General features: G+C 60.7%; 51 protein-coding genes, 8 tRNA genes and 2 pseudogenes (2 of these 61 cut by a window edge). 17 read left to right on the plus strand and 44 right to left on the minus strand.

Translation table 11 applies throughout. The features are described from left to right. From V3W27_RS16045 to leuC, 20 genes are all read right to left on the minus strand, one after another. On the minus strand, window positions 1-1,014 hold the 5' end (the start) of the coding sequence (locus tag V3W27_RS16045) for a xanthine dehydrogenase family protein molybdopterin-binding subunit (protein WP_330207042.1). 1,818 nt of this gene lie to the left of the window's left edge; only the first 1,014 of its 2,832 coding nucleotides appear in the window; it begins with the start codon at window positions 1,012-1,014; its stop codon lies off the left edge, out of view. Window positions 1,015-1,514: 500 nt separating this feature from the next. After that, window positions 1,515-1,591 (minus strand) — tRNA-Asp (locus V3W27_RS16050). Between the two features lie 94 nt (window positions 1,592-1,685). After that, window positions 1,686-1,762, minus strand: a tRNA-Asp gene (locus V3W27_RS16055). A 55-nt stretch (window positions 1,763-1,817) separates the two neighbouring features. Further along, a tRNA-Val gene (locus tag V3W27_RS16060) sits at window positions 1,818-1,893 on the minus strand. Window positions 1,894-2,061: 168 nt separating this feature from the next. Beyond that, window positions 2,062-2,838: an SDR family oxidoreductase gene (locus V3W27_RS16065; RefSeq protein ID WP_115989372.1), complete on the minus strand. Its 777-nt coding sequence runs from the start codon at window positions 2,836-2,838 to the stop codon at window positions 2,062-2,064. Further along, entirely contained in the window at window positions 2,835-4,046 is a 1,212-nt protein-coding gene (locus tag V3W27_RS16070) for an O-succinylhomoserine sulfhydrylase (protein ID WP_330207043.1), read from the minus strand. The genes V3W27_RS16065 and V3W27_RS16070 overlap by 4 nt, the downstream gene beginning before the upstream one ends. 80 nt (window positions 4,047-4,126) lie before the next feature. After that, entirely contained in the window at window positions 4,127-5,632 is a 1,506-nt protein-coding gene (gene purF / locus V3W27_RS16075; protein WP_003226416.1) for an amidophosphoribosyltransferase, read from the minus strand. A 41-nt stretch (window positions 5,633-5,673) separates the two neighbouring features. Then, window positions 5,674-6,234, minus strand: a complete 561-nt coding sequence (locus tag V3W27_RS16080; protein ID WP_007961197.1) for a CvpA family protein — start codon at window positions 6,232-6,234, stop codon at window positions 5,674-5,676. 98 nt (window positions 6,235-6,332) lie between these two features. After that, window positions 6,333-6,998, minus strand: a complete 666-nt coding sequence (locus V3W27_RS16085; RefSeq protein WP_330207044.1) for an SPOR domain-containing protein — start codon at window positions 6,996-6,998, stop codon at window positions 6,333-6,335. Continuing rightward, window positions 6,982-8,289, minus strand: coding sequence for a bifunctional tetrahydrofolate synthase/dihydrofolate synthase (folC, locus tag V3W27_RS16090; RefSeq protein WP_330207045.1), 1,308 nt, complete (start codon window positions 8,287-8,289; stop codon window positions 6,982-6,984). The genes V3W27_RS16085 and folC overlap by 17 nt, the downstream gene beginning before the upstream one ends. After that, a complete protein-coding gene (gene accD, locus V3W27_RS16095) occupies window positions 8,286-9,206 on the minus strand; it encodes an acetyl-CoA carboxylase, carboxyltransferase subunit beta (protein ID WP_027611535.1) in 921 nt (306 codons plus the stop codon). Before accD ends, folC begins: the two co-directional genes overlap by 4 nt. Before the next feature lie 200 nt (window positions 9,207-9,406). Further along, on the minus strand, window positions 9,407-10,051 hold the full coding sequence (locus tag V3W27_RS16100) for a phosphoribosylanthranilate isomerase (protein ID WP_330207046.1): 645 nt from the start codon (window positions 10,049-10,051) through the stop codon (window positions 9,407-9,409). Window positions 10,052-10,115: 64 nt separating this feature from the next. After that, the gene (gene truA / locus V3W27_RS16105; RefSeq protein WP_047600206.1) at window positions 10,116-10,940 is read right to left on the minus strand and encodes a tRNA pseudouridine(38-40) synthase TruA; all 825 of its coding nucleotides are present in this window, start codon (window positions 10,938-10,940) and stop codon (window positions 10,116-10,118) included. A 268-nt stretch (window positions 10,941-11,208) separates the two neighbouring features. After that, window positions 11,209-13,839 carry a FimV/HubP family polar landmark protein gene (locus V3W27_RS16110; RefSeq protein WP_330207047.1) on the minus strand — a complete coding sequence of 877 codons (2,631 nt, stop codon included), beginning with the start codon at window positions 13,837-13,839 and terminating at the stop codon, window positions 11,209-11,211. Between the two features lie 209 nt (window positions 13,840-14,048). Next, window positions 14,049-15,059 carry an aspartate-semialdehyde dehydrogenase gene (locus tag V3W27_RS16115; RefSeq protein WP_330207048.1) on the minus strand — a complete coding sequence of 337 codons (1,011 nt, stop codon included), beginning with the start codon at window positions 15,057-15,059 and terminating at the stop codon, window positions 14,049-14,051. A gap of 248 nt (window positions 15,060-15,307) precedes the next feature. Beyond that, window positions 15,308-16,420, minus strand: a complete 1,113-nt coding sequence (gene asd / locus V3W27_RS16120) for an aspartate-semialdehyde dehydrogenase (RefSeq protein WP_003226428.1) — start codon at window positions 16,418-16,420, stop codon at window positions 15,308-15,310. Between the two features lie 66 nt (window positions 16,421-16,486). Then, window positions 16,487-17,569, minus strand: a complete 1,083-nt coding sequence (leuB, locus tag V3W27_RS16125) for a 3-isopropylmalate dehydrogenase (RefSeq protein WP_027611530.1) — start codon at window positions 17,567-17,569, stop codon at window positions 16,487-16,489. Between the two features lie 55 nt (window positions 17,570-17,624). Then, the gene (locus tag V3W27_RS16130; protein ID WP_330207049.1) at window positions 17,625-18,392 is read right to left on the minus strand and encodes a class I SAM-dependent methyltransferase; all 768 of its coding nucleotides are present in this window, start codon (window positions 18,390-18,392) and stop codon (window positions 17,625-17,627) included. A gap of 134 nt (window positions 18,393-18,526) precedes the next feature. After that, window positions 18,527-19,171, minus strand: coding sequence for a 3-isopropylmalate dehydratase small subunit (gene leuD / locus V3W27_RS16135; RefSeq protein ID WP_007969234.1), 645 nt, complete (start codon window positions 19,169-19,171; stop codon window positions 18,527-18,529). Between the two features lie 13 nt (window positions 19,172-19,184). Beyond that, window positions 19,185-20,603, minus strand: coding sequence for a 3-isopropylmalate dehydratase large subunit (gene leuC / locus V3W27_RS16140; RefSeq protein ID WP_027611528.1), 1,419 nt, complete (start codon window positions 20,601-20,603; stop codon window positions 19,185-19,187). A 141-nt stretch (window positions 20,604-20,744) separates the two neighbouring features. Here leuC and V3W27_RS16145 point away from each other — a divergent pair, with 141 nt between their 5' ends. After that, entirely contained in the window at window positions 20,745-21,635 is an 891-nt protein-coding gene (locus tag V3W27_RS16145; RefSeq protein ID WP_007969232.1) for a LysR family transcriptional regulator, read from the plus strand. Between the two features lie 68 nt (window positions 21,636-21,703). Further along, on the plus strand, window positions 21,704-24,982 hold the full coding sequence (locus V3W27_RS16150) for a sensor domain-containing protein (RefSeq protein ID WP_330207050.1): 3,279 nt from the start codon (window positions 21,704-21,706) through the stop codon (window positions 24,980-24,982). Between the two features lie 48 nt (window positions 24,983-25,030). Here V3W27_RS16150 and V3W27_RS16155 read toward each other — a convergent pair whose 3' ends face one another. The 10 genes from V3W27_RS16155 to gltX form a co-directional block, all read right to left on the minus strand. After that, window positions 25,031-25,474 (minus strand): Hsp20 family protein, encoded by a 444-nt coding sequence (locus tag V3W27_RS16155; protein ID WP_007969230.1) that lies wholly within the window; start codon window positions 25,472-25,474, stop codon window positions 25,031-25,033. 121 nt (window positions 25,475-25,595) lie between these two features. Beyond that, complete coding sequence (locus V3W27_RS16160; RefSeq protein ID WP_027611526.1) at window positions 25,596-26,555, minus strand: tRNA dihydrouridine synthase; 960 nt, start codon at window positions 26,553-26,555, stop codon at window positions 25,596-25,598. 231 nt (window positions 26,556-26,786) lie between these two features. Next, on the minus strand, window positions 26,787-27,236 hold the full coding sequence (locus tag V3W27_RS16165; RefSeq protein WP_027611525.1) for an acyl-CoA thioesterase: 450 nt from the start codon (window positions 27,234-27,236) through the stop codon (window positions 26,787-26,789). Between the two features lie 46 nt (window positions 27,237-27,282). Beyond that, window positions 27,283-28,116 carry an alpha/beta fold hydrolase gene (locus tag V3W27_RS16170; protein WP_330207051.1) on the minus strand — a complete coding sequence of 278 codons (834 nt, stop codon included), beginning with the start codon at window positions 28,114-28,116 and terminating at the stop codon, window positions 27,283-27,285. A gap of 30 nt (window positions 28,117-28,146) precedes the next feature. Then, complete coding sequence (locus V3W27_RS16175) at window positions 28,147-28,686, minus strand: TetR/AcrR family transcriptional regulator (protein WP_007969225.1); 540 nt, start codon at window positions 28,684-28,686, stop codon at window positions 28,147-28,149. 181 nt (window positions 28,687-28,867) lie between these two features. Next, window positions 28,868-28,943 (minus strand) — tRNA-Glu (locus V3W27_RS16180). Window positions 28,944-29,024: 81 nt separating this feature from the next. Beyond that, window positions 29,025-29,100, minus strand: a tRNA-Ala gene (locus V3W27_RS16185). 53 nt (window positions 29,101-29,153) lie between these two features. After that, window positions 29,154-29,229: transfer RNA gene (locus V3W27_RS16190), tRNA-Glu, on the minus strand. Window positions 29,230-29,308: 79 nt separating this feature from the next. Next, window positions 29,309-29,384, minus strand: a tRNA-Ala gene (locus tag V3W27_RS16195). 203 nt (window positions 29,385-29,587) lie between these two features. Further along, window positions 29,588-31,069, minus strand: coding sequence for a glutamate--tRNA ligase (gene gltX, locus V3W27_RS16200; protein ID WP_003226448.1), 1,482 nt, complete (start codon window positions 31,067-31,069; stop codon window positions 29,588-29,590). A 229-nt stretch (window positions 31,070-31,298) separates the two neighbouring features. On the opposite strand from gltX, the gene V3W27_RS16205 reads away from it, so the two are divergent. Further along, the gene (locus V3W27_RS16205; protein ID WP_330207052.1) at window positions 31,299-32,348 is read left to right on the plus strand and encodes an HlyD family secretion protein; all 1,050 of its coding nucleotides are present in this window, start codon (window positions 31,299-31,301) and stop codon (window positions 32,346-32,348) included. Continuing rightward, entirely contained in the window at window positions 32,338-33,888 is a 1,551-nt protein-coding gene (locus V3W27_RS16210) for an MDR family MFS transporter (protein ID WP_330207053.1), read from the plus strand. Before V3W27_RS16205 ends, V3W27_RS16210 begins: the two co-directional genes overlap by 11 nt. Before the next feature lie 313 nt (window positions 33,889-34,201). On the opposite strand, the gene uvrB is transcribed toward V3W27_RS16210, so the two are convergent. Then, window positions 34,202-36,217: an excinuclease ABC subunit UvrB gene (uvrB, locus tag V3W27_RS16215; RefSeq protein ID WP_007969222.1), complete on the minus strand. Its 2,016-nt coding sequence runs from the start codon at window positions 36,215-36,217 to the stop codon at window positions 34,202-34,204. Between the two features lie 337 nt (window positions 36,218-36,554). Here uvrB and V3W27_RS16220 point away from each other — a divergent pair, with 337 nt between their 5' ends. Together V3W27_RS16220 and V3W27_RS16225 are read left to right on the plus strand one after the other, a co-directional pair. Continuing rightward, window positions 36,555-37,751, plus strand: coding sequence for an amino acid aminotransferase (locus V3W27_RS16220; RefSeq protein ID WP_027611521.1), 1,197 nt, complete (start codon window positions 36,555-36,557; stop codon window positions 37,749-37,751). A gap of 225 nt (window positions 37,752-37,976) precedes the next feature. Further along, the gene (locus V3W27_RS16225) at window positions 37,977-38,177 is read left to right on the plus strand and encodes a hypothetical protein (protein ID WP_247269305.1); all 201 of its coding nucleotides are present in this window, start codon (window positions 37,977-37,979) and stop codon (window positions 38,175-38,177) included. Here the strand turns inward: V3W27_RS16225 and V3W27_RS16230 are convergent. Then, window positions 38,174-38,404 carry a hypothetical protein gene (locus V3W27_RS16230; protein WP_247269304.1) on the minus strand — a complete coding sequence of 77 codons (231 nt, stop codon included), beginning with the start codon at window positions 38,402-38,404 and terminating at the stop codon, window positions 38,174-38,176. The two genes, V3W27_RS16225 and V3W27_RS16230, sit on opposite strands and share 4 nt — an antisense overlap. A gap of 228 nt (window positions 38,405-38,632) precedes the next feature. Here V3W27_RS16230 and V3W27_RS16235 point away from each other — a divergent pair. Beyond that, window positions 38,633-38,708: transfer RNA gene (locus tag V3W27_RS16235), tRNA-Asn, on the plus strand. Window positions 38,709-38,894: 186 nt separating this feature from the next. Here the strand turns inward: V3W27_RS16235 and V3W27_RS16240 are convergent. Further along, entirely contained in the window at window positions 38,895-40,418 is a 1,524-nt protein-coding gene (locus V3W27_RS16240; RefSeq protein ID WP_330207054.1) for a nucleobase:cation symporter-2 family protein, read from the minus strand. 253 nt (window positions 40,419-40,671) lie between these two features. Between V3W27_RS16240 and V3W27_RS16245 the strand changes: the two genes are divergently transcribed. Further along, on the plus strand, window positions 40,672-40,956 hold the full coding sequence (locus V3W27_RS16245; protein ID WP_103484283.1) for a BrnT family toxin: 285 nt from the start codon (window positions 40,672-40,674) through the stop codon (window positions 40,954-40,956). A 3-nt stretch (window positions 40,957-40,959) separates the two neighbouring features. Continuing rightward, window positions 40,960-41,292, plus strand: a complete 333-nt coding sequence (locus tag V3W27_RS16250; protein ID WP_330207055.1) for a BrnA antitoxin family protein — start codon at window positions 40,960-40,962, stop codon at window positions 41,290-41,292. Between the two features lie 2 nt (window positions 41,293-41,294). Here V3W27_RS16250 and V3W27_RS16255 read toward each other — a convergent pair whose 3' ends face one another. Together V3W27_RS16255 and xth are read right to left on the minus strand one after the other, a co-directional pair. Then, complete coding sequence (locus V3W27_RS16255) at window positions 41,295-42,122, minus strand: arylamine N-acetyltransferase family protein (RefSeq protein ID WP_330207056.1); 828 nt, start codon at window positions 42,120-42,122, stop codon at window positions 41,295-41,297. A gap of 100 nt (window positions 42,123-42,222) precedes the next feature. Beyond that, window positions 42,223-43,017 carry an exodeoxyribonuclease III gene (gene xth / locus V3W27_RS16260; RefSeq protein ID WP_096796937.1) on the minus strand — a complete coding sequence of 265 codons (795 nt, stop codon included), beginning with the start codon at window positions 43,015-43,017 and terminating at the stop codon, window positions 42,223-42,225. A gap of 127 nt (window positions 43,018-43,144) precedes the next feature. Between xth and V3W27_RS16265 the strand changes: the two genes are divergently transcribed. Together V3W27_RS16265 and V3W27_RS16270 are read left to right on the plus strand one after the other, a co-directional pair. Further along, entirely contained in the window at window positions 43,145-43,729 is a 585-nt protein-coding gene (locus V3W27_RS16265) for a GNAT family N-acetyltransferase (protein ID WP_330207057.1), read from the plus strand. Window positions 43,730-43,819: 90 nt separating this feature from the next. After that, window positions 43,820-44,119 (plus strand): hypothetical protein, encoded by a 300-nt coding sequence (locus V3W27_RS16270; protein WP_330207058.1) that lies wholly within the window; start codon window positions 43,820-43,822, stop codon window positions 44,117-44,119. 92 nt (window positions 44,120-44,211) lie between these two features. Here V3W27_RS16270 and V3W27_RS16275 read toward each other — a convergent pair whose 3' ends face one another. The 4 genes and pseudogenes from V3W27_RS16275 to V3W27_RS16290 all read right to left on the minus strand — a co-directional run bounded on the left by V3W27_RS16275 (window position 44,212) and on the right by V3W27_RS16290 (window position 47,587). Beyond that, window positions 44,212-45,780 (minus strand): sensor domain-containing diguanylate cyclase, encoded by a 1,569-nt coding sequence (locus V3W27_RS16275; protein WP_247842861.1) that lies wholly within the window; start codon window positions 45,778-45,780, stop codon window positions 44,212-44,214. Window positions 45,781-46,003: 223 nt separating this feature from the next. Next, window positions 46,004-46,528 (minus strand): hypothetical protein, encoded by a 525-nt coding sequence (locus V3W27_RS16280; RefSeq protein ID WP_330207059.1) that lies wholly within the window; start codon window positions 46,526-46,528, stop codon window positions 46,004-46,006. A 148-nt stretch (window positions 46,529-46,676) separates the two neighbouring features. Continuing rightward, window positions 46,677-46,787 (minus strand): annotated as a pseudogene (locus V3W27_RS16285) (PAAR domain-containing protein); the annotation flags it as partial. 134 nt (window positions 46,788-46,921) lie between these two features. Next, window positions 46,922-47,587, minus strand: coding sequence for a ribonuclease T2 (locus tag V3W27_RS16290; protein ID WP_285373638.1), 666 nt, complete (start codon window positions 47,585-47,587; stop codon window positions 46,922-46,924). Between the two features lie 165 nt (window positions 47,588-47,752). Here V3W27_RS16290 and V3W27_RS16295 point away from each other — a divergent pair, with 165 nt between their 5' ends. The 6 genes from V3W27_RS16295 to V3W27_RS16320 all read left to right on the plus strand — a co-directional run bounded on the left by V3W27_RS16295 (window position 47,753) and on the right by V3W27_RS16320 (window position 53,034). Next, on the plus strand, window positions 47,753-48,223 hold the full coding sequence (locus V3W27_RS16295; protein ID WP_027611509.1) for a hypothetical protein: 471 nt from the start codon (window positions 47,753-47,755) through the stop codon (window positions 48,221-48,223). A 102-nt stretch (window positions 48,224-48,325) separates the two neighbouring features. Beyond that, window positions 48,326-50,032 carry a copper resistance system multicopper oxidase gene (locus V3W27_RS16300; protein ID WP_330207060.1) on the plus strand — a complete coding sequence of 569 codons (1,707 nt, stop codon included), beginning with the start codon at window positions 48,326-48,328 and terminating at the stop codon, window positions 50,030-50,032. A gap of 11 nt (window positions 50,033-50,043) precedes the next feature. Then, window positions 50,044-50,910: a copper resistance protein B gene (locus V3W27_RS16305; RefSeq protein ID WP_330207061.1), complete on the plus strand. Its 867-nt coding sequence runs from the start codon at window positions 50,044-50,046 to the stop codon at window positions 50,908-50,910. Between the two features lie 32 nt (window positions 50,911-50,942). Beyond that, the gene (gene copC / locus V3W27_RS16310) at window positions 50,943-51,317 is read left to right on the plus strand and encodes a copper homeostasis periplasmic binding protein CopC (RefSeq protein WP_027611506.1); all 375 of its coding nucleotides are present in this window, start codon (window positions 50,943-50,945) and stop codon (window positions 51,315-51,317) included. A gap of 3 nt (window positions 51,318-51,320) precedes the next feature. Beyond that, entirely contained in the window at window positions 51,321-52,190 is an 870-nt protein-coding gene (gene copD / locus V3W27_RS16315) for a copper homeostasis membrane protein CopD (RefSeq protein WP_330207062.1), read from the plus strand. 58 nt (window positions 52,191-52,248) lie between these two features. Then, window positions 52,249-53,034: a transporter substrate-binding domain-containing protein gene (locus tag V3W27_RS16320; RefSeq protein WP_330207063.1), complete on the plus strand. Its 786-nt coding sequence runs from the start codon at window positions 52,249-52,251 to the stop codon at window positions 53,032-53,034. Between the two features lie 132 nt (window positions 53,035-53,166). Here the strand turns inward: V3W27_RS16320 and V3W27_RS16325 are convergent, their stop codons facing one another. The 5 genes and pseudogenes from V3W27_RS16325 to V3W27_RS16340 all read right to left on the minus strand — a co-directional run. After that, complete coding sequence (locus tag V3W27_RS16325) at window positions 53,167-53,382, minus strand: hypothetical protein (RefSeq protein ID WP_150369173.1); 216 nt, start codon at window positions 53,380-53,382, stop codon at window positions 53,167-53,169. Between the two features lie 102 nt (window positions 53,383-53,484). After that, window positions 53,485-54,264 carry a S6 modification regulatory phosphodiesterase RimA gene (gene rimA / locus V3W27_RS16330; RefSeq protein ID WP_442962658.1) on the minus strand — a complete coding sequence of 260 codons (780 nt, stop codon included), beginning with the start codon at window positions 54,262-54,264 and terminating at the stop codon, window positions 53,485-53,487. 136 nt (window positions 54,265-54,400) lie between these two features. Next, complete coding sequence (locus V3W27_RS28240) at window positions 54,401-55,273, minus strand: methyl-accepting chemotaxis protein (RefSeq protein WP_401277246.1); 873 nt, start codon at window positions 55,271-55,273, stop codon at window positions 54,401-54,403. Then, window positions 55,259-56,335, minus strand: a pseudogene (locus V3W27_RS28245) (methyl-accepting chemotaxis protein); the annotation flags it as partial. The pseudogene V3W27_RS28245 and the gene V3W27_RS28240, both read right to left, overlap by 15 nt. 447 nt (window positions 56,336-56,782) lie before the next feature. Then, window positions 56,783-57,051 carry the 3' portion of a DUF6124 family protein gene (locus V3W27_RS16340; protein WP_047293169.1) on the minus strand. 94 nt of this gene lie beyond the right edge of the window, so 269 of the gene's 363 nt are visible here — the last part of the coding sequence; the start codon falls outside the window, past its right edge; it ends in the stop codon at window positions 56,783-56,785.

Genomic DNA, 57,051 nt, shown 5'->3' on the forward strand with positions numbered 1-57,051 from the left:
GGAACCGTAGCCCACGGTGTAACCCGGGTGCATGTTCAGGTTGGCCAGGCCGAAGCGCGATGGCGCGATCATTTTCGCGGTCTCGGTCGCCGCTTCCAGCGGGCACTGAGTGGCGACCACGAAGTGCAGGGTCTTGGTTTTCGGGTCGTACCAGCCGTTGCCGTTGTCCGGCTCCATGGCGGCCGGTTCGATCGACGGGGTTTTGTAGCGTTCGTCGAAGACCAGCCAGTTGTCCGGCGGCGTGTCGATCTGCTGCTTCATACGGTCGGCGTAGAACAGGCCGCGCTCGGTCAGGTTGCCGTGCAGGTTCGGCTGGGAATTCCACACCGGACGCCGGTTTTTCAGCATCGGGAACAGAATCGAGTCTTTCAGGCTGGCGAATTCGTCTTCGTCGGCCGAGGTCGGACCGCCCACGCGCACGTAGCGGAAGCTGCCATAAGGGTCGCCCTCGTAGTACGGCACTTGTGCACCGTAACGAATTGCCTTGTCATTGAATTTGAGTTTGTTCTTGGCCTGACGAAAACGCTCGAAATCGTTCCAGATCAGGATCGCCACCGGGTGGCCGATGAACATCGGCACCTTGCCTTCCGGCAGCAATGGGTCCGGCGCGTGTTCTTCAGGGAACACGATGCCGTCCTTGTCCAGATCGGCAGCAGTGACGATGCGGTCAGGTTGCAAGTCGGCACCGAGCCACGACAGGTCGTAGCCTTCGTAGATTCGGTCGGCCTTGATGGTTTTCAGCAACATGGCGTGGCCTTGCTGCTCAGGCCAGCCCGGCATGTCCTTGGAACGAATGTCGCGGGCAAATACTTTGCTGCCGCAGACCTTGGACAGGGCGTCGTTACGTTGGCGTGCCTTGCCGTTGTTGCCGAGCCACTTCTCGGACGGCACGGTGACACTGTTTTCCATCAAGGCAGCCAGCGCCTGACTGCTGAGCGGCGTGAGCGTGACGCTCACACCCGCCACCAGCCCGCCCTGGAGGAACGAGCGCCGGGATATATCACGGTTGGACATGGATCATCCTCTGGGCGGTTATGTGTCCGCCCTTCTGGTTATCTACTGGGAATCTCGAGTCTTGCAGAAGCCCTTCTTGGCGAAACAGAGGGCGTGTTGACAGTGCAAAGCTGACCGAAAGGTTAACTTTAAAGGTTTCTGAGCGTCCGGCAAACAACCAGTTACAAAAATTTGACTAAAGAATCAAAAAATCAATGCGACGTGGCACCGCAGCAGATCGCAGGGCACACAGACAACCCCCTGTGGGAGCGGGCTTGCTCGCGAAGGCGTGGTGTCAGGCAGCCCTTTTTCAACTGACATACCGCTTTCGCGAGCAAGCCCGCTCCCACAGGGGGATTTGTGTTGGATTCCAGGGTGGAGGCACGAGTCAAAGGAGGGAAAAGCCAAGTTTCAGACACAAAAAACCCCGGTCTTTCGACCAGGGTCTTTGCTATCGATTCCGAAACAACCAACGGCTGCTTTCGGTGTTTCAAGGCGTTCAGTGGTCCTTGAAACAGATATGGCGCAGCGGACGGGACTCGAACCCGCGACCCCCGGCGTGACAGGCCGGTATTCTAACCGACTGAACTACCGCTGCGTATCGCTTTGAGCTTGCGCTCAAGTAACTCGTTTTGACTGAAAGCTTCGGTGCTTTGCAATCGCGAACCAGACAATGTCTGACTCGTAAAATATGGCGCAGCGGACGGGACTCGAACCCGCGACCCCCGGCGTGACAGGCCGGTATTCTAACCGACTGAACTACCGCTGCGCGTCGGTGGAGGCACTTTCAGCCTACCTCTTGCTTTCGCAAGTTTCTCGGGGAGTGGTGGGTGATGACGGGATCGAACCGCCGACATTCTGCTTGTAAGGCAGACGCTCTCCCAGCTGAGCTAATCACCCGTTTGCATCTCCGAGGCCGCGAAATTTACGCAGGTAGCGAACCTAAGTCAATAGCAGGATTGAAGTTTTTCTGAAAAAGACGAAATTGCTTCATTCCCTGAAGAAAGCAACAACCCTGAAACCGCTATCGCGAGCAGGCTCACTCCCACAGGTTTGCGGCTTCGCTTCTTAGTCCGTGTAAATCATCTTCTTGGTCATGCCGCCATCCACGACGAATTCCTGCCCAGTGACAAACCCGGCATTGCGTGACAGCAACCACGCCACCATCGCCGCGACGTCTTCGACCGTCCCTACCCTGCCCGCCGGATGCTGAGCATGATCGGCATCGGCCAAAGGCTCGGCTCGACGCGCAGAAGGATCCCGCGCATCGATCCAGCCCGGGCTGACCGCATTCACGCGAATCTCCGGCCCAAGGCTGATCGCCAGCGCATGGGTCAACGCCAACAATCCGCCCTTGCTCGCTGCATAAGCCTCGGTATCCGGCTCTGACTGCGCCGCACGGGTCGAGGCCAGATTGACGATCGAGCCGTTGTGCGCGCGCAGATACGGCGCACAGTGCTTGGCCAGCAGCATCGGCCCACTGAGGTTTACCGCCAGCACTCGATTCCAGTACGCCAGATCAAGACTTTCCAGGGTGATGTTGTGCGGGTCAGCGACTGCCGCGTTGCACACCAGCGCATCGAGACGACCAAATTGGCCGAGCACCTCGGCAACGCCGAGCGCGACCTGACTTTCATCCGCCACGTCCATGGCGATGAACCAGGCATTCTCGCCCAGCACCTTCGCCACTTTCGATCCGCGCACACGATCGAGATCGGTCAGCACCACCTGCCAGCCTTCGCTGATCAACCAGGCCGCGATACCCAAACCGATGCCGCGCGCAGCACCGGTAACCAGCGCCACGCGACCATGGGTGCCCGCCTTCGGAGTAGACAACTCGATCACAACGCCGCCAGACCGCGCGACAGATCAGCCTGCAGGTCCGCCACGTCTTCCAGACCGACCGCGATGCGGATCAGGCTGTCACGAATCCCTGCTGCTTCACGCTCCTGTGGCGCCAGACGGCCATGGGAGGTGGTGCTCGGATGAGTGATGGTGGTTTTGCTGTCACCAAGGTTGGCGGTGATCGAGATCAACCGGGTGGCATCGATAAAGCGCCACGCGCCCTCTTTGCCGCCCTTGACCTCGAAACTCACCACCGCACCGAAGCCCTTCTGTTGACGCTGGGCCAGTTCGTGCTGCGGATGACTCTTGAGACCGGCGTAATGGACTTTCTCGATACCGTCCTGCTGCTCCAGCCATTCGGCCAGTTGCTGGGCGTTGGCGCAGTGCGCCTTCATCCGCAGATTCAGGGTTTCCAGGCCCTTGAGGAAGATCCACGCGTTGAACGGGCTCAGTGTCGGCCCGGCGGTGCGCAGGAAACCGACAACTTCTTTCATCTGCTCGCTGCGACCGGCCACCACACCGCCCATGCAGCGGCCCTGGCCGTCGATGAACTTGGTCGCCGAGTGCACGACGATGTCCGCACCGAGTTTCAGCGGTTGCTGCAAGGCAGGCGTGCAGAAGCAGTTGTCGACCACCAGCATCGCGCCTTTGGCGTGAGCGATTTCCGCCAGCGCGGTGATATCCACCAGCTCGGCCAACGGATTGGACGGCGACTCGACGAACAGCAGCTTGGTGTTCGGCTTGATCGCCGCATCCCAACCCGACAGATCGGCAAGCGGCACGTAGTCGACTTGCACACCGAAACGCTTGAAGTACTTATCAAACAGGCTGATGGTCGAGCCGAACACACTGCGCGACACCAGCACGTGATCGCCGGCACTGCACAGGCTCATCACCACCGCCATGATCGCGGCCATGCCCGTGGCGGTGGCGACCGCTTGCTCGGCGCCTTCCAGCGCGGCAATGCGCTCTTCGAACGCGCGCACGGTCGGGTTGGTGTAGCGCGAGTAAACGTTGCCCGGCACTTCCCCGGCAAACCGCGCCGCCGCGTCGGCAGCGGTGCGGAACACGTAGCTGGAAGTGAAGAACATCGGATCACCGTGTTCGCCTTCCGGCGTACGGTGCTGACCGGCACGTACGGCCAGGGTATCGAACGCTACGCCTTCGAGGTCGCTGTCCAGCCGACCGGCATCCCATTCCTGACTCATGCTGTCACTCCTTGCCCTGTTCTGAATAAATAAAAGTCTTTTGCCAGATACAAAACCGGCCCCTCAGGGCCGGTAGAAACTCAGTTGTTGTACAGATCGATGATCGCACTGACCGCCTGGGTCTTGACCTTGGAGGCATCGTTGCGTGCCTGCTCGATCTTGTCCAGGTAAGCCTCGTCGACGTCGCCGGTGACGTACTTGCCGTCGAACACCGCGCAATCGAAGTTTTCGATCTTGATCTTGCCGCCACCGACTGCTTCGATCAAGTCAGGCAGATCCTGATAGATCAGCCAGTCTGCACCGATCAGATCCGCCACATCCTGAGTCGAACGATTGTGTGCGATCAGTTCGTGAGCGCTCGGCATGTCGATGCCGTAAACGTTCGGGAAACGTACGGCCGGGGCCGCCGAGCAGAAGTAGACGTTTTTCGCGCCGGCTTCGCGGGCCATCTGGATGATCTGCTTGCAGGTTGTGCCGCGTACGATCGAGTCGTCGACCAGCATCACGTTCTTGCCACGGAATTCCAGCTCGATGGCGTTGAGCTTCTGACGAACCGACTTCTTGCGGGCCGCCTGGCCCGGCATGATGAAGGTCCGGCCGATGTAGCGGTTCTTGACGAAGCCTTCGCGGAATTTCACACCCAGGTGGTTCGCCAGCTCCAGCGCGGCGGTGCGGCTGGTGTCCGGAATCGGGATGACCACGTCGATGTCATGCTCTGGACGCTCGCGCAGGATCTTCTCGGCGAGTTTCTCGCCCATGCGCAGACGCGCCTTGTACACCGACACGCCGTCGATGATCGAATCCGGACGCGCCAGGTAAACGTGTTCGAAGATGCACGGGGTCAGGGACGGGTTGGTCGCGCACTGACGGGTGTGCAGCTTGCCGTCTTCAGTGATATAGACCGCTTCGCCCGGGGCCAGATCGCGGATCAGGGTGAAACCGAGCACGTCCAGCGAAACGCTTTCGGAAGCGATCATGTACTCGACGCCTTCGTCGGTGTGACGCTGACCGAACACGATCGGACGAATGCCGTGCGGGTCACGGAAACCGACGATGCCGTAACCGGTGATCATCGCCACCACCGCGTAACCGCCGACGCAACGGTTGTGCACGTCGGTCACGGCGGCAAACACGTCTTCTTCGGTCGGTTGCAGCTTGCCGCGCTGGGCCAGCTCATGAGCGAACACGTTGAGCAGCACTTCCGAGTCGGAACTGGTGTTGACGTGACGCAGGTCGGATTCGTAGATCTCCTTGGCCAACTGTTCAACGTTGGTCAGGTTGCCGTTGTGCGCCAGGGTGATGCCGTAAGGCGAGTTGACGTAAAACGGCTGCGCTTCGGCCGAGGTCGAGCTGCCGGCAGTCGGGTAACGGACGTGACCGATACCCATGTGGCCGACCAGGCGCTGCATGTGACGCTGCTGAAACACGTCACGCACCAGACCATTGTCCTTGCGCAAGAACAACCGGCCATCATGGCTGGTCACGATACCGGCAGCGTCCTGGCCGCGGTGCTGGAGCACGGTTAGCGCGTCATACAGCGCCTGATTGACGTTCGACTTACCGACGATACCGACGATGCCACACATGCGACGCAACCCCTACTTAATGGATCTGAACTGAACAACACTCACTGAGGCGTTTTGGCCGACGGCAAGAGTTGCTCCTTGAACGGAATATCAGCGGGTACGCTGATTCCGCTGGCAAGCCACTGACTGCTCCACCCGAGAATCAGGTTTTTGGACCAGTCGGCGACCAATAGAAACTTTGGCACGAGCTGTGATTCTTTCCACCACCCGTCCTGCTGTACCGGCCCCAGGCTCAACAGCCCGACTGCCACGACCACCAGCAACACGCCACGCGCCGCGCCGAAGGCCATGCCCAGGAATCGATCGGTGCCGGACAATCCGGTCACGCGCACCAACTCGCCGATAAGATAATTGATCATTGCGCCCACGATCAGTGTGGCGACAAACATGATGGCACAGCCCGCGATCACGCGAGCCGATGGGGTTTCGATGTATCCGGCGAGGTACTCGGACAGTGAGCCACCGAACATCCAGGCAACCGCTCCTGCGATGATCCAGGTCACCAGCGATAATGCTTCCTTGACGAAGCCGCGGCTCAAACTGATCAAAGCGGAGATGGCGATGATTGCAACGATCGCCCAATCAACCAGGGTAAATGGCACAGTGCAGCCTACAGACGGATAAGGCGGCGCATTTTAGCAGAGCGCACCGCTGTCGGTAAGCTGCGATTTTCAGTGCATTTCAATCGAATCGATAGATCCTAGCCGCGCTCGGGCTGGAAGCGCACGACAAACCCCTTGAGGTTCTGCTGGCGACTCAACAGATCACGCAGACGATCGGCCTCGGCACGCTCGATCAGCGGACCCACGAACACCCGGTTCTTGCCGTCGGCGGAACGGATATAAGCGTTGTAGCCCTGACTGCGCAGAGTTTTCTGCAGGCTTTCGGCGCTGGCGCGACTCGACAGGCTGGCCAGTTGCACCGACCAGCTGACCGACAGACCGTTGGCATCGACGCGACTTTGCGTGGTGTCAGGTTTCGATGCAGCAGCAATTGGCTGAGCAGGCGCCGGAATCGGCTTGGCCACCGCAGGCGGCGCAGTCGGCTTGGCGATTGCTATGGGCGCCGCTGGGGCCGGGGTTGGGGCCGAGGCCGCCGCGACTGGAGCAGCAGGCGCAGTGTCTTCTGCGACTTCTTCATCCGCTGGCACCGGTTCTTGCGGCAAAGCCTGCGGCTCAGGCACGGCCACCGATTCCATTTGCACCTGCGGCATCGAAGGGGCTTGCGGCGCGGCAGGCGCCTCGACCGTCACTTGACGTTGCTCGTCCTGGCGGGAAAACAGCATCGGCAGGAAAATCACCGCCAGTGCCACCAGCACCAGGGCGCCAACCATGCGCTGCTTGTACGCTTTATCCAGCAAAGCCATTTGCCGCTTCCTCCGTGGAGCGCCGGGCCAACCATTCAAGGGCCTCGGCGACACAATAAAATGATCCGAACAACAAAATCTCGTCGTCGCTGGTGGCCACTGCGCACTGCCCTTCCAGCGCCGCTGCGACACCGTCATAGGACGTGACAGACGCGCCAAGGTTCTGCAACGCCGCGTGTAATTCACTGACCGGACGCGCACGCGGCGAATCCAGCGGCGCGACCGCCCAATGCTGGACACCAGCATTCAATTCGCCGACAACACCATCCAGATCCTTGTCGGCCAGCAAGCCGAACACCGCCAGACGCTTGCCCACCGGCGGCCGAGTGGCCAGGCGCCGCGCCAGATATTCCGCCGCGTGCGGGTTATGCCCCACGTCCAGCAACAGGCTCAGGCGCTTGCCATGGAATTCGAACGAGCGGCGATCCAGCCGGCCGACCACGCGAGTGGCCTGCAAGGCAGCAACAATTTGCGACGGATTCCACGGCAAACCGAGCAGCAGATACGCCTGCAGGGCCAGCGCGGCGTTTTCCATCGGCAGATCGAGCAGCGGCAAATCATGCAATTCGACCACCTGACCTTGGGCGTCAGTGCCGCGCCATTGCCAGTCGTGATCGGTGATCCCCAGATCGAAGTCGCGCCCGCGCAGAGAGAACGGGCACGCGAGTTCACGGACCTTGTCGAGCAGCGGTTGCGGAGGATTCAGGTCGCCGCACAAGGCTGGTTTGCCCTGACGGAAAATCCCGGCCTTCTCGAAGGCCACGGATTCGCGGGTATTGCCCAGGTACTCGGCATGATCGACGCCAATGCTGGTGACCAGCGCGATATCGGCGTCCACCACATTGACCGTGTCCAGACGCCCGCCCAGCCCGACTTCCAGCACCACAGCGTCAAGTTTTGCCTGTTGAAACAGCCAGAACGCCGCCAGGGTGCCCATTTCGAAGTAAGTCAGGGAAGTGTCGCCACGCCCGGCCTCGACTGCAGCGAAGGCTTCGCACAGCTGAGCGTCAGTGGCTTCGACGCCATTGAGCTGCACCCGCTCGTTGTAACGCAGCAGGTGCGGAGAATTGTAGACACCCACGCTCAGGCCCTGCGCCCGCAGCAATGAAGCCACGAAAGCGCAGGTCGAACCCTTGCCGTTGGTGCCGGTGACCGTAATCACCCGAGGCGCCGGCTGGCCCAGTCCCATGCGGGACGCTACCTGTTGCGAACGCTCCAGCCCCATGTCGATGGCCGATGGATGCAACTGCTCAAGGTAGGCGAGCCACTCGCCAAGGGTACGCTCGGTCATACGTTGGCAGGCACCGGTGGAACGACGATTGGCTCGACAGGCGCGGCGACGTAGGTCGGAGTCGGCTGGCCGGTCAGTTGCGCCAGCAGATTGCCCAGGCGCGGACGCAGTTCACGACGATCGATGATCAGATCGATCGCGCCATGCTCCAGCAGGAACTCGCTGCGCTGGAAGCCTTCCGGCAGTTTTTCACGCACGGTCTGCTCGATCACGCGCGGACCGGCGAAGCCGATCAGCGCCTTTGGCTCACCGACGATCACGTCGCCGAGCATCGCCAGACTGGCGGAAACGCCGCCGTAGACCGGATCGGTCAGCACCGAGATGAACGGAATGCCTTCTTCACGCAAACGCGCCAGTACCGCCGACGTCTTGGCCATCTGCATCAGCGAGATCAGCGCTTCCTGCATGCGCGCACCACCGGAGGCGGCGAAGCAGATCATCGGGCAACGGTTTTCCAGGGCGTAGTTGGCGGCGCGCACGAAGCGCTCACCGACGATGGCGCCCATGGAACCGCCCATGAAGCTGAATTCGAATGCCGACACCACCACCGGCATACCCAGCAGGGTGCCGCTGACGGAGATCAGCGCGTCTTTTTCGCCGGTCTGCTTCTGTGCAGCGACCAGACGGTCCTTGTACTTCTTGCCGTCGCGGAATTTCAGACGGTCAACCGGCTCCAGATCTGCACCCAGCTCGTTGCGGCCTTCGGCATCCAGGAAGATGTCGATACGCGCCCGTGCGCCGATGCGCATGTGGTGGTTGCACTTGGGGCAAACGTCCAGGGTCTTTTCCAGCTCAGGGCGATACAGCACAGCCTCGCAGGACGGGCATTTGTGCCACAGACCTTCAGGCACCGAGCTCTTCTTGACCTCCGAACGCATGATCGAAGGGATCAGTTTGTCTACCAACCAGTTGCTCATGCTTTCTTTCTCCAGTACCGGCGGCCCGAACGCTCTGGTTCGCAGCCCCGCGTATGCCCTTCAGCTAAATTCATGTGTGTGGCGATGATTGATGGAACGCCGCGGTCAGCGCGAAACATGACCTGCGTGCAACTCCAGAAACCCTCAGCCTCGCCTGCTTTGTGCAAGTGCATTGATGGACGGCGGCAGTTCGCCAGCCGTCACATCGAAGTAGACGCTCCCTGCGAGCTTCTACGTACGGCATTGATGAACGCGCGGATCTTCGCATGATCCTTGATGCCCTTGCTCGCCTCTACCCCACCGCTGACATCGACCGCGTACGGTTTGACTCGCGCCACGGCGTCGGCGACGTTTTCCGGGGTGAGACCACCGGCCAGGATCAGTGGCTTGCTCAACGCTTGCGGAATCAATGACCAGTCGAACGCCTCGCCGGTTCCGCCCGGCACGCCTTCGACGTAAGTGTCGAGCAGCACGCCACTGGCACTCGGATAGGCATCGACGGCAGCCGCGATGTCATCGCCGGCCTTGACCCGCAATGCCTTGATGTACGGACGATGCCAACCTTCGCACTCTTCAGCGGTCTCGTCGCCATGGAACTGCAACAGATCCAGCGGCACGGCATCGAGGATTTCCCCCAGCTCGCAGCGGCTGGCGTTGACGAACAGGCCCACCGTCGTCACGAACGGCGGCAAAGCCTGGATGATCGCCCTTGCCTGCTGCACATTCACTGCACGCGGGCTCTTGGCGTAGAACACGAACCCGATCGCATCCGCCCCGGCCTCGACCGCTGCCAACGCATCTTCTATGCGGGTAATCCCGCAGATCTTGCTGCGAACGGCTGACATATCGAGAAAAACTCCGCGTCAAATTCGGGAAAGTCCCGGATGGTAACAAAAGCGCTCGAGGGCGTCAGCCGTCAAGTTCCGAGAAACCCGTAAGGAAATGTGGCCCGATAAAACGCTCGGGCAACGGAAATTCATCGTGATACTCGACCTGCACCAGATACAACCCGTACGGATGCGCTGTCACGCCACCGGAACGGCGCTCGCGGCTTTCCAGCACTTCCTTCATCCACTCGACCGGGCGTTCGCCAGCACCGATGGTCATCAACACACCAGCAATGTTGCGCACCATGTGGTGCAAAAAGGCGTTGGCGCGGATATCGAGCACGATCATCTTGCCGTGGCGAGTCACGCGCAGATGATGCATCTTCTTGATCGGCGACTTGGCCTGGCACTGACCAGCACGGAACGCACTGAAATCGTGAGTGCCGATCAGGTATTGCGCCGCTTCAGCCATGCGCTCAACGTCGAGTGGGCGGTGGTTCCAGGTGATCTCTTCGTTGAGATGCGCCGGACGAATCTGATCGTTGTAGATCACATAGCGATAACGCCGGGCGATGGCTTTGAACCGCGCATGAAAATGCGCCGGCATCACCCGCGCCCAACTGACACTGATGTCGTGGGGCAGATTGATGTTGGCGCCCATCACCCAGGCTTTCAGCGAGCGATCGACCTGCGTGTCGAAATGCACCACTTGTCCGCAAGCATGCACGCCCGCGTCGGTACGTCCGGCGCACTGCAGTGAAACCGGCGAGTTGGCGACTTTCGACAAGGCTTTTTCAAGCTCTTCCTGCACCGTGGCCACGCCGGTCAACTGACGCTGCCAGCCGCTGTAGCGCGAGCCTTTGTATTCGACGCCAAGCGCGACGCGGTAAAAGCCGTCGGGTGCCATTTCGGCGACCGGGTTATCTATGTTTGCCAAGGAGGGACAGCCTGCTGATGTACAAAGGCGGGCATTATAAGGCTGTGAGTCGGGGATGCCAGTCAGTTCTGTGTTGACCGATCCGGCCTCTTCGCGAGCAAGCCCGCTCCCACAGGTAGAGCACATTTCAAATGTGGGAGCGGGCTTGCTCGCGAAAGCGCCATTCCAGGCGCTGCAGAATCCAGCCCAGACAAAAACGGCAGCCTCGATGGGCTGCCGTTTTTTATTTACCGCTGGCTCATGCCAGGTGCGAAAGCATTTCCTTGGCTTCGCCACGCTGCTTTTCGTCACCCTCGGTCAACACTTCGTTGAGGATGTCGCGTGCGCCGTCGCTGTCGCCCATATCGATGTAGGCCTGGGCCAGATCGAGTTTGGTCGCGGCTTCGTCGGTGCCGGCGAGGAAGTCGAAATCGTCCTCGCCCAGATCATCGCCCATGGCCGCATCGGCTTCGGTGAAGGTCGGCTCGGCGATGCTCTGCGACAGGCGATCCAGCTCGGCGTTGACGTCATTCAGTTCCGCTGCGAATGCGTCAGGCTCGGCCGCCGGGTTGCTGTCCATTTCATCAGCCAGCGACAGATCGAAATCCGCCGGCAGTTCCAGATCGTCCTGTGGCACTTCGTTGGCGACCACAGGCTCGGCCGGCGACAGATCTTTCACGCCTTCGTCCAGATCCAGCAGGAAGTCATCATCCGCCAGATCCGCCGCCGGGGCTGGCGCAGGCTCGGCACCCAGATCCAGATCGAGGTCGAAGTCCGACAGGTCGTCGAGGTTCTCTTTGATCTCGGTCTGCTGTTGCAGCACCGATTCAAAGCTCAGATCGTCGTCGGCCGGGAACTCGTCCAGCTCCACCGGAGCTTCAGGCTCAACAACAGGTGCAGGCTCAACAGGAGTGATGTTGTCGAGATCGTCCAGGCTCAGGTCGAACGCGCTATCCAGGTCGTCCGCCGCAGGCGCAGGCGCCTCTGGCTCGTCGAGCAGCAGCTCCTTGACGTATTGCGCATCGAGTTCGGCGGCGGCTGCCGCTGCAGCCAGACCCGCGACAGCGACGACCGCCATGGCCGGGAAGCGTTTTTTCAGCTCTTCGACCTTGGCGAAGTTATCACCGTTGGCCACCAACTGACGCTCCTGACCCACGAACGCATCGCGATCACCCTGCTGACCGTAGACTTCCATCAGCTTCAGACGCAGATCACTGCGTTGCGGCTCGAGGCTGACGCCCTCTTCCAGCAACGCTGCGGCCTGATTCAGGCGACCGGCATTGATGTGCGACTGAGCCTTGTCCAGCACGTCATCGGAACGCTCGGCGGACGGTGCGACCAATGGCGCGGCAATCGGCTCAGCCATCACCACCGGAGCCACTACCGCAGCAGGCGCTGGCGCAGGTGCCGGGGTGTTGAGCTTGACGCTGGCAGCAGGTGTCTCCAGGCCTTCGAAGCTGCTTTCCGGCAGATCCTGCTCGGCGGAGAACTCTTGCTCTTCCGCCAGAGCGCGGGCCATGCGCAGGTGTTTCTCGGCTTCCTGCTGGGCTTTGCGGCGACGGGCCAGCAGCAACAGCAGAAGCAGCAACACCACCGCACCGCCACCGATCAGACCCAGCAGGATCGGATTGGTCAGCAGTTCATTGAAGGTTTTGTCTTCATCGACTACCGGTTTTGGCGCAACCACTGGCGTCTCGGCAGGCGTGTCGACCGGTGGCGCAATCGCCGATTCAGGTGTTGGCGCCGCTTCTGCCGGGGTGGCTGGAGGGGTTGCAGCCAGTTCGGCGGTGATCGCCGGTACGGCAGCAGTGGCGGCTGGCGCAGCGCCCGGGCCTTCGGCCTGCATCTTCGCCAGTTGATTGTTCTTCAGCTCGATCAGGCGTTGCAGCTTGTCCAGCTGACTTTGCAGATCGGCCATGCGGCTTTTCAGTTCCTCGTTGTCACGACGGGTCGTGTCGAGGCTTTCCTGAGTCACCGCCAGCTTGTTGCTCAAGGCCTTGGCATCGCCGGCCGGGCCTTTGCCGCGGCCCTTGGCGTTTTCGGCGGAGACCAGGCTCAGGTTGTCCTTGGCATTCTGGCCGGCGCCGACATTGCTGCGACCACGCTTGGTGGCATCGAGCTGCTGCTGGCCAGTGCCAGGCTTGGCCACATAGCGACGACCCTGACGCCAGGCTTCGTTCTGCGCGGCGACTTCGGCAATCGCTTTCGATTGCGGCAGCGCGGTGCTTTCCACCGAGTCCGGCAGGCGCAGCACCTGACCGGTTTTCAGCCGGTTGATGTTGCCGTCGATGAACGCATCCGGGTTGAGCGCCTGAATCGCCAGCATGGTCTGCTGCACCGAACCGCCGGTGCGCGCCTTCGCGGCAATTTCCCACAGGGTGTCGCGCGGCGTGGTGGTGTATTGCGACGGGTGCGTGGCGCCGGTGGTCGGTGCGGTGATGGTCTGCGACGGTGCCGGTTGCGCAGCGGCGTCAGCGGTCTGTGGCGAGAATTTCGACGGATCCAGCAGCACACTGTAATCGCGCAGCAGACGGCCATTCGGCCACATCACCTGCACGAGGAATTTCACCATCGGTTCCGACAGCGGCTTGCTCGAAGTCACGCGCAGCACGCTTTTGCCGCTGGCGTTGAGCACCGGGGTGAACGTCAGGTCGTTGAGGAAGGCCTGGCGATCGACGCCGGCCTTGGCGAAATCTTCGGGTGAAGCCAGGCTCGGCACCACTTCGGCAGCAGTGAGATCCTTGACGTCGAGCAGCTCGATCTCGGCCACCAGCGGCTGGTTCAGGGTCGACTTCAGGGTCAGCTCCCCGAGCCCGAGGGCATGCGCCATACCGGAGGACAGCGCCGAGGCGGCCGCTATTGCTAACACCAGTTTGCGAACTTGAACCATAGCCTCATCCTTTGTTTGAACGTTCCTCGGCCAGCGAGAAGATGTTGATTGCCGCTGCCGTAAGGCATTGCGCGCGACGACGACAGACTGCCGCGCGCGATCATTTCTTTGATGCCCCGGAAAGTCCCGGAGGGTGACACGTTATCAAGTGCTCCGGGCAAGCATAGCGCTCACCTAGAATCAGTCGACAAATTGTTGCCAAGTATCTTTTACAGCAGGTCTTTTATCAACAATTCAGCGACCTGCACAGCATTCAGGGCCGCGCCTTTGCGTACGTTATCTGACGTCAGCCACAGATTAAGTTCCGCCGGGTCGTCGACACCGCTGCGCACCCGACCGACATAGACAACGTCCTGCCCCACCGCGTCACCCACCGCAGTCGGATAATCGCCGGCCTCAACCAGCTCGATGCCGGGCGCATCCTCAAGCGCAGCGTTGACCTTTGCCAGGTCGACCGCGCTCGCTGACTGCAAGGTCACGCTATAGCTATCGCCAAAAAACACCGGGGCTTGAACGCAAGTGGCGGAAATCTTTAATAAAGGTTGCTTCAGCACCTGACGCAACTCGCGCACCAGACGTTTTTCCAGCAGCGTGTGGCCTTGAGCGTCGGGCGTGCCGACCTGGGCCAACAGGTTGAAGGCCATCTGCCGATCAAAGAAAGTCGGCTCCAGCGGACGCATGTTCAGCAACTCAGCGGTCTGCCGCGCCAGCTCGGTCACAGCTTCGCGACCTTGGGCGGACACGGCCAGATTGGCGGTGACGTTGACGTATTGCAGTTCGAGCAAATCGAGCAGCGGCGCCAGCACCACGGCCAGCGTCGCCGCCGAAGGGCTTGGGCTGCTGACCTGGAACGGCGCTCTCAGACCGGCGATCACCTCAGCGTTGGCTTCCGGCACCACTTGCGGCGCCTGCTCGGCCGGCAACGCGCCGGACAGGTCGATCAGCGAGCAACCGGCCGCGTGGGCACGCGCCGCGTAACTCAGGGAAACGGCAGCGCCAGCGGCGAAGAATACCAGTTTGACCTTGCTGAAATCGAACTCGTCGACTTCACGCACGCGCACGTTCTTGTTGCGAAACAGCACCGAACTGCCGGCGGATTCGCTGCTGGCCAGCAAGTGCAGGTTGCCGACCGGGAAGTCGCGCTCTTCGAGAATCTGTACGAGGGTTTCGCCGACAGTACCGGTGGCGCCGACGACGGCAATATCAAGGGTCTGGGTCATGGTTCTACCTCTGGCGAAACGGGGGGAGCGGCACTTTACCGGGTGAGTGAGATGCAGGCAATTTCTGTCGGAATGCACAGTGTCTGCACCGAACCCTTCGCGAGCAGGCTCGCTCCCACAGGGGGAACGCATTTCAAGGGTGGGAGCGGGCTTGCTCGCGAAGGCGCTAGACCTGACACCGGGAACCCTCAGGCATAAAAAAACCCGCACCTCTCACAAGGCGCGGGTTCTTTTACGACTTCAAGCGATCAACGCTCAAGCAGGATCCGCAGCATGCGACGCAGCGGTTCGGCCGCGCCCCACAGCAGTTGGTCGCCGACGGTGAAGGCACCGACGAATTGCGAGCCCATGTTCAGCTTGCGCAGACGACCCACCGGTACGTTCAGGGTGCCGGTGACCTTGGTCGGGCTCAGCTCCTGCATGCTGATGTCGCGGTTGTTCGGCACCAGTTTGACCCAAGGGTTGTGCTGGCTGATCAGCCCTTCGATATCAGCGATCGGCACGTCTTTGTTCAGCTTGATGGTCAGCGCCTGGCTGTGGCAACGCATGGCGCCGATGCGTACGCAGATGCCGTCGACCGGGATCGGGCTCTTGAAGCGGCCGAGGATCTTGTTGGTCTCGGCCTGGGCCTTCCACTCTTCGCGGCTCTGGCCGTTCGGCAGTTCCTTGTCGATCCACGGGATCAGGCTGCCGGCCAGCGGTACGCCGAAGTTTTCGGTCGGGTACGCGTCGCTGCGCATGGCTTCGGCCACGCGACGGTCGATGTCGAGGATCGCGCTGGCCGGATCGGCCAGTTGATCGGCCACCGCAGCGTGGGTCGCGCCCATCTGCTTGATCAGTTCACGCATGTTCTGCGCGCCCGCACCGGAGGCCGCCTGATAAGTCATGGCGCTCATCCACTCGACCAGACCGGCCTCGAACAGACCACCCAGCCCCATCAGCATCAGGCTGACGGTGCAGTTGCCGCCGATGTAGTTCTTGGTGCCCGCATCCAGCTGCTGGTCGATGACCTTGCGGTTGACCGGGTCGAGAATGATGACGGCGTCATCGTTCATCCGCAGGCTGGAAGCCGCGTCGATCCAGTAACCCTGCCAGCCGGCTTCGCGCAGCTTCGGGAACACTTCGCTGGTGTAGTCGCCGCCCTGGCAGGTCAGAATCACGTCGAGGGTTTTCAGCTCTTCAATGCTGTAAGCGTCCTTGAGCGGAGCAATATCCTTGCCCACGGACGGGCCTTGGCCACCGACATTGGAAGTGGTGAAAAACACCGGCTCGATAAGATCGAAATCCTGCTCTTCCAGCATCCGCTGCATGAGCACGGAACCGACCATGCCGCGCCAACCGATCAGACCTACACGTTTCATCGCAACTACACCTTCTTGAAAAGTGGGCCGCTGCTTTGTATTGAATTTCGCAGCGGGCCCGAGAGATTACAGATTCCGCAGCGCGGCGACTACTGCGTCACCCATTTCCTGCGTTCCGACTTTAGTGCAACCGGCCGAATAAATGTCACCGGTGCGCAAGCCTTGATCCAGCACCACGCTGACGGCTTTCTCGATGGCATCGGCCGCATCGTGCAGATTGAAGCTGTAACGCAGCATCATCGACACCGACAGAATGGTCGCCAGCGGGTTGGCAATGCCTTTGCCGGCGATGTCCGGGGCCGAACCGTGGCAAGGCTCGTACATGCCCTTGTTGTTCGAATCCAGCGAGGCCGACGGCAGCATGCCGATCGATCCGGTAAGCATCGAGGCTTCGTCGGAGAGAATGTCGCCGAACATGTTGTCGGTGACGATCACGTCGAACTGCTTCGGTGCGCGCACCAGTTGCATGGCGGCGTTGTCGACGTACATGTGGCTCAGTTCGACTTCAGGGTAATCCTTGGCGACCTGCTCGACCACTTCACGCCACAGTTGGCTGGACGCCAGCACGTTGGCCTTGTCCACCGAGCACAGCTTTTTGCCGCGAACCATGGCCATGTCGAAACCGACGCGGGCGATACGGCGGATTTCGCTTTCGCTGTACGGCAGGGTGTCGTAAGACTGACGCTCGCCGTTTTCCAGGGTGCGGGTGCCGCGTGGCGCGCCGAAGTAGATGCCGCCGGTCAGCTCACGGACGATCAGGATGTCCAGACCGGCAACGATTTCCGGCTTCAGGCTCGAAGCGTCGGCCAGTTGCGGGTAGAGGATCGCCGGACGCAGGTTGCCGAACAGGCCCAGTTGCGCACGGATTTTCAGCAGACCGCGCTCAGGGCGGATGTCACGCTCGATGGTGTCCCATTTCGGGCCGCCCACGGCGCCCAGCAGGACTGCATCGGCAGCACGGGCACGCTCGAGGGTTTCGTCGGCCAGCGGCACGCCGTGCTTGTCGATGGCGGCGCCACCGATCACGTCATGGCTCAGCTCGAAGCCCAGGCTGTACTTGTCGTTGGCTAGCTCCAGCACCTTGACCGCTTCGGCCATGATTTCCGGACCAATACCGTCACCTGGGAGAATCAGAATCTGCTTGCTCATGCTTTCCTCGTGTCTTCAATCGGTTCGCCTCTAACAGGCGCGCCCGGAAAAATGCTTAGCGTTCGGCCATCAATACGATTACATCTGTACTGAACGAGCCGTCGGCATCAATCTCAAAATATTCGCGCACTTCGTTGCCCATCGACTGCTGCAACTGGCGGATCGCCGCGCGCATCACCTCGGGCGTGCGCATGCGCTCGACCCAACTGCTGTATTCCAGGCGCAGGCGCTGACGCGTGGTGCTGCGAGTGTGCAGCCCGGCCTCGCTGACCTGACGCAACCACTCACCGGCGGAATAATCGCGCACGTGGCTGGTGTCGCGCAGCACCTCGACGCTTTGCAGGTAAGTGTCGAACAACGGACTGCCCGGTGACAACACGTCGACGAACGCCGCCACGCCACCCGGTTTCAGCACCCGGCGCACTTCGCGCAGGGCCACCCCGAGGTCGCTCCAATGGTGCGCCGAATAACGGCTGAACACGTAATCGAATTCGCCATCGGCAAACGGCAGGCGCTCGGCGGCGCCGTTGACCGTGGTAATGTTGTTCATGCCGCGATCAACCGCCGCAGCGGCGACCACATCCAGCATCTGCTGCGACAGGTCGTAGGCCACCACTTCCTTGACCAGTGGCGCCACATGAAAACTCACATGACCGGCGCCGCAACCCAGGTCCAGCACCCGGGCTTGGCCCTGCCCGGCCAGTTCAGCCTGTAGCAGCGCGAATTCGGTGCCTTGAGCGTGAACGGCGCTGCTCAGGTAGGCGGCGGCCTGTTCACCGAATTGTTTTTGTACAACCTGGGTGTGCTGGGCGGTGCTGGTCATGGGGAATTCCTTTTTGGCTGGAGTCTTGTGTTGCCTTTGCGGGCCTCATCGCGAGCAGGCTCACTCCTACATTTGGAATGCGTACACGTGTAGGAGTGAGCCTGCTCGCGATGGCGTCATTCGCCATACACAAATTATGCGTCGCGGAACAACCATGGCTGGCTCACACGATGCTTGGCCTCGAACGCCGCAATCGCATCACCGTCCTGCAAAGTCAGGCCGATATCGTCCAGCCCATTGAGCAGACAATGCTTGCGGAACGCGTCGATCTCGAAGCGGTACACCTTGCCGTTCGGACTGGTCACGGTCTGCTCGTGCAGATCGATCTGCAATTGATAGCCCGGCTCGGCCTCGACCTGCTTGAACAATTCATCGACTTCAGCGTCGCTCAGGATGATCGGCAGCAAGCCGTTCTTGAAGCTGTTGTTGAAGAAGATGTCGGCGTAGCTCGGCGCGATGATGCTGCGGAAGCCGTATTCTTCCAGCGCCCACGGCGCGTGTTCACGGCTGGAGCCGCAACCGAAGTTCTCGCGGGCCAGCAACACACTGGCGCCCTGATAACGCTCGGCGTTGAGCACGAACTCCTTGTTCAACGGACGCTTGGAGTTGTCCTGATACGGCTGACCGACATCCAGGTAACGCCACTCGTCGAACAGGTTCGGGCCGAAACCGGTGCGCTTGATCGACTTCAAAAACTGCTTCGGGATAATCTGGTCGGTGTCGACGTTGGCACGATCCAGAGGCGCGACAAGACCAGTGTGCTGGGTAAAAGCTTTCATGCTGCGCTCTCCTTCAGATCAATTCACGAACGTCGATGAAACGACCGTTCACCGCCGCCGCAGCGGCCATGGCCGGGCTCACGAGGTGGGTACGACCACCGGCGCCCTGACGGCCTTCGAAGTTACGGTTGGAGGTCGAGGCGCAATGCTCGCCGGACTCCAAGCGGTCCGGGTTCATCGCCAGGCACATCGAGCAACCCGGCTCACGCCATTCGAAACCGGCTTCGAGGAAGATCTTGTCGAGACCTTCGGCTTCCGCCTGCGCCTTCACCAGACCCGAGCCCGGTACGACGATTGCCTGCTTGATCGTCGAAGCGACTTTGCGACCCTTGGCGATCACGGCCGCAGCGCGCAAGTCTTCGATGCGCGAGTTGGTGCAGGAGCCGATGAACACGCGATCCAGCTGAATGTCGGTGATCGCTTGATTGGCGGTCAAACCCATGTATTTCAAGGCGCGGACGATCGAATCGCGCTTGACCAGATCCATCTCTTTGGCCGGATCCGGCACGTTCTGATCAACGGCCAGCACCATTTCAGGCGAAGTGCCCCAGCTGACTTGCGGCTTGATCTGTGCAGCGTCCAACTCAACTACGGTGTCGAACTTGGCGTCGGCGTCGGAGACCAGGTCTTTCCAGGCTTCAACCGCCTGATCCCACTGCGCGCCTGTCGGTGCGAACGGACGGCCCTTGACGTATTCGACAGTCTTTTCGTCCGCAGCCACCAGGCCCACACGGGCGCCGGCTTCGATGGACATGTTGCAGATGGTCATGCGGCCTTCGACGGACAGGTCGCGGATCGCGCTGCCGGCGAATTCGATGGCATGGCCGTTACCGCCGGCGGTGCCGATCTTGCCGATCACCGCGAGGACGATGTCCTTGGCGGTCACACCGAATGGCAACTGACCTTCGACGCGCACCAGCATGTTCTTCATTTTCTTCGCGACCAGGCACTGGGTGGCGAGCACGTGCTCGACCTCGGAAGTGCCGATCCCGTGCGCCAAGGCACCGAACGCGCCGTGGGTCGAGGTGTGCGAGTCGCCGCAGACTACGGTCATGCCCGGCAAGGTTGCGCCCTGCTCCGGGCTGATCACGTGGACGATGCCTTGGCGGATGTCGTTCATCTTGAACTCGACAATGCCGTACTCATCACAGTTGTCATCGAGGGTCTGAACCTGCAAACGCGAGACCTGGTCGGCAATCGCGGCGATGCCGCCCTTGCGCTCCGGTGTGGTCGGTACGTTGTGGTCCGGGGTCGCGATGTTGGCATCGATTCGCCAAGGCTTGCGCCCGGCCAGACGCAGGCCTTCGAAGGCTTGCGGCGAGGTCACTTCGTGGATGATGTGACGATCGATATAGATCAGCGCCGAGCCATCGTCGCGCTGTTTGACCAAATGCGAATCCCAGAGCTTGTCGTAGAGCGTTTTGCCGGCCATCAGACGGTTCCTCATCAGCTTGTTTCTATGCCCTGGGCTTATCAATAACCCTTTGGCTTGTGAGGCCGATCCTATGGGGTTACATTAAATAACTCAAATTCATATTTTTTATGCTTTGGATAACTAACTGGAATACGAACCATGGATCTGGCCAACCTCAATGCTTTTATCGCCATCGCCGAGACCGGCAGCTTCTCCGGCGCCGGGGAACGCCTGCACCTGACGCAACCGGCGATCAGCAAACGCATCGCCGGACTGGAGCAACAATTGAAGGTAAGACTGTTCGACCGACTCGGTCGTGAAGTCGGCCTGACCGAGGCTGGCCGCGCCCTGCTGCCCCGGGCGTACCAGATTCTCAACGTGCTGGACGACACCCGCCGCGCCCTGACCAACCTGACCGGCGAAGTCAGCGGCCGGCTGACCCTGGCCACCAGTCACCACATCGGCCTGCACCGCTTGCCGCCCCTGTTAAGGGAATTCACCCGCCGCTACCCACAGGTGGCGCTGGATATTCAGTTCCTTGATTCGGAAGTGGCTTACGAAGAGATTCTCCATGGCCGTGCGGAACTGGCGGTGATCACCCTGGCGCCAGAGCCGCACACACTGGTCAAAGCCACGCCGGTGTGGGACGACCCGCTGGATTTCGTGGTGGCGCCGGAGCATTCGCTGATCAGCAATGGCGCAGTGAGCCTGGCGGACATTGCCGGTCATCCGGCGGTTTTTCCCGGAGGCAACACCTTTACTCATCACATTGTCCAACGCTTGTTCGAAGCCCAAGGGCTGACGCCGAACATCGCCATGAGCACCAACTACCTGGAAACCATCAAGATGATGGTCTCCATTGGTCTGGCCTGGAGTGTTCTGCCCCGCACCATGCTTGATGAACAAGTGGCGCGCATACCTTTGCCGGGCATACAGCTCAGTCGCCAGCTAGGCTATATCGTGCACACCGAACGGACGCTGTCGAATGCGGCAAGGGCTTTCATGGCCTTGCTGGATGCGCAAATCGATCTGCCAGGGACTCCCGGCTAACTTGTGCTACTCCTATAGAGCCGCTGTCCCTGTGCCTAACGCCACCATCAGCTCAAGGCCCGTTAACAATGCCGAAATCTGTTGACCGAATTCCGCCGATGCCGCGTATTCAGGCCATTGATCCGCGACGTTCCGAGCAGAGCTGGGAGAGTGCGCCGCAATTGCTCGCCGCGCTCAACGGCGCCCGGCTCGGCGCCTGGTATTGGGACATCGAGCGCGGGCAGATCAGCTGGTCACGGGGCACTCAGGCGCTGTTCGGCTTCGATCCACGTCAACCGTTGCCGCAGGATCTTGAATATCTGGATCTGCTGCCGCCCGAAGACCGGGCGAAAACCGTGCGCGCCTTCCACGCGGTGATTGCCGGCGCCCCGCTGGAACAGGCGATGCACCACCGCATCCGCTGGCCCGACGGCAGCCTGCATTGGCTGGAAATCAGCGGCAGCCTGCTGCCGGACAAAAACGGCCGGCCCCGAATGATCGGGGTGATTCGCGAAATCACCCACCAGCGCCAGCGCGAACAGGCTCTGAGCAGCTCGGAGAAACGTTTCGCCACACTTTTTCACCTGTGCCCGAACATGGTGCTGCTGACGCGCCAGGAAGACGGCCTGATCACCGAAGCCAACCAGTATTTCGAAAGTCTGTTCGGCTGGCCGGTCCAGGACGCCATCGGTCGCACCACACTGGAACTGGGCTTGTGGGTGCACCCGGAACAACGCGCAGAGCTGGTGAAAAAGACCAAGGCCAAAGGTGAATTGATCAGCATGGAAGTGCAGTTCCGCGCCAGCAACGGGCAGATTCATGACGGCATCCTCAGCGCGCAGAAGGTCGAACTCGAAGGCCAGCCGTATCTGCTCAGCACGTTTCTCGACACCACCGAACGCAAAGCCGCCGAACACGCCTTGAAAGACAGTCAGGAACGCCTTGATCTGGCGCTGGACTCGGCGCAACTCGGCACCTGGGACTGGCACATCCCCAGCGGCATGCTCTACGGCTCGGCGCGGGCCGCGCAATTGCACGGGCTGGAGCCGATCCCGTTTCACGAATCATTCGAGGAGTTCTTCGAAGGCGTGCCCGGCGAGGAGCGCGACAGCATGCGCGACGCCTACCGCAGCCTGCGCGAAGGCCCGGCCGGCAACTATCAACTGACCTATCGCGTGCAACTGGCGGATGGCAGCTCGCGCTACCTGGAAAGCCGCGCCCGCCTCTATCGCGACGAAAACGGCGCGCCGCTGCGCATGGCCGGGACCTTGCTGGACATCACCGATCAGGTCGAGCGCGAGCAACGCCTGGTCGCCTCCGAAGAGAAATTCGCCACGCTGTTCCAGGTCAGCCCCGACCCGATCTGCGTCACCCGCCAGGACAGCGGCGAGTTCATCGAGATCAACAACAGCTTCACCCAGACCTTCGGCTGGAGCGCCGCCGACGTGATCGGGCGCACCGCCGAGGACATCGGCCTGTGGGACGCCTCGGCGAAGAGTCTGCAACGCATCGAGCGGGTGATCCGCGAACAGGGTCTGAGCAATGTCGCGATCATCGTCCAGCACAAGGACGGCCAGTCGCTGACGTGCGTGATTTCCAGCCGGCAGATCAGCGTCGGCAATCAGCCGTGCATCGTCACCACCTTGCGTGACATCACCCAACAACAGCGCTCCGAAGCCGCACTCAAGGCCAGCGAAGAGAAATTCGCCAAAGCATTTCACTCCAGCCCCGACGCGATCACCATCACCGAACGCGACACTGGGCGCTATCTGGAGGTCAACGACGGTTTCTGCCGCCTCACCGGTTATCGTGCCGAAGAAGTGGTGGGCAAAACCGTGTACCAGATCGGCATCTGGGCCGAAGAGAAACAACGCTCGGCGCTGCTTGCCGAACTGCAGATCAAGGGCCGCGTTCATCATCAGGAGATGCTCGGGCGCAACAAGCGCGGTGAGTTGCTGACCGTTGAAGTGTCGATCGAACCGATCACCCTCAACGAAACGGCGTGCCTGCTGCTGACCGCCCGGGACGTCAGCCTGTTGAAAAACGCTGAAGCACAGATCCGCCATCTGGCCTATCACGATCCGCTGACCAATCTGCCCAACCGCGCCCTGCTGATGGATCGCCTGAGCCAGCAGATCGCCCTGCTCAAGCGCCACAACCTGCGCGGTGCGCTGCTGTTCCTCGACCTTGACCACTTCAAGCACATCAACGACTCGCTGGGCCACCCGGTCGGCGATACGGTGCTGAAAATCATCACCGCACGGCTCGAAGCCAGCGTGCGCATGGAGGACACGGTGGCGCGTCTCGGCGGCGATGAGTTCGTGGTGCTGCTCAGTGGCCTTGAAGGCACGCGCAACGAGGTCAGCGCACAAGTGCGGGAACTGGCCGACACCATTCGCGAACTGCTCTCGGAGCCGATGTTCCTCGACGGCCAGCGCCTGCAGGTGACACCGAGCATCGGCGTGGCGCTGATTCCCGATCACGGCTCGACCCCGACCGACCTGCTCAAACGCGCCGACATCGCCCTGTACCGGGCCAAGGATTCCGGGCGCAACACCACGCAGATGTACCACAACACCATGCAGAAAGCGGCCAGCGAGCGGCTGCGCATGGAGACCGACCTGCGTCTGGCGTTATCGCGCGGCGAGTTCAACGTGCATTACCAGCCGCAGGTCGATGCGCAGGACAACCGCATCATTGGCGCCGAGGCGCTGGTGCGCTGGAATCACCCGGAACTCGGCGCGCAATCGCCCACTGAATTCATCAAGGTGCTGGAAGACAGCGGGCTGATTCTGGAGGTCGGTACCTGGATCCTCGATGAGGCCTGTGAGGCGTTCAAACAATTGATCGCGCTGAAACTGGTCGACCCGCTCAACTTCAGCCTGTGCGTAAACATCAGCCCACGGCAGTTCCGCCAGAACGACTTCGTCGAACGCATCGAACACAGCATGAGCAGCCACGGCCTGCCCTGCTCGCTGCTGAAACTGGAGATCACCGAGGGCATCGTCATCCAGAACCTGGAAGACACCATCAGCAAAATGCGCCGTCTGAAAAAACTTGGCGTGAGCTTCGCCATGGACGATTTCGGCACCGGCTATTCATCGCTGACCTACCTCAAGCGCCTGCCGGTGGACACCCTGAAAATCGACCAGTCGTTCATCCGCGACGCAACCACCGACCCCAACGACGCCGAGATCATCCGCGCCATCGTCGCCATGGCCCGCAGCCTGGAACTGGAGGTGATTGCCGAAGGCGTGGAGACGCCGGAGCAACTGGCGTTCCTGCAGGGTCTGGGCTGCCATTTGTATCAGGGTTACCTGCACAGTCGGCCGGTGGCGCTGGAGGCGTTGAAAAAGATGCTCGAATGACGGGCACAAAAAAAGGGCGCCAGGGGCGCCCTTTTTTCTTGCTCGGCCTTATTGCAGAACCGGCTTTTGCGCTCCGTTGATCGGGATGCGCTTGGCTTTCGCTTCTTCCGGGATCACCCGCAGCAGGTCGATGCTCAGCAGACCGTTGCTCAGGTCGGCGGCCTTGATCTCGATGTGATCGGCCAGGCGGAAGGACAGCTTGAAAGCACGCTGGGCAATGCCTTGATGCAGGAAGGTCACGCCTTCGTTGGCATCACGCTTGCCGCCACTGATGGTCAGCACACCCTTCTCGACTTGCAGCTCCAGGTCTTCTTCCTGGAAACCGGCTGCCGCTACGACGATGCGGTATTGATCGTCACCGTGTTTTTCCACGTTGTAGGGTGGGTAGGTGCTGCCTGGCTCGTTGCGCAGCGCGGTTTCGAACAGGTCGTTGAAACGGTCGAAACCCACCGAGGAACGGAACAGTGGTGCCAGGGAAAATGCAGTACTCATGGTTCAAATCTCCTGAAAACAATCAGCAAGGTTTTTTGACTCCGCGACCCGAATTCGGCATCGCGTAACCCTTAGATAGGGACCGCCAAAATGATTTCAAGAGAGTATTTGCAGATTTTTTTCAGGCTGCGGCGGCGACCGGCAAACCGAGCAAACGCGAGACCTGGTCCGGCTCCGTCTCGCGACGCAGCACGGTAAACAGCTCGGTCGCCTCGGGATAATTGCGCGTCAGCATCGCCAGCCATTGCTTCAAGCGACCCGGCGATTGGCGTGCGGTCATCTGCGCCTTGGCTTGCAGCCAGAAGTCCTGGATCAGCGGCAGCAGCTCGGCCCAACTCATCTCGACCACTTCTTCACCGGCGCGCGCGGCAGCGATCTGCCGGGCCAGATCCGGGCGCGAGACCAGACCGCGACCGAGCATGATGTCTTCGACGCCGCTGATCTCGCGGCAGCGGCGCCAGTCCTCGACGCTCCAGATATCACCGTTGGCGAACACCGGCACCTTGACCACGTCCTGCACCCGCGGAATCCACTCCCAATGCGCCGGCGGCTTGTAGCCATCGACCTTGGTCCGGGCGTGCACCACGATGTGTTCGGCGCCGCCCTCGGCCAGCGCAGTGGCGCAGACCAGCGAGCCGTCCGGGCTGTCGAAACCCAGGCGCATCTTCGCGGTGACCGGGATGTGCGCCGGCACGGCACGACGCACGTGCTCGACGATGGAGTTGAGCAGTTCCGGTTCCTTGAGCAGCACCGCTCCGCCCCGCGACTTGTTGACGGTTTTGGCCGGGCAGCCGAAGTTCAGGTCGATCACTTCCGAACCGAGCTCGCAGGCCAGCGCCGCGTTTTCCGCCAGGCACACCGGATCGGAACCCAACAATTGCACGCGCAACGGCACACCGGAACGGGTGCGGGCGCCGTTGAGCAACTCCGGGCCGAACTTGTGGAAGTAGGCCGGGGTGAGCAACTGATCGTTGATCCGAATGAACTCGGTCACGCACCAGTCGATGCCGCCAACGCGGGTCAGCACGTCGCGCAGGATGTCGTCGACCAACCCCTCCATGGGCGCCAGGGCAATTTGCATGGGGAAAACACTACTCAGGAAGAAAAAACGTGCGGCAGTTTACTGGATTACGAGAAAAACCGCAGATCCCTTACAGGTGTGAGCCTGCTCCCACAGGGATTGAGGTCTGCAGCAGGTTTTGTGGTTAATCGCGGGATCATTGTGGGAGCGGGCTTGCTCGCGAAGGCGGTGGATCAGTCAAATGAATGCTGACTGACACGACGCCTTCGCGAGCAAGCCCGCTCCCACAGGTCAGGTTTTCGCTACCCCTGAAGTCTGGATTGCCGGGCCGTAACCCTCGATGAACTCCGCCGGCATGCGCTTGGGTTTGCCGCTAGACAGTTCGATGCAGACGAAAGTGGTCTGGGCGCGCAGCAGGGTGGCGTTGTCGCTGGGGCGGATCAGCTGGAAGTGCCGGGTCATTTTCAGGCGCTGGTCCCAATCGACGATCCAGGTCGCCAGTTGCAGTTCGTCGCCTTCGTAGGCCGCCGCCAGATAATCGATTTCGTGACGCACCACGGCCATCGCCCGATCCAGGCGCCGGTACTCGACCAGATCCAGCCCCAGACGCTGCGAGTGGCGCCAGGCGCAGCGCTCGAGCCAGGTCACGTACACCGCGTTGTTCGCGTGGCCCAGCCCGTCGATGTCCTCGGCGCCTACTTGCAGATCAATGGTGAACGGCGTTGCCCGATCCCAGCCCATGCCCCACTCCCGGTCAGATTATTCAACCGGGGCAGTGTAACGGATGTCAGGCCGATTGCCGCGCTTGAAGGCTGCGCCCCGCCAACAGTGATAACACGCCATCAACCACTCGAGGGTCGGCCAGCACGCGCTGGTGGCCGCCGCTTACCAGGCGCAGCAGGCGACTGTCGAACCAGGATTCGTGGATCAATTGCGATTCCTTGACCGAGACAAAGGTGTCGTCCTCGGCATGCACGATCAGGCCCGGCATATCCAGTTGATAGTGCGCGACATCAAGGGTCGCGGCGCGCATGCCGACGTCCTGCTCGACCTGGCGGATGAACGCCGAGCGCGCCCGCGGCGGCATGCCGACATAGCGAGCAAAACCGCGCAGCACGCCGAGGATCCGTGCGGGGGCAGCGATACTGACCAGGGTTTCGGTGCGCAGGCCCAGTTGCACCGCGAGCATGGCACTGGCGCCGCCCATGGAGTGGCCGATGACGGCTTGAAGAGGAGGCAATTCGGCGGCCGCTTCGAGCATGGCGCGGGCGAACAGTACGACGTTGGCTTCACGCCCCGGCGAACGACCATGGGCCGGGCCATCGAGGGCAACGACGGTGTAACCGGCCTCAACCAGCGCCGTGATCAACGCCGCAAACTGGGTGGGCCGCCCTTCCCAACCGTGCATCAACAGCACCGCCGGCCCCTGCCCCCAACGCAGCGCCGACAGGCCGAAGCGCAGCGTGATGCGTTCGGCACTCGCCAGCAGCGGCAGCTCCCAATCACGCAGCGGCAACGTGCGCGGCGTCATGAACGCCTGACGCATTTTGCTTGCTACTCGTTGCGGTGCAATCCAGCCCAAGGTGCCATTAACGCCACGAACCCACTTCAACGTGTTCATCGCTTTCTCCTCAGGCGTGTTGCCTTCAGGTCAACGCACCGCCGACTTGGCAGCGCGCAGCAATCGATCGGATAAATCGCCCGGGCCCAGCGCGCGTGCCAGCGCCAGACCACCCACCATCAACGCCACATCGGCCAACGCCTTGTCGGTGTCCTCGGGGCTGGACGCCAACTGCGCAATCATCAGTTCCAGGTGTTCGTTCAGCGCAATGCGGAAGGATTCCGGCAGACGCCCAAGTTCGCCAATAGAGGCCGGAATCGGGCACGCGGCATCGCTGGAATCACGGTGCTTGCGTGACAGATAGAACGCAGCGACCAGGGCACGACGCTCTTCGCCAGTCAGCTCGGAATCCATGTCGGCAATCAGGTCGCGTCGACGGCTGAGCAGTTGCTTGAACGCCTCGAGCATCATCGCGTCCTTGCTTTCGAAGTGCGCGTAGAAACCACCGACGGTCAGGCCGGCGGCGCCCATCACTTCGCCCACGCTGGGATCCGCCGGGCCACGCTGCATCAGTGCGGCACTGGCCGCCTTGAGGATGCGTTCGCGGGTTTGAGCTTTTTTATCGTTCATCGTTGCCTCCGAATATTACGACTAGAATATTATTCGCATAATAATATTCCGCAAGTCGAGGATATGACCGCTGGTCTGAAGCACAGTGTAAGGAAAAAGGAGAGTTGGCCAAACGCCAGACAAACAAAAGGGCCATTCAATAATTGAATGACCCTTATAAATCCCGCAGAGCGGGTAATCGTGGCGTCCCCTAGGGGACTCGAACCCCTGTTACCGCCGTGAAAGGGCGGTGTCCTAGGCCACTAGACGAAGGGGACACAAACCCTTCTATACAGCTGATCAGTGCTGAGATCTGATCTGATTCAAGGCCGGTGTGGCCAGACCTTGAACTGTAAAATTGGTGGAGCTAAGCGGGATCGAACCGCTGACCTCCTGCATGCCATGCAGGCGCTCTCCCAGCTGAGCTATAGCCCCGGATTTTTCGCCTCGCGGCGGAGCGACATCTTGCAACATCGCTTCTGTAAAACTGGCGTCCCCTAGGGGACTCGAACCCCTGTTACCGCCGTGAAAGGGCGGTGTCCTAGGCCACTAGACGAAGGGGACGCAAACCCTTCTATACAACTGATCAACGCTGAGTGTTGATCGCTTCGGAGCCGGTGTGGCCAGGCTTCGAAGTGTAAATTGGTGGAGCTAGACGGGATCGAACCGTCGACCTCTTGCATGCCATGCAAGCGCTCTCCCAGCTGAGCTATAGCCCCTCATCGTTGATGTCATCGCTGAGGACGGGGCGAATCTTAAGGGCGTATCGAAAGCCTGTCAAACTTATTTTTAAAAAATTTCAAAGTTTTTTGTCGGCATAACAATCACTTACCGCCCTCCCCCAGAAAATCCGGGGGAAAAACGCCGAAGGCCGGAATCAAACGATCCCGGCCTTCGGCGGTTACCGCAGAGTCAGACGTGCTTAAGCAATCGCGCCCAGCAGCTTTTCCCACTCTTTGTTTTCTTTCTTCGACACTCCACCCAGCAGGTCAATCGCCTGGCGCAGACGGAAACGGGTCAGATCAGGGCCGAGGATCTCCATCGCATCGAGCACCGATACCGAACTGGCCTGCCCGGTAATCGCGGCAAACATCAGCGGCATCGCATCGCGCAGCTTCAGCTCGAGGGATTCGACCACCGCCTGAATCGTCGCAGTGATGCTGTCCTTCTCCCACTGACGCAGGCTTTCCAGCTTCCACAAGATCAATTGCATCAACTGACGCACCTGATCACCGGAAAGCTTTTTCGATTCGAACAGCTTGGCATCCGGGTTCACGCCACCGGCAAAGAAGAAGCCGCCCAGCGGTGCAACCTGGCTGAAGGTTTCCACGCGCCCCTGAACCAGCGGTGCGATCTTCATCATGTATTCGGAATTGAACGCCCACTTCTGCACTCGCGCGGCGAATTCTTCCACCGGCAGATCTCGCAGCCACTGGCCGTTGAGCCACGACAGCTTCTCGATGTCGAAGATCGGTCCGCCGAGGGACACACGCTTGAGGTCGAAGTTGTCGACCATTTCCTGCAGCGAGAACTTCTCGCGTTCGTCGGGCATCGACCAGCCCATGCGACCGAGGTAGTTGAGCATCGCTTCGGGCATGAAGCCCATGCGCTCGTAGAAGGTCACCGAGGTCGGGTTCTTGCGCTTGGACAGCTTGCTCTTGTCCGGGTTACGCAGCAGCGGCATGTAGCACAGCTCCGGTTGTTCCCAGCCGAAATATTCGTAAAGCAAAATCAGTTTCGGCGCCGATGGCAGCCATTCTTCGCCGCGCAGCACGTGGGTGATGCCCATCAGGTGGTCGTCGACCACGTTGGCGAGGAAGTACGTCGGCAGGCCGTCGGTCTTCATCAGCACTTGCATGTCCATGCGATCCCACGGGATCTCGACATCGCCGCGCAGCATGTCCGGCACCACGCAGACGCCTTCGGTCGGCACCTTCATGCGGATCACGTGCGGTTCGCCGGCGGCCAGACGGGCGGCGACTTCTTCCTTCGACAGCAGCAGCGCGCGGCCGTCGTAACGCGGGGTTTCGCCGCGCGCCATTTGCTCGGCGCGCATCTGGTCCAGTTCTTCTGCGGTGCAGAAGCACGGGAACGCATGGCCCATGTCGACCAGTTGCTGGCAATACTTCTGATAGATATCGCCACGCTCACTTTGCCGGTACGGGCCGTGCGGGCCGCCGACGTCCGGGCCTTCGCTCCAGTCGATCCCCAGCCAGCGCAGGGCGTCGAAGATCTGCTGTTCGGACTCGCGGGTCGAACGCAACTGGTCGGTGTCTTCGATGCGCAGGATGAACTCACCGCCATGCTGCTTGGCAAAGCAGTAGTTGAACAATGCGATGTAAGCGGTACCTACGTGGGGGTCCCCGGTAGGCGATGGCGCGATGCGAGTGCGGACGGTGGTCATGGCATGTCTCGAAAAGAATGAAAAGCAAAACAATCAAGCGGCGAATGGTAACAGGCGACACCCGCCCCGCTCCAGCGGGCAGGGCATTTAAGCCAAGTTTGCGTCTGTAACGCCCATAGACCGTGGTGACGGGCCGAATATCAGCCATTGGCATTTACCGTTTATCGGCGGTATGCCAGATTCAGCCGCAGATAACTTTCCTTACAATTCCTCGACTACAGTTTGCCTCATGCCTGCCCAACTCAAGCGTCGCCTGTTTATTTTCCTGCTGCTGGTTCTGTTGATTGCCGGGGGCTTCTTCGCCCACTGGTTTTTCAAGGGGCGCTTTTATGAAAGCACCGATAACGCCTATGTCCAGGGCGAGATCACCCGCGTCTCCAGCCAGTTGAGCGCACGCATCGACGAAGTGTTGGTGCAGGACAACCAGCACGTGGAAAAAGGCCAGTTGCTGGTGCGCCTTGAACCCAATGATTTCCGCCTCGCGGTCGACCGCGCCAATGCCGCCCTCGCCACCCGCGAAGCCGAGCGTTTGCAGGCACAAAGCAAATTGACCCAGCAATCGAGCCTGATCGCCGCCAGCGACGCGCAAGTGGCGACCACCCAAGCCACCCTTGGCCGCTCGCAGATGGATTTATCGCGTGCTGAAACCCTGCGCAAACCCGGCTACGTTTCCGAAGAACGCGTGACCACCCTCTCCGCTGACGCCCATATCGCCCGCTCGCAAGTGGCCAAGGCCCAGGCCGATGCGCAGAGCCAGCGCCAGCAGGTCAATGCACTGACTGCCGAGATCAAACGTCTCGACGCGCAGATTGCCAACGCCCGTGCAGACATCGCCCAGGCCGAACTCAACCTGACTCGCAGCGAAATCCACGCGCCGATCAGCGGCATGGTCGGCCAGCGTGCTGCACGCAATGGTCAGGTGGTGCAGGCCGGCGCCTATCTGCTGTTGATCGTTCCCGATGAAGACATCTGGGTGCAGGCCAACTTCAAGGAAACCCAGATCGGTCACATGCAGCCCGGACAGAAAGCCGAGCTGACCTTCGATGCCTACAGCGACACGCCGATCGAAGCGCGGGTCGACAGCCTGTTCGCCGCCTCGGGCGCACAGTTCAGCCTGCTGCCGCCGGATAACGCCACCGGCAACTTCACCAAAGTCGTGCAGCGGATTCCGGTGAAACTGACCTTCAAGGCCGATAACCCGTTGCATGGCAAGATCCGCCCGGGCATGTCGGTCACCGCCACCGTGAATATCAAAGACGCCCCAGACAATGGCCGGTGATTCGCTGATCCGCCCGGTCGGCGAACCGACCCGGCGGGACTGGATCGCGGTAATGAGCGTGATGCTCGGCGCGTTCATGGCGGTGCTCGACATCCAGATCACCAACTCCTCACTCAAGGACATTCAGGGCGCGCTGTCGGCGACACTGGAAGAAGGCTCGTGGATTTCCACCTCCTATCTGGTCGCGGAAATCATCATGATCCCGCTGACCGCATGGCTGGTGCAGTTGCTCTCCGCGCGACGGCTGGCGGTGTGGGTGTCGCTGGGTTTTCTGCTGTCATCACTGCTGTGCTCGATGGCCTGGAGCCTCGAAAGCATGATCGTCTTTCGCGCCATGCAAGGCTTCACCGGCGGCGCGCTGATCCCGCTGGCGTTCACCCTGACCCTGATCAAACTCCCCGAACACCATCGCGCCAAAGGCATGGCGATGTTCGCCATGACCGCGACCTTCGCCCCCTCCATCGGCCCAACCCTTGGCGGCTGGCTCACCGAGAACTGGGGCTGGGAATACATCTTCTACATCAACATCCCGCCGGGGCTGATCATGATCGCCGGGCTGATGTACGGGCTGGAGAAGAAGGAAGCGCACTGGGAACTGCTGAAAAGCACCGACTACACCGGAATTCTCACGCTGGGTGTCGGCCTCGGCTGCCTGCAAGTTTTTCTCGAAGAAGGCCACCGCAAGGATTGGCTGGAATCGAACCTGATCGTGACCCTGGGCAGCATTGCCCTGCTGAGCCTGATCACCTTCGTCATCGTGCAGGTCTCCAAACCCAATCCGCTGATCAACCTCGGCATCCTGCGCAATCGCAACTTCGGTTTGTCGAGCATTTCCAGCCTCGGCATGGGCGTCGGTTTATACGGCTCGATCTATCTGCTGCCGCTCTACCTGGCGCAGATCCAGAATTACAACGCCCTGCAGATCGGCGAAGTGATCATGTGGATGGGCGTGCCGCAGCTGTTCCTGATTCCGCTGGTGCCGAAGCTGATGAAGTTCGTTTCGCCGAAATGGCTGTGCACCCTGGGCTTCGGGCTGTTCGGGCTGGCGAGTTTTTCGTCGGGGGTGCTCAACCCGGATTTCGCCGGGCCGCAGTTCAATCAGATCCAGATCATCCGGGCACTGGGTCAACCGCTGATCATGGTCACCATTTCGCTGATCGCCACCGCGTACATCCTGCCGCAGGACGCGGGGTCGGCATCGAGCCTGTTCAACATCCTGCGCAACCTCGGCGGCGCGATCGGCATCGCCCTGCTCGCCACGCTATTGGATGCGCGCACCAAGACTTACTTCGATTATTTGCGTGAAGCGGTGGTGCCGACCAATCCGCAAGTGGCCGAGCGACTGGCATCGATGACCGACCGGTTTGGCAGTGACACGGCGGCGCTCGGCAAGTTGAGCGAGATCGTGCATCAGCAGGCGCTGATCATGGCCTACAACGATGCGTTTCACTTTGTCGGGATTGCGTTGGGGATCAGCATGCTGGCGATTTTGCTGACCAGGAAACTGCCGCAAGGGCTGAAGGCTGGGGAGTCTCACTGATCTGTGTTGCCTGGACCGGCCCCTTCGCGAGCAAGCCCGCTCCCACAAGTTTCTTTGGTGCTCACACATTTTGTGTACACCATCAATCCTTGTGGGAGCTGGCTTGCCAGCGATGGGGCCAAGTCAGCCCTCACAGGCTTCTTTGGTGATCACACATTTTGTGTACACCATCAATCCCTGTGGGAGCTGGCTTGCCAGTGATGGGGCCAAGTCAGCCCTCACAGGCTTCTTTGGTGATCACACATTTTGTGTACACCATCAATCCCTGTGGGAGCGGGCTTGCTCGCGAAGAGGCCCGGTCAGACGATGAAGATCAAACCGCCAAAAGCCGCTCACGCAACTTGGCAATCTCATCGCGCATCTGCGCCGCCGCTTCGAACTCCAGATCCCGCGCCAACTGGTACATCTTCTCTTCCAGCGCGCGAATGCGTTTGGTGATTTCGCTCGGCGAGCGCAGTTCGGCTTCGTACTTGGCGTTTTCTTCGGCAGCCTTGGCCATGCCCTTGCGCTTCTTGCTGCGCGAGCCGGGCACGGTGGCGCCTTCCATGATGTCGGCGACGTCCTTGAACACACCCTTCGGGGTGATGCCGTTTTCCAGGTTGAAGGCGATCTGCTTGTCGCGACGACGCTCGGTCTCGCCAATCGCCCGTTCCATCGAGCCAGTGATGCGGTCGGCGTAGAGAATCGCCCGGCCATTTAGGTTCCGCGCGGCCCGGCCGATGGTCTGGATCAGCGAGCGCTCGGAACGCAGGAAGCCTTCCTTGTCGGCATCGAGAATCGCCACCAGCGACACTTCCGGCATGTCCAGACCTTCGCGCAGCAGGTTGATCCCCACCAACACATCGAAGGTACCCAGACGCAGGTCGCGGATAATCTCGACCCGCTCGACGGTGTCGATGTCCGAGTGCAGATAACGCACGCGCACGCCGTGGTCGGCGAGGTAATCGGTGAGGTCTTCGGCCATGCGTTTGGTCAGCGTGGTGACCAGCACCCGCTCCTCGACCGCCACGCGCTTGGTGATTTCCGAGAGCAAGTCATCAACCTGAGTCAGCGCCGGACGCACTTCAACCTGCGGGTCGACCAGACCGGTCGGACGCACCACTTGCTCGACCACGCGCCCGGCATGCTCGGCCTCGTAGTTGCCCGGCGTCGCCGAGACGAAAATGGTCTGCGGGCTCACCCCTTCCCACTCGTCAAAACGCATCGGCCGGTTGTCCAGCGCCGACGGCAAGCGGAAGCCGTATTCCACCAGGGTTTCTTTACGCGAACGGTCGCCCTTATACATCGCGCCTACTTGCGGCACGCTGACGTGAGACTCGTCGATCACCAGCAAGGCGTCGGCCGGCAGATAGTCATACAGCGTCGGCGGCGCGGCACCGGCCGGACGTCCGGACAGGTAGCGCGAGTAGTTTTCGATGCCGTTGCAGTAACCCAGTTCGAGGATCATTTCCAAGTCGAAACGGGTGCGCTGTTCGAGGCGCTGGGCCTCGACCAGTTTGTTGTTGCTGCGCAGGTATTCGAGGCGTTCCTGCAATTCGACTTTGATGTGTTCGATGGCGTCGAGCAGGGTCTCACGTGGCGTCACGTAGTGACTCTTCGGGTAGAAGGTGAAGCGCGGCATCTTGCGGATGACTTCGCCGGTGAGCGGGTCAAACGCGGAGATGCTCTCGACCTCGTCATCGAACAGTTCGATGCGGATCGCTTCCAGATCGGATTCCGCCGGATAGATATCGATCACGTCGCCGCGCACGCGGAAAGTCGCCCGGGCAAAATCCATGTCGTTGCGGGTGTACTGCAGGTCGGCCAGACGCCGCAGCAAGGCGCGCTGATCGAGTTTGTCGCCGCGATCGACGTGCAGCACCATCTTCAAATAGGTTTCCGGGCTACCGAGACCGTAAATGCACGACACCGTGGTAACGATGATCGCGTCCTTGCGTTCGAGCAACGCCTTGGTTGCGGACAAACGCATCTGCTCGATGTGGTCGTTGATCGACGCGTCCTTCTCGATGAAGGTGTCGGACGACGGCACATAGGCTTCGGGCTGGTAGTAGTCGTAGTACGAAACGAAATACTCGACCGCGTTGTTCGGGAAGAACGCCTTGAACTCGCCATACAGTTGCGCGGCGAGGGTCTTGTTCGGCGCCAGCACCAGCGTCGGGCGTTGTACCTGTGAGATGACGTTGGCGATGCTGAAGGTCTTGCCCGAGCCGGTCACACCGAGCAGCGTCTGGTGCGCCAGCCCGGCTTCGATGCCCTCGACCAATTGGCGGATCGCTTCAGGTTGATCGCCGGCGGGCTCGAAGCGGGTGACTAGCTGGAATTCGGACATACACACCTCTGGGATCGCGGCTCGCGCAGAAAACAGCCGAGCCGCGGGGATGACCGCAAACGACCGTTGTCGCCCAAGGAAAAACGAAGATTGTGCTCAATGTGGAGCCGATTGCCTCGCCTTTCAAGGCAAACGTCCTACATCCGGTAAAGTCTCTGACAGAGTCAATCGACTAACGGTCAAGAAATAATCGGAAAAACTTGCCTGAAAAGCTGAATCGCCTGTCGCCATTGCTCAGTGATGGCCTCTATACTAGCTCCCCGTTTGTGCACCGCTCTAGTGCATTCGGCTGGAGCGCGACACGTCCCTCCACTCTCCATTCAGAGCCGCCGTAATAATGAGCCTGTTCTCCGCTGTCGAAATGGCACCCCGCGATCCAATCCTGGGCCTCAACGAAGCATTCAACGCCGATACCCGAACCACCAAGGTCAACCTGGGTGTAGGTGTTTACTGCAACGAAGAGGGGCGAATTCCCCTGCTGCGCGCGGTGATCGAAGCCGAAACCATTCGCGCTGCGCAGCACGCTTCCCGTGGCTACCTGCCGATCGACGGCATCGCGGCCTACGACCAGGCGGTGCAAAAGCTGCTGTTCGGTAACGACTCGCCGCTGATCGCTGCCGGTCGCATCGTCACCACTCAGGCGGTCGGCGGTACCGGCGCGCTGAAAATCGGTGCCGACTTCCTCAAGCAACTGCTGCCGAACGCCGTTGTGGCAATCAGCGACCCGAGCTGGGAAAACCACCGCGCGCTGTTCGAAACCGCTGGTTTCCCGGTGCAGAACTACCGTTACTACGACGCTGCCACCCACGACGTGAACCGTGCCGGCATGCTCGACGACCTCAACGCCCTGCCGAACGGCTCGATCGTTGTGCTGCACGCCTGCTGCCACAACCCGACCGGCGTCGATCTGACCCCGGCCGACTGGAAAAACGTGCTGGACGTGGTCAAGGCCAAAGGTCACGTGCCGTTCCTCGACATGGCTTACCAGGGTTTCGGCGACGGCATCGACGAAGACGCCGCGGCTGTGCGTCTGTTCGCTGAATCGGGCCTGACTTTCTTCGTTTCGAGCTCGTTCTCCAAGTCGTTCTCGCTGTACGGCGAGCGCGTTGGTGCATTGTCGATCGTCAGCGAATCGAAAGAAGAAAGCGCGCGCGTGCTGTCGCAGGTCAAGCGTGTGATCCGCACCAACTACTCCAACCCGCCGACCCACGGTGCCAGCATCGTCGCCGCTGTGTTGAACAGCCCGGAACTGCGCGCCCAGTGGGAAGCCGAACTGGCAGAAATGCGCCTGCGCATTCGCGGCATGCGCGAGCAGATGGTCGCCCTGCTGGCGGAAAAAGCCCCGCAGCGTGACTTCAGCTTCGTCGGCCGTCAGCGCGGCATGTTTTCCTACTCCGGCCTGACCACTGAGCAAGTGCATCGCCTGCGCAACGAGTTCGGCATCTACGCCCTGGACACCGGCCGCATCTGCGTCGCGGCACTGAACCAGAGCAATATCAAAGCGGTCACGGATGCGATCGTTCAGGTCATCTGATTTCGCCTGGCAATGAAAAACGGGAAGCCTTGGGGCTTCCCGTTTTTTATTTGTCCCGGAAAACTATCCGAACCCTCTAGACTGCACACAGATTCCATTGTGGGAGCGGGCTTGCTCGCGAAAGCGGTGCATCAGGCGACAAAAATACTGGCTGGGCCGACGCCTTCGCGAGCAAGCCCGCTCCCACAGGTTTTGTGTACACCTCAGAGTTCTGCGAGAACACCTATGAAAAACGACAACCTGCGCGCCGACCGAGACGATCTGGATGATTTCATCCCCCGCCCCCCGGCCAAACGCGACAAAAGCCTGGTGCTGCAAGTCGCAGCGGGCGTCTTCCTCGGCGGCCTGGCCCTGTGGCTGGTGCAACTGGCCGCCACCGCCGCTTATGCCAAGCTGATGCTCGGCACCATCACTTTCGGCGGTTAAGCCAGTTCCGTCGCCCGTTGACTGGCCGCATCGTCATACGCGACGTAGAGCGATTCGGCGATCTGGCTCTTGACCGCCTTGGTGCTTTCCAGGCCGAGCACGAACCCTTCGGCCTTGCCGCCAGCACGGTTCAGCTCTTCAGCGGTGCTGGCCTGGGTGATCGCGTCGAAGAGCTTCTCGGCGTGCGGGCCAACGCCCTTGGGCAGACTGATTTGCGTGACGCTCATACGAGCACCTCGCGTGAAAGGGAAACAACAACGGTTCGAGTCATGGCGCGTACCTTTTCGGCGAATGGCCGGCAGCGCGTGTGACCACTTCCGGGCAACCATGGTAGACCTGTGAGGCGGTTCTGGTAACCGCCAATCGCTGACAAAACACCGTCCGTCCTGCCGAACGCAGAAAATTTACACCCGACGCTTGACTTCTCTTTTTGAATCAGTAACATACGCACCAATTCCGCAATAGCTCAGTTGGTAGAGCAAATGACTGTTAATCATTGGGTCCCTGGTTCGAGTCCAGGTTGTGGAGCCAAATAGCAAAGCCCCTGAATCGAAAGATTCAGGGGCTTTTTTGTGGGCGCTCGAAAAGTCAAAAGATCGCAACCTGCTGCAGCTCCGATCCCCTGTAGGAGCTGCCGCAGGCTGCGATCTTTTGCTCTTCAAACCAAAAAGGCCGATCTGTCTCACAACAGATCGGCCTCTTTCATCCATTCAGCGCTCAAACATGCTCGCTGCTCTTCATCTGGGTCTTCGGCGCGCCATGCCCATGATCGTGTTCATCAGGCTCGATCACCGGCACTTCCTTGCCATCGCAATCGTGCAGCTTGCCGTCGCTGAAGTAATCGCCTTCACGCAGCGCCGCCAGGTCGCGATAACGCAGGGTGCGCTCTTCCGCGGCGGCAAACACCGACTGCTGGTCCGAGTTGCCGGCAGTGAAGTGGTTGAAGGTCAGGTTCAGCATGATCGCCATGATCGCCGACGAGCTGATGCCCGAGTGGAAAATGGTCGCGAACCAGCTCGGGAAATGATCGTAGAAGTTCGGTGCGGCAATCGGGATCATGCCGAAGCCGATCGAGGTGGCGACGATGATCAGGTTGACGTTATTGCGGTAATCGACCTTTGACAGCGTGCGAATCCCGCTCGCCGCCACCGTACCGAACAGCACGATACCGGCGCCGCCCAGCACCGAGGTCGGCACCGCCGCGATCACCCGGCCCATGAACGGCAGCAGACCGAGAATCACCAGAAAGATACCGCCTGTTGCCACCACAAAACGGCTCTTGATCCCGGTCACCGCCACCAGCCCGACGTTCTGCGCGAAGGCGCTCTGGGTGAACGATCCGAAGATCGGCGCAAACATGCTCGACAACATGTCCGCGCGCAAACCGTTGCCAAGACGTTTGGAATCGACTTTGGTGCCGATGATCTCACCGACCGCCAGAATGTCCGCCGAGGTTTCCACCAAGGTCACCATGACCACGATGCACATCGACAGGATCGCGGCGAAGTGGAAGGTCGGCATGCCGAAGTGGAACGGCGTCGGGAAGCCGAACATCGGCCCTTGGGTGACACCGGAGAAATCCGCCATGCCGAGGAACACCGCCAGAATCGTGCCGATCACCATGGCCAACAGGATCGACAGACGTGAGATGGTCGAGCTGCCGACCTTGCTCAGCAGCAACACCAGCACCAGCGTCACCGCCGCCAGACCGATGTTCTGCATGCTGCCGAAGTCCGGCGCGTGGCTATTGCCCCCCATGGCCCAGCGCGCAGCCACCGGCATCAGCGTCAGGCCGATGGTGGTGATCACGATACCGGTGACCAGTGGAGGGAAAAACTTGGTGATTCGCGAGAACACCGGGGTGATCAGCAAGCCGATCAACGATGCGGCAATCACCGCGCCCAGCACCGACTGGAAGCCGCCCTCCCCGCCACTGCTGACAATCGCGACCATGGTCGCCACACCGGAAAACGACACGCCCTGCACCAGCGGCAACTGACAGCCAAAAAACGGTAGACCCAGGGTTTGCAGCAGTGTCGCCAGCCCCCCCGCAAACAATGAAGCAGCAATCAACAAACCAATGTCCGCCGGCGACAGCCCGGCCGCCTGGCCAATGATCAGTGGCACCGCAACGATACCGCCGTACATGGTCAGAACATGTTGCAGGCCGTAAGCCATATTCGCGCCGACCCCGAGATTTTCGTCCTCGGGCCGTTGGTGTGAAACATGGGGCGTTTTCATGTGGGGGGTTCCCTGGTTTTTGTTATGCGCACACTGTATTCAATACTCGGGACAAATGTCCATAGAGTTGTATACAACTTGTCAGTCACATAATGGATAGGTAGCCACCCAAGCTTCTATCTCGCCACCTCCATCTCCCACAAATCCGGCAACACATCCCCTCCTGCCCCCGGTTCTTATCGCACTAGGCTGAATTATTCATGGCGACCAGCGGTGCACCGGCGCTCTTTTTTATACATATAAAGTATGCATAATTAAGTCATTCGAAATTCAGTACGACAAAAGCAAGAACGCAGCCAACAAACTCAAGCACAGGGGCGTCAGCCTTGCCGAGACCGAGCCGGTCTTTCATGACGAACGCGCGCTGACGATCGAGGACAACGATCATGACGAACAGCGCTGGATCACCCTCGGTCTCGATGGCAAAGGACGTTTGCTGGTGGTTGCGTACAGTTATCGCGAAGCCAACGTCGTACGAATCATTTCTGCACGTGTCGCCACACCGAGCGAACGTTGCGCTTATTTTCAGGAGGCTTGAACGATGAAAGACGAATACGACTTCTCGCAGGGCAAACGCGGAGCCTTGGCGCCCGCCAAGGGCAAGACCCGCATCACCATCATGCTTGATGACGCGGTCATCGAAGCCGCCCGCAGCGTGGCGGAAAACGAAGGCTTCGGTTATCAGACGGTGATCAACAACACCCTGCGCCATGCCCTGCTGGAGGCTGGCAGCAAAAAGCAGGAAGCCGAGCCGCCCCACTCCGGGCAATTCAAGAAAGGCATCACCGCCGCCGACCTCAAGAGTCTGGAAAAAAAGCTGTCGGCGGCGGTCGGGGAAATCCGCCGGGTACTGGAACCGGAGGCTAAGCCCTGAGATCAGGCCGGTACGAGCATCCGCGCCAGCGACTGGCGCACATGCGGCTGGTCAGGCACGCGCAAGCCGAACTCCTGCTCCAGCACCTCGATCAACTCATCGACATCCGCCACCTCGCGTCGCTCGCTGGCGGCGCCCATATGATGAATCGCGAAACTGCCGTTGTTCAGGGTCCGGCGCCAACCATCGCCAGTGCGCGCAACCATCAGCCGTGTGGCGAACGGGGACTCGGGATGGGTCGAGACGTACCAGTTGCCGAGGGTGTAATCGATGTCTTCCTGGCGTTGCAGATCAAACAGGTACATCGCGCGCCACTCCCCCGCGACATTGGCGCGCAGCATGTAGCCATCGGCCTGTTTCTCGATGCGATAGGACTCGTGCGGCGTCGACTGTGCGGCCTCGGTATCGAGCAGCAGCGGCGCGGTCGGCACCATACCGCCAAAGCCGACGTCGGTGATGTAGCGCTCGCCATCGATGATTACCAGGCTCAAGCGGTGGGTACGCGCCGTCCACGTGCCTTCGGGTTGCGCCAGCACCACACGCCCGGAGATGCCACGGGCGTCGAAGCCCAGCTCCAGCAATAACGCCAGAAACAGATTGTTCAGTTCGTAGCAGTAACCACCCCGGCCACCGTGGAGAACCTTTTGTTCGACCGACGCCAGATCGATCAGCACCGGCGCGCCAGTGATCGTCGACAGGTTCTCGAAGGGAAAGACGCCGGTGTGGCGCAACTGCAACTGCCGCAGGGTTGTCAGTGTGGGGGGCGGTGGGATGTCGAACCCCAGGTGTTGCAGGTACAACGTCGGATTCGCCAGACGTGGCTCGCTCATTGCTCAGTCCTTTTGCATGTGGCCGCGGATCGTTGCGCCGCTGGCCGACATGTATACGGGATCGGGCCTCGACTCCGACAATTGATTTCGCCAATCACCACTACCGACGCTTGCGCGAACCGATGCGAATCCAGGTCGGCGCATGATCGCTGGCGTGCGGTTCGTTACGCACCCAGGCGTCGACCCCGGCCTCGTGCAGGTACGGACTGAGTGCCGGATTGAGCAGCAGATGATCGATGCGCAGACCAGAGTTGGTTTGCCAATGCTGGCGGAAGTAATCCCAGAAGGTGTAGAGGCGATCGTCGGGATACAGATGGCGCAGCGAATCGGTCCAGCCTTGATCAAGCAGCCGCTGATAACACTCGCGGCTTTCGGGTTGCAGCAGCGCATCCTTGAGCCAGGACCGGGTGTTATAGATGTCCATATCGGTGGGCACCACGTTGTAATCACCGGCCAGCACCACCGGATGATCGCTGCTTTGCAAATCCTTGGCGTAGCGGATCAAGCGCTCAAACCAGGCCAGTTTGTAGTCGAACTTCGGCCCCGGCTGCGGATTGCCGTTGGGCAGGTACAGGCAGCCGACCAACACACCGTGCACCGCCGCCTCCAGATAACGGCTGTGCTTGTCCTCGGGATCGCCCGGCAGACCGCGGCGACTCTCCAGCGGCTGCGCATCGCGAGCGAGAATCGCCACGCCGTTCCACGACGCCTGCCCGTGCCAGATCGCGCCGTACCCCGCTGCCTCCAGTTCGGCGGCGGGGAATGCACTGTCAACCGACTTGAGTTCCTGCAGACAAGCGATGTCCGGTTGCTCGCGCTTGAGCCACGCCAGCAGGTTCGGCAAGCGTGCGCGCAGGCCGTTGACGTTGAACGTGGCGATCCGCAGGTTTTTCATCGTTCAGGCTCCGGCGAACAAGGTGTGAAATTTGTGACCCTTTGCTAAAGGCGGTGGTTGCATCGGATCAACCGGCTGCGGCGTAATAGGCGCTCGTCACTGCCCCGAACTGCCGAGACTTGATTCCATGCTCACCACCCTGCAAGGCCCGCGCATCCTCCTGCGTCCGCTTCAGTACAGCGACGCCGACGCCCTGCTCCGCGCTGCCGCCGACGGCGAACTGTGGAACCTCACCGTCACTGTGGTGCCGTCGGCGAGCACCATCGACAGCTATCTGAAAAAAGCCCTCGACGGCCGTGATGCCGGTACGGTCATGCCGTTTGTGATCGTGTTGAAGGATAGCGGCGAAGTGATCGGCTCGACCCGGTTCTGGAAGATCGACCCGCTCAATCGCAAGCTGGAAATCGGCAGCAGCTGGATCTCGGCACGCTGGCAGAAATCCTTCGTCAACACCGAAGCCAAATACCTGATGTTGCGTCACGCCTTCGAGGTGCTCGACTGCGTGCGAGTGCAGTTCACCACCGACGAGAACAACCAGAAGTCGCGCAACGCGATTCTGCGCCTCGGTGCGCAACAGGAAGGCATCGTGCGCCACGAGCGGATCATGCCCGACGGCCGCAAGCGTAACTCGGTGCGTTTCAGCATCATCGATGACGAATGGCCGCAGGTACGGCAGGCGCTGGAGCAGAAACTGGCTGAGGATCGAGGCTGAGGCTCGACAACCGCTCGTCAGCCAATCGGCACCAACAGCTGCGGCCGTCAGACCAAAGTCAGGTAACCGAACCTTTTTGGGAGACGTACCATGACAACGCGCAAACTGACTTCCCTGTTGCTCGCCGGGCTGCTGGCCACCGCCTCGGTCGGCGCCTTTGCCGCCAATGACGGGGCGGATGCCTCCGGCACCAAATCCGGTGCTACAAGCGGCACCAACCTGCCCCCCAACAGCACCCCCGGCGCTCCGAAAAACGGTGACAGTACCGATGGCGCCGGCAAGGGTACCGGCACCAACAGTGGCACCATGGGTTCTGGATCGGGAGCGGGGGGCGGCACTGGTTCGGCCGGCGGCGGAACTGGCGGTACCGGTGGTGGCACAGGCAGCTGAACGAATAAGCGTGACCGCTGGTGATCCGGCATGAAGGCATGAATCTGTGGCGCTGGAATCCGATTCCTCGCCACAGATCAAGCGCGGAGGCTTTAGCGATCCGACCGCATCAACTCGGCAACACCCTCCTCCAGCGACAACACCGCCGCGCGATTGCGTCCGGCATTTTTTGCCTGATACAGCGCCGCGTCAGCACGCTGGATAAACACTTCAAGGCTGTCATTGCCGCTCGGAATAAATGAGTAGCAGCCCAGACTCACCGTCAGGTATCCGGTGGGCGAACCGCTGTGAGTAATGCGTTTATCCATCACACTGCGACGGATCTGCCCGGCAATCGCCAGCACGCCGTTGATGTCGGTATCCGGCAGCAACACCGCGAACTCTTCGCCACCGTACCGCACCGCCAGGTCAGACTTGCGTTGAGAGCAATTCTTCAACACCTGGGCCACCTGAGTCAGGCAGTGATCCCCTGCCACGTGCCCGTAGGCATCGTTGTAGCGCTTGAAGAAATCGATATCGAGCATGATCAAGCCGACTGGACTCGACTGCCGTGCACCGCGAGCAAATTCGATCTCCAGCGATTGCTCGAACAGGCGCCGATTCGCCAGCCCCGTCAGGCTGTCGTGGGTCGCGATCTGCTCCAGTGTGCGCTGTGCCTTGCGCAGGTTTTTCTCGATTCGCTCGCCGTCGCGCACCTGATGAATGAACACCCAGCCGAACAGGCCGACGCCAAGAATCACCAGCGCCACAATCACGCTGGACTGAAAGGCCCGCTCATACCAACCCTTGAGAATCGTGTCGCGCGAAGAGGCGGACGCTACCACCAGCGGATAAGCCGCCAACTGGCGGTAGCCGTACAAGCGCACCACGCCGTCGACCACCGACTTGATCATCGCAGTGCCGGCCGGGGCTTCGGGCAGCAGCTTCTGGTAGATCCTGCCTTGCGCCAGCGACGAACCGATCAGGCCTTCGTCGAACGGTCGCCGCGCCAGCAACGTGCCGTCCTTGAGTCCGAGAAACATGATGCCGTTGTCATCGAGGCTGAAGCTTTTGAAGAACCGGTCGAAGTACGCCATCTTGATCCCGGCCATCAGCACGCCCTGGAAGTTGCCGGCGCGGTCGTTGATGCGTTTCGAGATCGGGATGATCCACTGGCCATTCTCGCGGCTGCGAATCGCCGGGCCGATGTGCGCCACGGTAGAAGCGTTTTGCTGGTGAAACTTGAAGTACTCGCGGTCGGCCACACCCTTGCCACGGGGCAGGTCCGGGAACGAGGTGATCACCCACTGGCCCTCGCGATCGAAGAGGAACATGCCGTGCAACTGCTCCAGTTGCTGCACCCGACGCGCGAAGGTTTTTTGCAGACGTGGTCGCTGCGCGGCGCCATAACCATCGTCCTCGACCCAATCAGCGAGACTGGTGAGCACCAGGTCAGCGGCCAGAAACGTGTCCTCGGCCTGCTGCGCCATGGCTCGGGTCAGGTTAGTCGAGGCGATCTGCGCGTTCGCCAGGTCCTGACGCCGTGTCTGCTCCAGTTGCAGATAGAGCAAGCCAGACAGGCACAGGCACACCGCAACGATGAACAGCGCTGCCGCCTTGCGCAGTGGCAGGCGTTTAAGCGTGCCGGGAGTCTGATGGGGGTCGTGAATGGGGATTGGCAAAAACGTGTCCTGGGCAGGTACGACAGGGGCCGCAGCCCGAAACCCTTACTTTTCATGAGCGTAGCCCAGCGGGGTGCGCACAGCAAACCCGCCCCGCCAACACACGCCTGCCCCGCTGTATCGGCGCGCAAGGGATTTGGATGACCTCCGCACGTCGATTTATTTTCAGTGGTGGTTTTGCGGGCGATCGCCCTCGCGTATCTGCGCAGGGCACCGATGACGACTATCGGGGTTTGTTGATTTCCCGCAGCAAATCCGCGACCGGCAGGTTCATGGTGTTTGAGTAGTAGGGTTTGTAGCCGTACGCGGTGACGACGACTTTGCAGGGGATTTGTTGTTTGTTCGCGAGGAGTTGATTCAGTTCTGTTACTGAAAGATTTCTCTCAGAACTTCGGTTGCTGGAAGTTTCACTGAGGAATGCGCGAGTAAGGTAGGAAAACTTTCCCTTGTTGTTTTCATTTTTTTCCGATCGTATCAAACCGGATGCGGAGAACTGTATGGCTTTGCCTACTGAGAAATCATGATCATCCGCCAATGCGCAATGAAGCATGCCCGAAATCATCCCAACTCGCTCCCCGCGATCAAAAAGATCCAACACATCAACGTCCGACTGATACCGGATGATGGATAGCAGCGACTTTTCTCTTTCCACAGATTCGAAGTTCAGGTTTGCGGGAGGCTTTGTATGGTCTTTCGCACAACCTGAGCAAATAGAGAGCAAGCAACAAATGAGCACCCTGTACATCATGGAAAATCCTTCATGATTGAGTCAAAAAGCATATCGGCTGCCGATTTGCTCCCCGCGATACGGGCAGTAAACAACCCCAAAGCATTTGCATGATTTGTGTCTACATTGACGTTTAATGAAGGGCCAAAGGAGATAAGCCACTTTTCACCAATCCGTCGAAATTCACATTCGGCGAGCCACTGGCAATTGGATTGGTGCCATGTCCCGGGAGTGGGCAGGCGGTTGGGTCGGTGACGCGGGCGGCGGGTTTTCCGCTCATGAACAGCTCCTTGCAGTGTTGCGGGTCATCCTTTGGGGGGCGCAAGCATGCGTGAGTTTTCCGGTTGCTTCAAACCTCCAGGCAAAAAAAGGCGCCCGATCGAGGCGCCTTTTTCATTCGTGCAACCACTCACATCAACGCGACGGCGGCACCCGAATATCCCCCGCCCGGCACTGGGTCTTCACGCCCTTGCCGCACGCGCCAAACTGCAGATCCTTGCCCATGCACACCCGCACTTCCGAGAGTTCCGGGCCGCTGCAGATCACCGCGATGCCATTGGCCGGGATCCCCGGGTTGGCCTTGCGGAACAGGTCGGCGATTTCCTGGGCTTCGAAGTAGTACGAGGAACTGAACGGTTGCAGCTCCTGCGGGATTTTCACCGCGCCGACCGCTTTGTCCGCTTCGTCCAGATAACCCATCGCGCCCAGGCCGCTGCAGGTGCCGTGCTTGGACCATTCGTGATCGAGCAGTTTCTTGGTCGGGAACAGCGTCAGGCCCTTGGTGGTTTCCGCCGCCGACAACGTGGTCAGCGGTGGGCAGGACTCCGGCCAGCCGCCATTGGCGTATTGCGGCCACAGACCATGCAGCACGAAACCGTAACCCTTGCCGGAACACTGCGCGTCGTCCTTGTGTGTCAGGCAAAAGGTCGGCGACCAGGACAACGTCAGCAGGTAGTAATCGAACTGCCCCGCTACCGCTTCCGTTTGCACCTTGCTGGCGTTCGACTGACGCGCCGAACTCAGGCCGATGCTACCGGCCGTCAGCGCGATCAGCGCCAGAATTGTAAACAGCTTTTTCATGTACCCGCTCCTTGGGACGCCTGCGTCCGTGGTTTTCGATGCTGACCAGACTTGGCCAGCGCTGATTTCGCCATGCTTGTGTTGCAAGCGCATGACGCAAGGCAAGGCCGTACGCCGTTGAACGGTCTACGATTAACAGGCAGACATCAAACCAAGGGATCCGAAATGAGTAAAGCAGACGAACTGGCCGCCAAACTCAAGCAAACCCGGCACACCCATGCGGATGCCGCGCTGGAGATCGATTGCTGGCCGGCGCAGGTCTACGATCTGTACCACCGCATCGAGGCCTGGCTGCAGCCAGTCACTGAAGTGGGCCTGAAAATCCGTCGCAACCCGACCCACGTTTGCGAAAGCTCACCCGATGGCGAAAGCCACGATTACGCGATCGACCAACTGGTGATTGAAGCCAACCAGCAAACCCTGACCTTTGATCCCATCGCCCGGTTTACCGAAGACGGCGCCGGCCGCGTGCAGATCACCCTGCCGGATCGCAACACCTATCTGCTGCGCACCGTCGATGAACATCATGAAAGCCATTGGTGGTTGCAAACGGTGGAAACCGGTCAGGAACTGGATGCGATTGCGCTGACCGAGAACAACCTGTTGCAGGTGGTGCAGGAAGGGCTCGGCCTGTAACGCGAGTGGCCAAACTGTCAAAACTGTAATCCCCCTCTCAGCCAACTGAAAGCCAGCGCTGGGTAGCCTCCCCGTCATGAATCAAACGGGGACTTCCAGCGCATGCCTTCCAACACCTCAAGACGCACCTTCGTCAAAGGCCTGGCCGCCAGCGGCCTGCTCGGCGGCCTCGGTCTGTGGCGCGCGCCGGTCTGGGCGCTGACCCCGCCTGGGCAGATCAACGAACTGAGCGGCAGCGAATTCGAGCTGTTCATCGGCGAAACCCCGGTCAACTTCACCGGCAGCCCGCGCACTGCGCTGACCATCAATGGCAGCCTGCCCGGCCCGCTCTTGCGCTGGCGCGAGGGTGATACGGTGACGTTGCGGGTGCGCAACCGGCTCAAGGACAGCACTTCGATTCATTGGCACGGCATCCTGCTGCCAGCCAACATGGACGGCGTGCCGGGTCTGAGTTTTCACGGCATCGAACCCGGCGGCGTATACGTCTACCAGTTCAAGGTGCGGCAGCACGGCACTTACTGGTATCACAGCCATTCCGGCTTGCAGGAGCAGGCCGGGGTTTACGGGCCGCTGGTGATCGACGCGAAAGAGCCGGAGCCGTTCCACTACGACCGCGACTACGTGGTGATGCTCAGCGACTGGACCGACGAAGACCCGGCCAGCCTGATGAAGACCCTGAAAAAGCAGTCCGACTACTACAACGACCACAAGCGCACCGTTGGCGATTTCATCGACGACGTCAGCGACAAAGGCTGGGGGGCCACCGTCGCCGACCGCACGATGTGGGCGCAAATGAAGATGAACCCCACCGACATCGCCGACGTCAGTGGCGCCACCTACACCTTCCTGATCAACGGCCACACGCCCGACAGCAACTGGACCGGACTGTTTCACCCCGGTGAAAAACTGCGCCTGCGGCTGATCAACGGCTCGGCCATGACTTACTTCGACGTGCGCATTCCGGGGCTGAAAATGACCGTGGTCGCGGCAGACGGTTTGCACGTCAAACCGGTCAGCGTCGACGAGCTGCGCATCGCCGTAGCGGAAACCTACGACGTGATCGTCGAGCCTGACAGCGAGGCCTGCACCCTGTTTGCCCAGGCCATGGATCGCAGTGGTTACGCCCGCGCCACCCTCGCCACCCGCGCCGGTCTGGCAGCACCGGTGCCTGCGCTGGACCCGCGCCCGCTGGTGACCATGGATGACATGGGCATGGCCGGGATGGATCACGGCTCGATGGACATGAGCGCCATGGCGGGCATGGATCACTCGGCCATGGGCCCGATGCAATCGCACCCCGCCAGCGAACAGGACAATCCGCTGGTGGACATGCAAGCCATGAGCACCGCGCCGAAACTCGACGACCCTGGCCTCGGCCTGCGCAACAACGGCCGTCGCGTGCTGACCTACGCCGATCTGCGCAGCACCTTCGAAGACCCGGACGGCCGCGATCCCGGGCGCACGATCGAGCTGCACCTGACCGGGCACATGGAGAAGTTCGCCTGGTCGTTCAACGGCATCAAATTCTCCGACGCCGAGCCGCTGCGCCTCAAGTACGGCGAGCGCATCCGTCTGGTGCTGGTCAACGACACCATGATGACCCACCCCATCCACCTGCACGGCATGTGGAGCGATCTGGAAGACGAGAACGGCAACTTTCAGGTGCGCAAACACACCATCGACATACCCCCCGGTACCCGTCGCAGCTACCGGGTGACGGCCGATGCATTGGGCCGCTGGGCCTATCACTGCCATCTGCTTTATCACATGGAAACCGGCATGTTCCGCGAAGTGCGGGTGGAAGAATGAAGGGGCCGAACATGACTCGATTCGCAGCGTTCTCCTTGTTAATCCTCGGCAGCTCCGTCATGGCCGCCGACGACATGCAAGGCATGGATCACAGTCAGATGCCCGGCATGGATCACTCGATGCAGAGCATGGACGACGGCATGATGCAGCCCGCCGCGCCGACTGAAAGTCGCACGCCGATCCCGGTGCTGACCGACGCCGACCGCGCCGCCGTGTTTGTCAGCCCCGCCGGCCATCAGGTGCACGACAGCGCGATCAACAGCTACTTCCTCGCCGACAAACTCGAATGGCAAAACGCCGATGACGGCAGCGCTTTGGCCTGGGATCTGTCCGGCTGGATCGGCGGCGACATCGATCGCCTGTGGCTGCGCTCCGAAGGCGAACGCAGCAACGGCAAGACCGAGGATGCCGAGCTCCAGGCTTTGTGGGGCCATGCGATTTCGCCGTGGTGGGACGTGGTCAGCGGCGTGCGTCAGGACTTCAAACCCGGCGCGCCGCAAACCTGGGCCGCGTTCGGTGTTCAGGGCATGGCGCTGTACAACTTCGAAGCCGAGGCCACGGCGTTTCTCGGCGAAGGCGGACAAAGCGCACTGCGGTTGGAGGGCGATTACGACATTCTGCTGACCAATCGGCTGATCCTGCAGCCCACCGCCGAGCTCAACGTCTACGGCAAAAACGACCCGCAACGGGGCCTCGGCTCCGGCCTGTCGAACACTGAAGCCGGCCTGCGCCTGCGCTACGAAATCCGCCGCGAATTTGCGCCGTACCTCGGCGTGACGTGGCACCGCACCTACGGCAACACCGCCGATTACGTCCGCGAAGAAGGCGAAAATCGCAGCGAAGCACGGCTCGTGCTTGGTGTGCGGCTATGGTTCTGAATCCCATTGAAAAACAACCCCAGAGGTCTTGCATGCGCACGTTGAATATCACCCTTGTACTCGCCAGCGGATTGCTCCTGAGCAGCCTCGCTCAGGCTCACCCGAAACTGCTGTCATCAACCCCGGCCGAAGGTGCCGACGGCGCGGCTCCCGACAAGATCGAACTGCACTTTTCCGAGAGCCTGCTGACTCAGTTCTCCGGCGCCAAATTGGTGATGACCGAGATGCCGGGCATGGCTCATTCGCCGATGCCGATGAAGGCCAGAGTCAGCGCCGGCAGCGACCCGAAATCCATGCTCGTCACCCCGCTCACGCCGTTGCCCGCCGGCACCTACAAGGTCGAGTGGCGCGCGGTGTCGTCCGACACGCACCCGATCACCGGCAACGTCACGTTCAAAGTGCAGTGAGCGATGGCTGGACTGATCAACATCATTCTGCGCCTGGCGTTGTATGTGGATTTGCTGCTGTTGTTCGGGGTGGCGTTGTTTGCGCTGTACAGCGTGAACGCGCCGCTGCGGTTCAGGCCGCTGTTGCGTGGATTGGCGTTGATCGGGGCCCTGCTGTCAGTGGCTGGAGTGCTGCTGATGACGAGCGCCATGAGTGGCGAAACCGAACTCGCCGCACTCTGGCCGCACCTGCAGATGATGCTGCTGGAAACGGACGTCGGGTTGGCGTGGGCGCTGCGCATGATTGCACTGATCGTGGTGCTGGCTCAGCCGGGGAAGTGGCTCGCGTCGATGGCCGGCGCGGTCGCCCTCACCTCCCTTGCGTGGAGTGGGCACGGAGCAATGGACGAGGGCTCGCTGCGGGTCTGGCATTTCCTCAGCGACATCCTGCATCTGCTGGCGGCGGGGGCATGGTTGGGCGGTATGCTGGCGCTGGTGCTGCTGGCGCGGGGTGGTGTGGATGAAGCACGGATTCGCCTGCTGGCTGCGGCGGTGAAACGCTTCGAATGGATCGGCGCGGCGATTGTGCTGACGCTGTCAGTGAGCGGCGTGGTGAATTACCTGTTCATCGTCGGCCCGAGGCTGGATGAGGTGCTGCTCGGCACCTATGGGATGTTGCTGGCGATCAAGGTTTTGCTGTTTGCCGTGATGCTGGTTCTGGCGGCGCTGAACCGCTTTCACCTTGGGCCTGCGCTGGAGCGATCGCTACGCGATGGACAGCACGTCATCGCGGCGCATGCACTCAGGCGCAGCGTGCTGCTGGAACTGGGCATGGCCCTGCTGATCGTGGCGTTGGTGGCGTGGCTCGGCACGTTGAGTCCGGACGCGGGATGACACCCGAGAAGGCCTTTCACTACACTGGCTCACCGTCCTCTGCAGAAGCCCGATGTCCATGACCATTCTAAAAAGCACGATGATCCTTTGCGGCGCGCTGACCCTGGCCGCTGGCGTTCAGGCGCAGGAAAGCCCTTCGCACCTCGACAGCATCCAGCAACAAGGCCAACTGCGCGTCTGCACCACCGGCGACTACAAGCCCTACACCTTCAAGCGCACCGACGGCGACTTCGAGGGCATCGACATCGCCATGGCGCGCTCGCTGGCCGACAGCCTAGGAGTCAAGGTCGAGTGGGTGCAAACCACCTGGAAAACCCTGATGCCGGACATGCAGGCCGGCAAGTGCGACATCGGCATGGGCGGCATTTCGGTGACGCTGGAGCGGCAGAAAAAAGCCTACTTCAGCAACACCCTCGACAGCGACGGCAAGATCCCGCTGGTGCGCTGCGCCGAGCAGGCCAAGTACCAGACCGTCGAGCAGATCAACCAGCCCAACGTGCGTCTGGTCGAACCCGCCGGCGGCACCAACGAAGCCTTCGTCCACGCCTTCCTGCCCAAGGCGCAACTGGCGCTGCACGACAACGTGACGATCTTCCAGCAACTGCTCGACAACAAGGCCGACGTAATGATCACCGACGCCTCGGAAGCGCTGTATCAGCAGAAACTCAAACCGGGGTTGTGCGCGGTGAATCCGCACCAATACATGCAGTACGGTGAGAAGGCTTATCTGCTGCCGCGCGATGACATCAGCTGGAAACTGTACGTTGATCAGTGGCTGCATCTGAGTAAAGTCACTGGCAGTTATCAGAAGGTCATTGGTGAGTGGCTGGCAGTGCCGCAGTAATCTTCCAGGCACAAACATTTGTGGCGAGGGAGCTTGCTCCCGCTGGACTGCGCAGCAGGCCTTCTTTTCTGGGGCCGCTGCGCGCCCCAGCGGGAGCAAGCTCCCTCGCCACAGGTTCAGCCTCGATTTTGTTCAATCATCATGCAACATCCCGGAGCTGTACTGGTTCAAGCTGCTACCAATACTGTTACCACCGAATTTGAGGGTCGTTGCATTGGTGCGCCCCTCAGGCGACTGACAATCCGAGGAGAAACAACTGGTGGTGGTCAGCCCACCAGCGCCCGAACAGGCACTCAATACCGAGACAGCTGCGGCGATCAACAGCACTTTGACGACATTGGTGCGCATGGTACGGCTCCCCTTGGGATGATCTTGTGCAAGCATCCTAGGCCTTCGCCGCACCCGGCAAGATGAAACTTTGCTGATCGACAGCGCGGGTTCAGGTTCGCCTCAAATCGGCTGCCACGCCTCCAGCGGAATCTGCGCCATCGCCTCAAACGCCGGTTTGGCGAACCAGAAACCCTGCATCAGATAAATCCCGCAATCGGCGAGAAAGTCCCGTTCCTCCGGGTGCTCGATGCCCTCGGCAATCACCTCGATCCCCAGTTCAGTACACATGCCCACCACGCCCCGCACGATCGCCTGACGCACACGGTCTCGGTGGATATCGCGGATCAGCGCCATGTCCAGTTTGATCAGATCCGGCTGAAAGTCCGCCAGCAGATTCAGCCCGGAATACCCCGCACCGAAGTCATCAATGGCCGTCTTGAAACCAAACTCGCGATACTCGCGCAGGATGTTCATCAAGTGCTTATTGCTTTCAACGTGCTCGCCCTCGACCGCTTCGAAGATCAGTCGATCAAGCGGAAACGCGTGTGCGCGGGCCGCCTCCAGCGTGCTGCGAATGCACAGGTCCGGACGATAAACGGCGTTCGGCAGGAAGTTGATCGAAAGAAACCCGGTGAGCCCCAACTGCGCTGCCGTGGAGATCGCCCGCACGCGGCATAGTTGATCGAAGCGATAGCGGTTCTGGTCATCGACTTGCTGCAGAACCGACAGTGCGCCTTCGCCCTGCACGCCCCGGACCAGTGCCTCGTGGGCGAAGGTCGATTGATCACGCACATCGACAATCGGCTGGAACGCGAAGGAGAACGCCATATCGGCCTCGCCTTTTTGCCAGCATCCTTGGCACCCCCCGCTGGGCTGGGGGAAAATTGGTGTATTGGTCATGACGCCCCCTGAGAGCGGGTTGCAACCATCCATGGCCCAGAAAAAAATCACTGCACGGACCGGGTGGCGCCGCTTGGCGGCCCCCGCTTATACAGGCTGACCGGTCAATTCCGGCCAAGTTCATTGCGAAATGCCATCAGGTGCGGAAATGCGCCGTCATGCGTTGCAGGTCCTGGCCCAGCGATGCCAGCTCAATGGTCGCGGCAGCACTTTCTTCGCTGGCGACGGCCGACTGATCGGCCACATCGCGCACACTGACGATGCTGCGATTGATCTCATCGGCCACCGCACTTTGCTGCTCGGCGGCGGCGGAAATCTGCAGGCTCATTTGCTGGATCGTGCCGATCGAATGGTTGATCTCGGTAATCGCCTGCTCGGCTTTCTGCGCCAGCACCACGGTGTCCAGCGTGCGCTCGCGGCTGGATGTCATCAGCGTAGATGCCGCTTGCGTGCCCTGCTGCAGAGTGACAATCAGCGCTTCGATTTCCTTGGTCGAATCCTGGGTGCGCTGCGCCAGCGAGCGCACTTCATCGGCAACCACGGCAAAACCACGGCCCTGCTCCCCCGCCCGCGCCGCTTCAATCGCCGCGTTCAGCGCCAGCAAGTTGGTCTGCTCGGCGACAGCCTTGATCACATCGATGACCTTGCCGATCTGCTCGCTGTCCTGGGACAGCACGTTCATCGCCGCGCCCAACTCCTCGATCGCCACCGACAGTTCGCTGATTTGCACGGTCGCCTGCTTGACCACCGCACTGCCGTGTCGTGCCTGCTGATCGGCCAGGGTCGCGGCGGCGGATGCGTCGGTGGTGTTGCGCGCCACCTCCTGCACGGTCGAGGCCATTTCGTGCATCGCCGTGGCGACCTGATCCACCTCGACTTTCTGCTGACGCACACCGGCGCTGGTCTGCTCGCTCATCGCCGAGAGCTTCTCCGCCGATGTCGAAATATGCGTGACACCGTTACCGATCCCCTGCACCAGCGTGTTCAGGCTTTGCGCCATGTCCTGCATCGCGTTTTGCAGATCGCCCAACTCATCCTTGCGGCTGGATTTGGCTTGCACCGTCAGATCGCCCTTGGCAATCCGTCGCGCCAGTTCCACCGTCAGCGCCAGCGGCACGGTGATCTGCCGCGAAATCAGCACTGCAGCCAGCAGACCAACCACCAGCGCCAGCACCGTCAGCACGGTAATCTGGATAAACGCACGATGTTGATCGTCGCGCGCCAGACGCTGCTGGGTGTCCATCAGGCCGGTCATGATGCTGTCCATCGCCTGGCTTTGTTGATCCACCTGCTGGCGCAGGCTCTGCTTCTGCTCGAACAGCGCGGCGACCTGCACCAGCACCTCACGATAACGGCGCATGCCGGCCTGCGCCTCTTCAAGCTGACTCGACAGGGTCGCCGGCAAACCGCTGCGCGCCTTGTTTATGTCGGCCAGAAACGCATCGGTGGTGTCCAGCAGCACCTGCTTGTTGGCCTCGCTCGGCACGGCGATATAACGCCGCAACATCAGCCGAAACATCGTCATGCCATTGCGCAGATCCGCCACCGTGCGCAAATCCGCCACCCGCGCACTGTCGGCAGACGCCAACGCGCTGGCCGTGGTGCTCTCGAACATGCTGTTGAAGGTCTCGGCGTACTTGTCCGACATCGCTCCCAATGGTTTCAGCGCATCGCTGGTCGCCTTGTCCGCCTCGACCAAACGCTTGACCTGCTGATCGTAAGCCAGCGTGGTGTCCTGCAAACGCTTCAAGGCCTGCTGGTTTTCCGCCCGCGTCAGGGTCTGCAACGCCTTGGCGATCAGCCCTTGCAACACCGTCAGCTGCGACTGATAAGCCTCGGCATAAGCGACATCCGCCGCCGCTTCGTACTGCTTCTCCGACAGCCGCATGTCCTGCGTCGCATCGTTGAGCGTACCGATCAAACGCGTGGTACCCAGGCGATCAACCAGCACATTGCTACTGCTATAGCCAATGAAGGCCACCGCCCCCACCGCCAGCAAAAGAACGCCAAACCCGGCCCCCAACTTTCGGGAAACCCTGATGTTGCCCAGGAAATTCGATGCTTCTGCCATGTTCAGCCTCTAACGCCGTGACGCGATTCAACGTCAGGCACAAAAAGTAGATCTCTGATAACCGGAGTTACCGCTCATATTCGGGGTCGTCGTCCTGGGCGAAATACGGGCAGCTTCCACTGACCCGGCTGCAACAACCTGACGCGAAAAGCCGTACCAACGGCCCACGCACCAGCGGACAAATCCAGGACTGACGCTGGATTTATCGTTTCAGCAAAGGTGTTGGAACGGATGCTATAAATTTTGGGAAAAGTTGTACAACTTTATATTTTTGTATAATCGTTGAACTTTTTTGAGCGCGTGATGACGCATTGCCATCACTTTCTGTGGCACATCGCTATTGCTCCGGAAACAGGCTGAAACCCGTCGTTTTCGGCGGTTGTTTTGCACATCGACAGAACACCCTCCGCGACCACGACCTCGCCGCTCGTCACGGAGGGCAGCGCTCTACGCCTTGAGCTCGACGTTATCCAACGCCTGATTCACCGCCAATTCTCCCAACATCACCACCTGCGCAATACCCAGCAGCGTCTTGCGGTGCGAGACATCCAGCAACGCGGCGAAGTCATTGAGCATGGTCGTGGCGGAACCCAGGGACTCGCTGGCGTTGGCGAGCAGGGACTCAGTGTCGTAGGCCGGGTTGGCGAGGAACATCGGTCTGGATTGATCACCACTGGCCATGATCTGGCTGGCCGGGGTGAGGTAGTGATCGAGGG

The sequence above is a fragment of the Pseudomonas sp. AM14(2022) genome, assembly GCF_036346455.1.
Lineage (GTDB): Bacteria > Pseudomonadota > Gammaproteobacteria > Pseudomonadales > Pseudomonadaceae > Aquipseudomonas > Aquipseudomonas putida_A.

Excerpts from the sequence above, each read along its gene's own strand:
- V3W27_RS16255 (WP_330207056.1), bottom strand. The coding sequence starts at position 42,122 with ATGAGCGAGCCACGTCTGGCGAATCCGACGTTGTACCTGCAACACCTG.
- rimA (WP_442962658.1), bottom strand. The coding sequence starts at position 54,264 with ATGACCAATACACCAATTTTCCCCCAGCCCAGCGGGGGGTGCCAAGGA.
- V3W27_RS16150 (WP_330207050.1), top strand. The coding sequence starts at position 21,704 with ATGCCGAAATCTGTTGACCGAATTCCGCCGATGCCGCGTATTCAGGCC.
- V3W27_RS16270 (WP_330207058.1), top strand. The coding sequence starts at position 43,820 with ATGACAACGCGCAAACTGACTTCCCTGTTGCTCGCCGGGCTGCTGGCC.
- V3W27_RS16110 (WP_330207047.1), bottom strand. The coding sequence starts at position 13,839 with ATGGTTCAAGTTCGCAAACTGGTGTTAGCAATAGCGGCCGCCTCGGCG.
- uvrB (WP_007969222.1), bottom strand. The coding sequence starts at position 36,217 with ATGTCCGAATTCCAGCTAGTCACCCGCTTCGAGCCCGCCGGCGATCAA.
- leuC (WP_027611528.1), bottom strand. The coding sequence starts at position 20,603 with ATGGCCGGCAAAACGCTCTACGACAAGCTCTGGGATTCGCATTTGGTC.
- V3W27_RS16240 (WP_330207054.1), bottom strand. The coding sequence starts at position 40,418 with ATGAAAACGCCCCATGTTTCACACCAACGGCCCGAGGACGAAAATCTC.
- leuB (WP_027611530.1), bottom strand. The coding sequence starts at position 17,569 with ATGAGCAAGCAGATTCTGATTCTCCCAGGTGACGGTATTGGTCCGGAA.
- gltX (WP_003226448.1), bottom strand. The coding sequence starts at position 31,069 with ATGACCACCGTCCGCACTCGCATCGCGCCATCGCCTACCGGGGACCCC.
- purF (WP_003226416.1), bottom strand. The coding sequence starts at position 5,632 with ATGTGTGGCATCGTCGGTATCGTCGGTAAGTCGAACGTCAATCAGGCG.
- V3W27_RS16100 (WP_330207046.1), bottom strand. The coding sequence starts at position 10,051 with ATGTCAGCCGTTCGCAGCAAGATCTGCGGGATTACCCGCATAGAAGAT.
- V3W27_RS16155 (WP_007969230.1), bottom strand. The coding sequence starts at position 25,474 with ATGAGTACTGCATTTTCCCTGGCACCACTGTTCCGTTCCTCGGTGGGT.
- asd (WP_003226428.1), bottom strand. The coding sequence starts at position 16,420 with ATGAAACGTGTAGGTCTGATCGGTTGGCGCGGCATGGTCGGTTCCGTG.
- V3W27_RS16230 (WP_247269304.1), bottom strand. The coding sequence starts at position 38,404 with ATGAGCGTCACGCAAATCAGTCTGCCCAAGGGCGTTGGCCCGCACGCC.
- V3W27_RS16295 (WP_027611509.1), top strand. The coding sequence starts at position 47,753 with ATGAGTAAAGCAGACGAACTGGCCGCCAAACTCAAGCAAACCCGGCAC.
- V3W27_RS16320 (WP_330207063.1), top strand. The coding sequence starts at position 52,249 with ATGACCATTCTAAAAAGCACGATGATCCTTTGCGGCGCGCTGACCCTG.
- V3W27_RS16170 (WP_330207051.1), bottom strand. The coding sequence starts at position 28,116 with ATGAACACGTTGAAGTGGGTTCGTGGCGTTAATGGCACCTTGGGCTGG.
- truA (WP_047600206.1), bottom strand. The coding sequence starts at position 10,940 with ATGGCACCCGACGGCTTTTACCGCGTCGCGCTTGGCGTCGAATACAAA.
- V3W27_RS16175 (WP_007969225.1), bottom strand. The coding sequence starts at position 28,686 with ATGAACGATAAAAAAGCTCAAACCCGCGAACGCATCCTCAAGGCGGCC.
- leuD (WP_007969234.1), bottom strand. The coding sequence starts at position 19,171 with ATGAAAGCTTTTACCCAGCACACTGGTCTTGTCGCGCCTCTGGATCGT.
- V3W27_RS16145 (WP_007969232.1), top strand. The coding sequence starts at position 20,745 with ATGGATCTGGCCAACCTCAATGCTTTTATCGCCATCGCCGAGACCGGC.
- V3W27_RS16305 (WP_330207061.1), top strand. The coding sequence starts at position 50,044 with ATGACTCGATTCGCAGCGTTCTCCTTGTTAATCCTCGGCAGCTCCGTC.
- copC (WP_027611506.1), top strand. The coding sequence starts at position 50,943 with ATGCGCACGTTGAATATCACCCTTGTACTCGCCAGCGGATTGCTCCTG.
- V3W27_RS16280 (WP_330207059.1), bottom strand. The coding sequence starts at position 46,528 with ATGATGTACAGGGTGCTCATTTGTTGCTTGCTCTCTATTTGCTCAGGT.
- V3W27_RS16085 (WP_330207044.1), bottom strand. The coding sequence starts at position 6,998 with ATGGCTTTGCTGGATAAAGCGTACAAGCAGCGCATGGTTGGCGCCCTG.
- V3W27_RS28240 (WP_401277246.1), bottom strand. The coding sequence starts at position 55,273 with ATGCAGGACATGGCGCAAAGCCTGAACACGCTGGTGCAGGGGATCGGT.
- V3W27_RS16220 (WP_027611521.1), top strand. The coding sequence starts at position 36,555 with ATGAGCCTGTTCTCCGCTGTCGAAATGGCACCCCGCGATCCAATCCTG.
- V3W27_RS16160 (WP_027611526.1), bottom strand. The coding sequence starts at position 26,555 with ATGCAAATTGCCCTGGCGCCCATGGAGGGGTTGGTCGACGACATCCTG.
- V3W27_RS16070 (WP_330207043.1), bottom strand. The coding sequence starts at position 4,046 with ATGAGTCAGGAATGGGATGCCGGTCGGCTGGACAGCGACCTCGAAGGC.
- V3W27_RS16205 (WP_330207052.1), top strand. The coding sequence starts at position 31,299 with ATGCCTGCCCAACTCAAGCGTCGCCTGTTTATTTTCCTGCTGCTGGTT.
- V3W27_RS16265 (WP_330207057.1), top strand. The coding sequence starts at position 43,145 with ATGCTCACCACCCTGCAAGGCCCGCGCATCCTCCTGCGTCCGCTTCAG.
- copD (WP_330207062.1), top strand. The coding sequence starts at position 51,321 with ATGGCTGGACTGATCAACATCATTCTGCGCCTGGCGTTGTATGTGGAT.
- V3W27_RS16290 (WP_285373638.1), bottom strand. The coding sequence starts at position 47,587 with ATGAAAAAGCTGTTTACAATTCTGGCGCTGATCGCGCTGACGGCCGGT.
- xth (WP_096796937.1), bottom strand. The coding sequence starts at position 43,017 with ATGAAAAACCTGCGGATCGCCACGTTCAACGTCAACGGCCTGCGCGCA.
- V3W27_RS16300 (WP_330207060.1), top strand. The coding sequence starts at position 48,326 with ATGCCTTCCAACACCTCAAGACGCACCTTCGTCAAAGGCCTGGCCGCC.
- V3W27_RS16115 (WP_330207048.1), bottom strand. The coding sequence starts at position 15,059 with ATGACCCAGACCCTTGATATTGCCGTCGTCGGCGCCACCGGTACTGTC.
- accD (WP_027611535.1), bottom strand. The coding sequence starts at position 9,206 with ATGAGCAACTGGTTGGTAGACAAACTGATCCCTTCGATCATGCGTTCG.
- V3W27_RS16210 (WP_330207053.1), top strand. The coding sequence starts at position 32,338 with ATGGCCGGTGATTCGCTGATCCGCCCGGTCGGCGAACCGACCCGGCGG.
- V3W27_RS16250 (WP_330207055.1), top strand. The coding sequence starts at position 40,960 with ATGAAAGACGAATACGACTTCTCGCAGGGCAAACGCGGAGCCTTGGCG.
- V3W27_RS16225 (WP_247269305.1), top strand. The coding sequence starts at position 37,977 with ATGAAAAACGACAACCTGCGCGCCGACCGAGACGATCTGGATGATTTC.
- V3W27_RS16130 (WP_330207049.1), bottom strand. The coding sequence starts at position 18,392 with ATGACCAGCACCGCCCAGCACACCCAGGTTGTACAAAAACAATTCGGT.
- V3W27_RS16165 (WP_027611525.1), bottom strand. The coding sequence starts at position 27,236 with ATGGGCTGGGATCGGGCAACGCCGTTCACCATTGATCTGCAAGTAGGC.
- folC (WP_330207045.1), bottom strand. The coding sequence starts at position 8,289 with ATGACCGAGCGTACCCTTGGCGAGTGGCTCGCCTACCTTGAGCAGTTG.
- V3W27_RS16325 (WP_150369173.1), bottom strand. The coding sequence starts at position 53,382 with ATGCGCACCAATGTCGTCAAAGTGCTGTTGATCGCCGCAGCTGTCTCG.